The following is a 56,529-nucleotide window of genomic DNA, read 5'->3' on the forward strand; positions in this document are numbered from 1 at the left end:
GCATGATGGGAAAAAGACATATCCCGCAGCGGGTCGGGCGAGGGGGGCATGGCCGATTCTGCAAATAGGGAATCCATAACCGCAATCTACACCATTTCGCGTTTCGGCAAAATGGCTCCATCAAGCCCCGAACGGAGGATTTGTGCCTTTCATGACTGCCCACGCCGCCAGGGCGGCCCGATCCGGGATCGGTGAGGGATGCGCGCCCGCATGGCCCTGCGCGCGGCTGCCGATCTTCCGTCGCAAACAAGCGAGCGCCTTATGAACACCGCATCCCCGATCGATTTCATCTACCTGTCCGAACCCGATATGATCGCGGCGGGCGTTTGCGACATGCCGGCCTGCGTCGATGCGATGGAGGAGATGTTCGCGCTGCTCCATGCCGGCGATTACCGGATGGCGGGGCCCGACAGCAATTCGCATGGGGCGATCCTCCTCTTTCCCGAACATTCGCCTTTCCCCGATATGCCCAAGCCGACCACGGACCGTCGCTTCATGGCGATGCCGGCCTATCTTGGCGGCCGATTCCGGACCGCTGGCGTGAAATGGTACGGCTCCAACATCGAGAATCGCGAAAAGGGCCTGCCGCGCTCTATCCTGATGTTCGTCCTGAACGACGTCGATACCGGCGCGCCGCTCGCGATCATGTCGGCCAACCTGCTGTCGGCCTATCGCACGGGCGCGGTTCCGGGCGTGGGCGCGCGTCATCTGGCGCGCAAGGCTTCGCGGGTCGTCGGGATATTGGGGCCGGGCGTGATGGCCCGGACATCGCTGTCCGCGTTCATGGTCGATTGCCCCGGCATCGATACGATCAAGATCAAGGGGCGCGGCCAGCAGAATATCGACGCATTCCGTAACTGGGTGGCGGAGACCTTTCCGCAGATCAGGGAGGTGCGCGTGGTGGAAACCGACGAGGAACTGGTCCGCGAATCCGACATCGTGACCTTCTGCGCCTCCGTTGCGACGGGTGATCCGTCCCGCTATCCGACCGTGAAGCGAGAGTGGGTGCGGCCCGGGACGTTCCTCTCCATGCCCGCGCCGTGCAATGTCGATGAAGGGATGCAGGGGGCCGACATCCGCAAGGTGCTCGATTTCACCGCCATGTACGAAACCTATCAGTTGGAACTGCCTGCGCCGGTCCACAACATCATCCCTGCGGTGGGGGTGCGCTTCTTCGACCTCGTCGCGGAAGGGCGGATGGCGCGGGAAGAGCTTGAGGATCTCGGCCGGATCGTGGCCGGCGAAGCGCCCGGCCGCCGCGATGACGAGGAAATCATCATCCTCTCGGTCGGCGGCATGGCGGTGGAAGATGTCGCCTGGGGCACGATCGTCTACCGCAACGCCCTCGCGCGCGGGATCGGCACGAAGCTCAACCTGTGGGACCAGCCGGCCTTGCGCTGATCTCTGGCGCGAACGGATGGAAAACGGGCCTGCCGCGCCGGCGCGGCGGCCATGGACGAATATAAGGGAGAATGAAGATGGTCGATGTCGTGAAGGTGAAGACCGGCAACAAGTTCGAGGAAATGGGCAGCTATTCGCGCCTCGTCGCGGTCGATAACCTCATTTTCGTTTCCAACACGGCGGGGCGCAATCCCCGCACGAAGGAAATCCCCGACGATCCTGCCGAGCAGGCCCGTCAGGTTCTGGCCAATATCGCCGCGGCGCTGGCATCGGTCGATGCGGTGCTGGAGGATGTGGTGTCCGCGCGGGTGTTCGTGCAGTTTCCCGAGGATATCGACGCGGTGATGGCCGCCTATGGCGAACGGATGCGCGGCATCAACCCCACGCTGACCATGACCTGCCCGCCGCTCGGATCGGCGCAATACAAGGTCGAGATCGACGTGGTGGCCTATCGCGGTGCTTCGAAGGCGTCCGTGAAGGAATTGCAGATCACGCTCTGACGCAGCGGCCGCCTCCTCTCTCCATCGGCCGATGCGGCCCCTTTCAGCTTGGAAATTCACAGTCATGGCTCCCGCGATCCGTCCGGTCCAAACCTATGCAGACCTGCCTTCGGCAACGGAAGTGGTCGTGATCGGCGGCGGCATCGTCGGCCTTTGCGCCGCGCTTGTCCTTGCGGAACGCGGCGTGCCGGTGACGGTGCTGGAAAAAGGCCGTATCGCGGGGGAGCAATCCTCGCGCAATCTGGGCTGGGTTCGCAAGATGCTCCGCTCGGCGCCGGATGTGCCGTTGGCGATCGAAACGGATCGGCTATGGGCCGGAATGCCCGAACGCATCGGCGCCGACTGCGGATATCGGCAGGCGGGCATCATGTATGTCGCGCGGTCCGATGCCGAGATGGCCGCGCATGAAAGCTGGCTGCAATCGGTGAACGGTTTTTCGCTCGATTCCCGTCTGCTGGGCCGCAAGGACATCGCCGATCTGGCGCCCGGCGGCGCGGGCACATGGGCCGGTGGCATCTACACGCCGTCCGATGGGCGCGCGGAGCCCACGCTGGCCGCCAGCGCGATTGCCGAAGCGGCGATGCGGAAAGGCGCTGTCATCGTGGAAAACTGCGCCGTCCGCACCCTGTCGCGCAAGGCGGGAGCGGTTGCGGGCGTGGTGACCGAGCGGGGCGAAATAGCGTGCGGGCAGGTGCTGCTCGCCGGTGGCGTCTGGTCGCGGCGCTTCCTCCGGAACCATGGAGTCGGGCTGCTGACCCTGCCGCTCGTCGCCTCGGTGCTGCGCACCGCGCCGATGATCGGACCTACCGACATCGCGCTGGGCGGGCCTGACTTCTCTTTCCGCAAGCGCCTCGACGGCGGCTATACGATCACCCAGCGGGGCGCGCTGTTCGCGCCGCTCACGCTCGACCATCTGCTGATCGGGCTGAAATATCTGCCGACGCTGATGGCGCAGTGGCGCAATCTGCGGGTGTCGCTCGGCAAGGATTTCATCGAGGATCTCCGTCTGCAGCGCCGCTGGAATGCCGTATCGGTGTCGCCGTTCGAACGGCTCCGCACGATCGACCCGCCGGTAAACCCGGGGCTCAATGAAGAAGCGATGCGCAATCTCGTCGCCGCCTGGCCGGTCTTCAACAGGGCCGAGGTGGCGGAGGCCTGGGCCGGAATGATCGACGTCACCCCGGATTCGCTGCCGGTGATAGGACCGGTCGACAGGATTCCGGGTCTCACCCTCGCGACGGGATTTTCGGGGCATGGCTTCGGTACGGCCCCGGCCGCCGGACAACTCGCCGCCGATATCGTGATGGGGGCTCCGCCGCTCGTGGACCCGGCCTCCTATCGCCTCGATCGTTTCTGACCGGCCCCGGCGTCAGAAAGACGCCGCGCCCGGATCAAGGCGCATGCACACGGCCTTGGGCTCGGTAAAGGCGTGCATCGCCTCGCTGCCGAATTCGCGGCCCAGTCCCGACAGTTTGTTCCCGCCGAACGGCATCGTCAGGTCGAGCACATTATGCGTGTTCAGCCATACGGTCCCGGCGTCGATCCGGTCGGCCAGCAGATGCGCGCGGTCGAGGTTGCGGGTCCAGATGCTGGCGGCAAGACCGAAGGGCGTATCGTTCGCGAGCGCGACCAGATCGGACGGATCGTCGACCCGCATCGCGCAGACCACCGGACCGAAGATCTCTTCGCGCATCGGGGTCATCTGGCGCGATACCCCGCCGAGCACGGTCGGCTGGTAGAACCAGCCATCGCCTCCCGGCGCCTGGCCTCCCGCCAGGGCTGTCGCGCCTTCGGAAAGCCCCCGATCCACGATGCCGGCGACCCGTTCGCGCTGCCGCAGGGAGATGAGCGGGCCCATCTGCGTCGCCGCGTCGAAGGGCGAACCCAGCCGCAGGCTCTGCGCTATGTCGCATATGCCTGCCATGACATCTTCATAGACCGGAGCCTCGACGAGCAGCCGCGAGCCTGCCGTGCAGATTTGTCCGGTATTCGAGAAGATCGCCGCCGCCGCGCCGGGAATCGCGCGATCCAGATCGGCATCGGCAAGGACGATGGCGGGCGATTTCCCGCCCAGTTCGAGCGTCACCCGCTTCATCGTCGTGGTGGTGGCGGCAAGGATGCGTTGCCCGGTCGCCGTGGAGCCGGTGAAGGCGATCTTGCGGACCAGCGGGTGTTCGACCAGCGCCGCGCCTGCTTCCGCGCCATAGCCCGTGACGATATTGACCGCCCCGGCCGGGAAACCCGCCTCCAGGATCAGCTCCCCGAGGCGCAGCGTGGTCAGCGACGTTTCCTCCGAGGGTTTGAGGACCACCGTGCAGCCGAAGGCGATGGCGGGCGCGATCTTCTGGATCGCCTGCCCGATGGGAAAGTTCCACGGCGTGATCCCGGCGACGACGCCGACCGGGCGGCGCTCGGTATAGGCGCGGTAGATCGCGTCCTCGGGCACCAGCGGGGAATGCGCGACATATTCGCCCGTGATCTTCGAGGCCCAGCCCGCGAAATAGCGCAGGCCGTCGATCGTGAACTGAAGATCGATCGCGCGCGTCACCGCGAGCAGCTTGCCGCTGTCGAGCGATTCCAGCGCCGCCAGTTCTTCGCGATGGGCCTCGACGAGCAGGGCCAGCCTTTCGAGCAGGCGTCCCCGGTCGAGCGGGCGCATCCTCTGCCACTCGCGGCTTTCGAAACAGCGGTGCGCGGCCTGGACGGCGCGGTCGACATCTTCCTTGCCGCAGGCGGGGATCGTGGCGATCGTGCGGCCCGTGGCGGGGTCGATCGAATCGATCCTGCGATCGGGGTCCAACGCTTCGACGAGGCGGCCATCCAGCAACAGCAGCCCGCTGGGCATCGGCGGAACTGGCCGGTCTTCGGCCGGGCGGATCGGGCTGTTGTCTGCGGTGGTGGTCATGGCGCTACTCCGGGAACGGTCGATGGTGCGGGTTGCAAAGGCTCAGGCGGTCGCGGTCGCCGGCCCCTGATCGGCGGCTTGCGATGCGTCTTTTTCCTCGACCTGCGTCGATCCGATGCGATCATAGATGTCGGGACGGCGCTTGCGCAGATAGCGCCCGTGGACCAATCCGAAACCGATGGTGAGGAGGAAGAGGAACGGCAGGTTGTTGACCGCGGGCAGGGTGGTGCCGGTGAGCGCGGAATAATTCGCCAGCGACAGATAGGTCGCGGTGGCGATCAAGAGCCCGCCGATCAGCGGCGCGAACGTCTTGCCGGGCGAATATTCGCCGCGACGCGCGAAGAATATCGGGATGGAGATCGATGTCGTCGCGAGCAACAGCATCAGGCCGACCGCGCCCATCGACGAAAGGCTGGTGGCCAGGTTGAGCAGCGGATCGAGACCCGCCAGCGCATAGGCGCCCACGACCGTCGAGAAGATCACCGTGAGAAGCACGCAGGCGATATAGGGCGAACCGTGGACGGGATGGACCTTGCCCAGTCGCGCGGGGATCACCCCGTCGCGGGCCAGCGCAAAGAAATAGCGCGCGATGTTGTTGAAAAAGCCGAGCGCCGCGGCGAACAGGCTGGTGACCGTAAGCAGATGCAGGACATCCCGACCCATTTCGCCCAGATATTGGGAGGAAATGCTGGTGAGTAGCCGCCCCGGATCGGCGGCGGCGACGGTCTTCACATCTTGCGGGGAAATGGCGAGGATGAGGCACCATGTCGACAGCACGTAGAAGGTTCCGAGCACGAGGATGGCGCCATAGGTCGCGCGCGGGATGGTCACTTCGCGGTTCTTCGCTTCCTCCTGGTAGATCGCCGTCGCCTCGAAACCGATGCAGCCGTTGATCGCGTAGATCACCGATATGCCAAGGCCGGGGGCGAAGACGGCGGCGGGGGTGAAGCTGCTGAAATCCAGACCGGCAAAACCCTTGTCGATCAGGATGAGTATGTCGATCAGGGCGATGATGCCCACTTCGAGAAGCAGCGCGGCGGTCAGCACCTTGGCCGCCATCGTGATCTTGTGAAAGCCGAGCCAGGCGATCACCGCGATGCTGACGACCGCCCACATTTCCCAGCGCGTGGCGAAGCCAAGGACATCCGTGGTGAAATGCGACGCGAAATAGCATAGCGCGCCAAGGCAGGATGTCGCCGCGCAGATATAGGCGACAAGGGCGGTATAGGCGGCGGCAAGGCCGGCCTCCTTGTTCAGGCTCGCCGCGATATAGGCGTAGAAGGCGCCCGCGTTGCGCACATGGGGAAGCATGCGGACATAGCCGACGGCGAACAACAGCATGACGAGGCAGATCGCGAGCTGGGTGCCCGGCATGCCGACGCCGTTTCCGAAGGCGAGGGCCAGCGGTATCAGCCCGGCCAGCACGCCCATGGGCGCGGCGCATGCCAGGATCATGAAGATGATGTCGCCTGTGCCCAGCATGCCGGGGAAAAGGCCCTTGCCGGCCGAGCCGCTGCCTCCGGAACCGTTGCTCATGTTAACCGCCTCGTCCCTCTTTTATCTATATGGTTCGGATCAGCGTCGCAGGAAATGACATATCCCTGCGGCGCGATATTGCCCCGGCGACCCAAAATTTTGTATTCTCGGCCAAGGCTGGGGGATTGGCGCCGCTCCGTCAAAGCGCCATGGCGACAGAGCGACGGTTGATCATTGTTGCACGAGCGCCATCACGCGCAACGGACTGCCTGAACCTCCCTTGATTTTCAGCGGCATGGCGACGATCACCGCCCCTCTTACGGGAAGCTGGTCGATGTTCGTCAGGCATTGCAGGCCGTAACGCCCGTTGCCGTGAAGGATCGAATGGGCGGGCAGCGGCTCGTCGAAATTCGACGCCTGCCCCGCATCGGTGCCGACCGTCTCCACGCCCAGGCCCACGCAGTCGCGTTCCTGCACCAGAAAGCGCATCGCGTCGGCGTCCGGCCCGGGCGAGTGCGCGCCGTCCTCCTTCAGGTTGAGATAGGAGAGGGTGCCGACCCTCTTCGACCAGTCGCTGCGCAGCAGAACCCAGTGTCGCGGCGGAATCGGTCCGTTGCGCTGTTCCCACTCTTCCAGGAAGGCGCGGGTGACGATGTAATCCTCATCGGCCGCGGCTTCCCGGCTGATGTCGATCACGACGGCGGGATGGATGAAATCCGCCGGGGCCACCATGTCCACCGTGCCGTTGGGGATGTCGCGCCCCGTGATCCAGTGGGCGGGCGCGTCGAAATGCGTCCCCGTATGCTCGTTCATGGAAATATTGTTCCAGTACCACGCGGGTCCGGCCCCATCGTAGCGTGACACGGTTTCCATGCGGAACGGCTCGCACTGGCCGAATTCCGACGGCAGCACGATGACCGGGAAATCGGGCGAAAGCGTGTTGGTGAGGTCGATCGCGCGGATGCTGTTCGAGGCGAGGCCCGCGATCAGCCCGGCGAGGGGATTGTCCATCGCGTTCACAGATTCTTCTCCCTTATGTAAAGCGCGGGATCGGCGGTCCAGCGGTTCAGGGCGTCTGCCGCGAAATCGCCGACGGCGCTTTGCTCCAGCCCGCTTTCCAGCGCCGTGACGACGGCCTGCGCGATGCGCCCCGGCGGCACCTTGGGCGGCGGGATGGACTGGTGGTCCTCGTCGTCGGTGGGGCCGGTCAGGATCGACAGGACGCGCACGCCCGTGGCGCGCATGTCGTGCCGGAAGCTCTGCAACAGCGAATGGCGGGCGGCCTCGACAGCCGAATATCCAGCGAAGCCGGCGTCGGGCGCCAGCGCATGGACGGACAGGATGTCGACGAATGCGGCCGAAGGGCGTCCCGCCAGCATCGGCGCGCAGGCCTGTACCAGACGGGCAAAGCCCGTGACCGACACGTCCATGGCCCGCCGCAGGTCGATGAGATGGCTATTCCCGTCAAGGCCGCCCGCGCGAACGAACCGTGCGCTGTTGACCACGATGTCGAGCGGACCGCCGATCCTGCTCAGGCATTCGGACACCGAAACCGGGTCGGCCAGGTCGAGCGGCACCGGCTGAACGCCGTCCAGCGCCCAGAGCGGGTCGGCCAGGTCGGACGTGCGGGCGGGCGGGGGCATGCCGGCGACGACGAGCCGGGCTCCGGCGGCGTGAAGCGCGCCGACGATGGCCCGCCCGATCGCTCCCCGGGCATCGCTGACGAGGATGGTCCGATCCTTCACCGGAACGACGAACTCCAGCCATTGCCGATCTTCCATGTCCCTACTCCCTCCGGCAGGCAGCGCGAAAAGCGCCGCATTGCCGCCCTTGTCGATGACGAGCCGCATCTCCGCCCGGTCGCCCACTTTCAAATCCGCGTGCAGATGCGCCAGCGCGACGGGACCGGCATCGAGCTGGAGCTTGCCCATTCGCCAGGGTAGATGGTCGCGGAAATAGAGGTCGGTCGTCGCGCGGATCGTCGTTTCCGACAGCAATTGTGCGCCGCGCGGCTGATCCGTCCAGTCGAGCGGCCCCCAGCATCGCGGACAGGCATCGCGCGGTGGATAGGTGGTCGTCGCGCAACGGGCGCAGCTTTGCAGCACGAACCGCCCCATCGCCGCGCGCGCGGACATGGCGTGAAGGGCGCTGCTGCGCGCGCCGGGCGGGACATGCCGTTCCTTGCGCCGCGCCATGGGATCGCGTGGGTTGCGAAGCGGGCGCATGCTCATGCGCAGGCCTCCAGCACGGCGGCCCCGGTGCACACGCCTCGATCGTAATTGACGAGGCCGAAGCCCGATATCGTGGCGATCTGCGCATCGGGGACAGCCGCGCCGAGCGGTTGGCCGGTGATCTGCCGCAGCGCCTCGGTCACATTCTGGAAACCGCCCGCCGCGCCCGCCTGTCCCGCGGAAAGCTGCCCGCCATTGGTGTTGAGCGGCAGGTCGCCATCGATCCCGAAGCGGGTCGCGCGGATATAGTGGGCCACCTCGCCCTTGGGACAAAAGCCCAGATCCTCGATCTGCATCGCGACGATGACGGGATAGTCGTCATAGACCTGAAGCGTGTCGACCTCCTTCGGGCCGATTCCGGCCATGGACCATAGTTCCCCGACATCGACCGCCCAGCCCCCTCGCAATTGTTCCGGCTCGTCCGGGAAGGCATTGTGCCGCTCGATGGTGGAGAGGATGCGCGCCGCGGGCAGGCCCCGCTTCGCGGCGATCTCCGGCGTGGTGACGATGAACGCCTCCGCGCCCGCGCAGGGCATCACGCAGTCGTACAGGTGGATCGGGTCGCAGATCGGCCGCGCGCGCAGATAGGCGTCCAGCGTCAGTTCGCCCCGTTGCAGCGCGAAGGGATTGCTGCGCGCATTGTCCCGCTGCGCCACGCACAGCTTGCCGAAATCCTCGCGTGTCACGCCATAGGCGCGCATATAGGCGTCGGTGATGAGCGCGAAGGTCGCGTTCGGCCCGCCGAAGCCATAGGGATAGACCGCGTCCTGCGAGAAGCGGGAAAAGCCCGCGAGCGTTTGCCGGAAGCTGTCGATATGGTTGGTGTCCGCCGCCACGCAGGCGACGATATCGGCGTCGCCGCTTTGTACTGCCCGCGCGGCGCGGCGCAGCGCCATCACACCGCTCGCCCCGCCGGTCGGGATATGGTCGAGCCAGCGCGGCGACAGGCCCAGATGCTGGATCATGCCGACCGCCGTGTCGGGCGCCGCCGTGAAGCTGGCGAAACAGAAACCGTCGAAATCCTCCGCCCGCCAGCCGGTCGCTTCGGCCAGGCCGCGCATCGCCCGCGCCGTCCAGTGATGGGCCGTTTCGCGCGAAAACCGTTCATAGGGCACCGTCACCGGCGCGCACAGGACGGCTCCGTCATAGGAGAGCCTGCCGCCCATCAACGCTGGCGCTTCTTGAGGGCGCGGGTGTCGATGAATTCGCCGCGCGCCATCTTCTCCTCGACCAGTGTCTTGAGCGCGGCGCGGAGGATTTTCTGCGTAGGCGTGCGCGGTATTTCCGGGACGAACGCGATCCATCCGGGCACCTTGTAATAGGCCATCTGCGCGAGGCTCCAGCGGGCGATATCCTCGGCGGCTCGCGCACCGGCATCGGGGTCTTCCGTCACGATGAGCGCGGCGACCTCATCGCCGCGAATGGCGTCGGGCGTGGCGGCAACGCCGACCTGCCGCACGAGCGGATGGCTGGCGAGCAGGGTTTCAACCTCGACCGCCGCGATATTCTCGCCCGAACGGCGGATCACATTCTTCTTGCGGTCGACGAAATGCAGGTCGCCGTCGGCGTCGCGCGACACGATGTCGCCGGTGTGGAACCAGCCGCCCTCCCATGCCTCCTGCGTCGCTTCGGGGTTCTTGAGATATTCGGCGAAGAAGCCGAAACGCGGATTGTCACCCGCACGGCGCACCAGAAGCTCGCCGGGCGCGTCGCCCGCGACTTCCGCGCCTTCATCATCGACGATCCGTATTTCGATGCCGGCGGCGGGGCGGCCGAAACAATGGGTGCCGCGCTTGCGCGGTTCGCGATTGGCGCAGATCACGCCGCCGCTGCCGGTTTCGGTCATCGCCCATGCCTCCACCAGCGGAAAGCCGAAGCGTTCCTCGAAAGGCGCGTGGAGTTCGCCCGGCGCGCCCGCGCCGAACCCGAAGCGGACGCGATGGTCGCGATCTTCCGGCCCTGCCTCGGCCGTCATCAGCATCGAAGGCATGACGCCCAGATAATGAAGGCATGTCGCCCCGCTGCGCCGGACCGAATCCCACCAGCTTCGTGGATGAAAGCGATCGAGGATGGTGAGGCACCCGCCGACGCTGATCATCGCCATCGTCGATACCGCCAGCGCGTTCATGTGGAACAGGGGGAGGGGCGTCAGCATGCGCTCTTCCCCTGCGCGCAGGGCGATGATCCCGCCGGCGTCGCGATACCAGTCGCCCGAATGGAGGAAATATTCGTTGGCAAGCACGCAGCCCTTCGGCGCGCCCGTGGTGCCCGACGTGTAAAGCAGCGCGGCCTCGGTCGCGGAGTCGGCCTCATCTCGCTCGCCCGCCGGCCGGGCAAGGGCGTGCATGGCCTCATCGGGGCGATAGGCGATCATGGGGTTCCCGGCTGCCGACGCCGCCGCCATCACTTCCTCTCGCCGCTCCGCCAGCACGAAGGCCGCGTCCATTTCCGAATGGCCGACAAGATATTCGAGCTCGCCGCGCCGCAGGTCGGGGTTGATCGGTACGATGGATGCGCCAACGCTATTGGCGGCAAGCCAGATCTCGATGAAATCGGGCCGGTTTTCCAACAGGATTCCGATGCGCTTCCCCCGGCCGAACCCGGCGGCGCGAAGCTGTTCCTGCCTCGCCCTGACCCGGTCGAGCATCGCGGCATAGCTGATGGCCCCCGGATCGATCCCGTAAACCGCCGCCGTTTCCGGAAGGACATAGAGAAAATCATGGTCGGGATAAGCACCGGCCGTCGTCGCGAACCTCGAAAAAATCGTTTCTTTATCCACGGTCTGCCCATCCAGAATCGTCGCGGCTTCAAAGCCCTGGTTATTATTATGCATACGCATATGTTCACATATATATCAAATGGAATCGGGGCCGAGTTCCGGCTTTTCATGGCCCCGGCAAGCCGGTTCGCCTTGCGGCGGATCAGCCGATCAGCTTTCGCCCTGGCGCAGATTGTCCGTCATGCGCGCGAGCACCCGGCGGCACGCCGCGAGGTCGGCCTCATGGATGCCATCGGTCAGGCGGGCACAATGGCCTTCCATCAACGGCCAGCAGTCGCGCAGCAGCTTTCTGCCCGCCTCGGTCAATATGATTTCCCGGCGCCGCATGTCCGTCTCGGGAATCCGGCGCTCGACCCAGCCCGATGCGGCCATGGCGTCGATCGTGCGGCTGGCGGTGGACTGATCCACGAAGGTCTGCACCGCGATCTCGTTGACGGTCAATCCGTTCGTGATGTGCAGGACCGACAGCGTGCGCAGCATCACCGTGTTGATCCCCTGCTGGCCAAGCGTCCGGTTCTGTACGGCCAGGCCCACGCTTGCCAGCCGGTTGACCAGATAAGGCAGGAAGTCTTCCAGTTCCGCAATGCTCGACGGCGGGGCGGTCTGGAGCAGTATTTCGGCGTCCGGGGTCACATCGCGTTTCCTGTCCTGCTATCGGATTTTTGCCTGCGTCTCGGAAGATAGCAGGTTCAATATATCGAGGGCCGATTTCAGATCGTCCGGCGACAGGCCGCCGAACCAGTCGCGCAACAGGGCGTCGTGCATGTCTCGCGCGGCCTCGAAGACCGCGCGCCCCTTCGGCGTCAGGCTGACGACGAACGAGCGGCGGTCGGATGCGGACATTTCGCGCGTGATGAGACCGTCCGCGACGAGCCGCCGGACAAGGCCGGTCACATTGCCGCCCGTGACCTTGAGCCGCTCGGAAAGTTCCCCCTGGCTCAGATTGTCGCCAAAACGATGCAGTTGGGCGAGGACGTCGAATTTGGCGATCGAGATTCCGAACTGGTCCAGGAAAATGCGGTTGAGTCGGGCATAGATCGTGCCCTGCAAGGTCAGGAGGCGAAGCCAGATTCGGGTCTCGATGTTCGAAAGCGGGTCGTGATATTCGCTCGATTGGGTGCCGGATTGGCCGGTTTGCGTCATGATAGGCACTTTGCTGGGACAGATCGTCATGTGGGTCTGCACCGGCATCTGGGCCCGCGCGTCACGCGAATGACTGCATCGTGCGGATCAGCCCGTCAAGATCGGCATCCTCGCCATCCTTGATCGCGGTCTCGCGCAGACGGCGAGCCCAGCCGGCGGCATCCTTGCGGCCCGCGATCCGTCCTATCTCGGCGATGACCCGATCGAACTTCGACAATCCGCGCGCATGGGTGTCGGAATAGCCCTTGATCAGCCGACGGCATTTCAGCACTTCGACGCCCAGTTCATAATTGCGGCGCGCCATTTCCATCGCGAAATCGAGCCATTCGGTCCGATGCGCTTCCTCTTCGACATGGCGCAGCGAACGCCGGCGCATGCCGCGCAGCCCCGCGAGCGTGTAGAGCATCAGGAACGAACCGGGCGAATAGGTGCGGACGCGCCGTCCCTTGTTCACGCGGCGATCGAGCCAGCGATACAATCCTTCCCGCCGCTTCAGCCAGTTGGCAAGGCCGGCGGGCAGCATCCCCGCGATTTCCTCCATGCGCGGATGCATATATTCCGTTGTCGAGAGGATATGTTGCGCGCCGACCCCGATCTCGCCTTCGATCCGTTTCCGCCGCGCGCTACGGGTCTTGAGGTCGGCGACGCGGATGACATCGTCATAGGCCATCGCGTTCGCGGCATATTTTGCGGCCGTCACCGTCAGCGCAAAGCCCTGGGCATCGCCGCCGATCTCCTTGTCGATCGCATGGACGTGCCGCAGCGTATCGAGATATTGCCGCCCATAGGCCTCATCCTGGAAATCGACCACCTTCTTCAGCCCGGCGAACGCGATGGACCAGGCTGCCTGGGGAAGCTCTTGCCGCAATCGCGCGAGCAGCGGCGCGACCCGCGCGTCGGAAGATGTCTCCGGTACCGGATCGGTCGATGCTCCCTCCGGCTCCACGGGCTCGGCGGCCGGTGCGGGTGAACGGGTCGCCTGTTCGAATGCCCTGTCAAAGGTCCGCAGGCTCGCCGCGACGCCGCGTCCGTCCTTGCCGATCACGCTGTGATAGTCCTCGATCGGGAAGGGCAGCACGCCCGATCCGGCGAGCGCGCCGAACATCGCGGCCGAGATGACGCTTCCGTTCCGCGTGGCGAGCGCATCCATGTCGAAGATGATCTGCCGCCGCGCGCTGATGCCGATGGCGTCGACGACCGCGCCGCTCTCGGCAATGCCCTTGCCCGGCGCGCTTTTCTCGGAAATCGCGAAGGAACGGTGGTTCGATGCGATGAGCGTCGTGCGATCCGGCGTGACGATTCCGCGCAGGATCGAACGGCCAGCCTCCATGAATTCGGAAGCCATGACGACATCGACATCGCCGGGTGTCGGCATCTGGGCGAGGATCGGGCGCTGCCCGTTCGCCGGCTTCATCATCTCGACATAATAGATTGTCGCGCCGGTTCGCTGGGCCACGCCGGGGACCGAGGTGGATTGCGCCACCCAGCCTGCATTCTCGGCCAGGCTGACGATCCATCCGGTCAGCACGCCGCCGCCCTGACCGCCCATCGCCACGATCGCGATCGCGATCGGCCGCTCGGTCGCCTCGCCGGCCGCCGCCAGCGGGAGCTTCACTGTTTCATCGAGCATCAGGCTTCTCCGAAGCTGATCCGGCGCCGGTCGCGCCTGGTCTGGAGAAAATGGATGAGCGCCATCGACATCCTTGCCTTGAACCGGTCCCAGCCGGTCGGGTTGTGGATCAGGTCGGCGCGGTAGAAGGACGGGCACAGCGCCGCCGCCTCTGACACTTCGCCGCAATTGCCGCATCCCACGCAACTATTGTCGATGGCGGCGACGGGATCGTCGCGCAGCGGATCGTCGAGATGCTTGACCGAAAGCGACGGACAGCCGGAAAGACGGATGCAGGCATGGTCGCCCGTGCAGATGTCCTCGTCCACCCCGAAACGCTCGATCACCACGCGCTTGCCATCGCGGATTTTCCCGGCCGTTTTCGGTTTCTCGCGGCGCTGGCGGTTGAGCATGCATTCGGAGGAGGCGATGATGACCTTCGGCCCTTCGACCTCGGTCGTCAGCGCTTCCTTGAGCAGCGAGCGCATGCGCCCGACATTATAGGTCCGGTCGACCTGGCGCACCCACTTCGCGCCCACGCCTTCGACCGCCTTCGATATCGGATTGTTCGTATCGCGGTTCTTGTTGACCGCGCGCGAGGAGAGGATGTCCTGCCCGCCGGTCGCGGAGGAATAATAATTGTCGACGATCAGGAAAACGCCGTCATGCTTGTTGAAGACGGCGTTGCCGATCCCGGTCGTCAGCCCGCCGTGCCAGAAACCCCCGTCGCCCATCACCGCGATCGGCCGCTTGTTGCCCTTCTGGCCGAAAGCGGCGGCCGATGCCCCGCCCAGGCCGAAGCCCATCGTCGTGGTGCCGATGTTGAAGGGCGGCAGAATGGAGAAGAGGTGGCAGCCGATGTCAGCCGATACATGATGCTCGCCGATCTCCTGCTGGACCAGCTTCATCGCCGCGAAGATCGGCCGTTCCGGGCAGCCCGTGCAAAGCCCCGGCGGCCGGGGCGGCACGACGTCCTTCAATCGTTCGACCGCCGGCTCCGCCAGCAGGGAATCCGCTTCTGGCAGGGGAGGGCGGTTGCCGAGCAGGCGCGGCGCGCTGCCTTCCATAAAGGACAGCACGCCCTTCATGATGACATGGGCGGTATAATCCCCTCCCATCGGCAGCACGTTCTTGCCCCATAGGCGCGTCTGGATATCGCGCCGGCGCAGCACGGTGTTGAGCGCCTGCTCCAGATAATCGGGCTGGCCTTCCTCGACGATCAGCACGGCGTTTTTGCCCGAAACGAAATCCGCGACCTCGCTCTCGATGACCGGATAGGTGACGTTCATGACGTAGAGCGGTATCCGCGTATTGCCATAGGCGTCGGAAAGGCCGAGATATTGCAGGGCGCGGATGACGTTGTTGTACATGCCGCCCTGAAGGATGATGCCGACTTCCGCCTCTTGCGGACCGAAGACCTCGTTCAGCTTATGGTCGCGGATGAAGTCGATGGCCGCGGGCAACCGCTTGCGGATCTTCTCCTGCTCATGCGCATAGGCTGCGGGCGGCAGCACGATGCGGTCGAGATCACGCTTGGGCGCTTCGAGCGCTTCCCGGATCGTCGGGCTGGGCCGCACATTGTCCTTGCATTCGAAGCTGCCATGCATGTGGCAGGTCCGCACGCGTACTTCCAGCATGACCGGCGTGTTGGAGGCTTCCGACAGCTGGAACCCCTTTTCGATCATGTTGACGATGCAGGCATGATCGGGGCGCGGGTCGAGCAGCCACATCTGCGATTTCATCGCGAAGGCATGGGTGCGCTCCTGCATGATCGAGGAGCCTTCGCCATAATCCTCGCCCACGATCACCATCGCGCCGCCCGTGACGCCCCCCGACGCCAGATTGGCGAGCGCGTCGGATGCCACGTTGGTTCCGACCGTCGATTTCCAAGCGACCGCGCCGCGCAGCGGATACATGACCGAAGCGGAGAGCATCGCCGCCGCCGTGGCCTCGCTCGCCGAGCTTTGGAAATTCACGTCCAGTTCGTCGAGGATATCCTTGGCGTCGGCCAGCACGTCTATCAGGTGGGAGATTGGCGAGCCCTGATAGCCGCCGACATAGGCGACCCCGGCCTGAAGCAATCCCTTGGTGATCGCGAGTATCGCCTCGCCGCGAAAGACGTCGCCATCCCCCAGCCGCAAATGTTCCACTTCCCGCGCGAACGATCGCTCCGCCATAATATCCGTCCAAAAATATGAATATGCATATGTTTATCAGTAAATGATTTGGGTGGCAACCGGAGTTCCGCGCCATTCCCCGGTCCGTATCAGGTCATGCGCAGATCGACGCGCTGCGCATTGCATGAGAAGCCCGGCATGTAGCGCCGCAGGAATTCGGTCTGGATGGCGGCGTTCTGCGCCGGTCCCTCCGCCTTTTCCAGCGCCGACGACAGTAGCGCCTCGTCGCGTCCGAAGGCATGGATGCCCTTGAGGTCCGCCCATGCGATCCAGAAGGACTTTCCGTCTGGCGCGATCCATTTCGGCGAAATCTGGGGCGCATAGGCGCGTGCTTCGCCGTCCCCGCCGGGCGTCCATGCCGTTTCTTCGTGAATCTGCCGCCACGGTCCCCACGGCGTGGCGGCGACCCAGATGCCGAAATAGCTCGGCTTGCCGAATTCGGTTCCGTCGGGCGCGCAGCCGATCCCCGCGTTCGCCATCATGTACAGACCCAGCGGCTCGTTGAAGACGACGCTGGGGAGCCATGATTCCACGACCAGATCGCCGGGAAAGAGATTGGTGTAATTGACCCATCCCCGCGGGAAGACATGGACGGGTTTGCGCTGCCCGATATCCGCCGTCCAGCGGGCGTCGCCGCGCCGCTGCCCGGCATAATATTCATAGGCGGAACGATCCGGAAGGCGGTCCGCCGGTGCCCGGAACAGCACCAGTTCGTTCATCCGGCCGTCGACGCTGCCGTTGGTTCCGTACACATAGATATAGCCGTCGCGGTTCGCGCCATAATCACGGCCCATCTGGAGGATCGAGAGCAGCGAGAAGCACCCGTCCGGTTCGTTGAAGAAGGTGAAGCGATCGCGCGATTGCTCGTCCCAATCCTCCCACACGACAGGCGACGATCCATCCCGGTTGCGCCAGTTCGATCCGCCGTCGTCGGAGTAGATCAGCTTCGCGCCCGTCCAGCGCCGCGGGCGATCCTCCGCCCGGTCGAGCGTGCTCAGGAACTGGTAGAGCCTGCCCCGCGCCGCCAGCAGGCCATGCCCAAAATAATGGGGCGCGTCTTCGGGCCGGGCCGACAGGTTGAGTTCGGGATAGCCCGGCAGGTCGGTGAAGGACACATCGGGGGGCGATCCTGCCGCCGCCCACAGGCGGCTGTTGTAGAAAGCCTGGGGAGGGTCGGCCCATCCCGGCCCGTCATTGACGGCGATGATCTGGCGGTCGTCGGCCGCCCAGCTCATCTTGTATCCGTCGCCCAGCCCTCCCAACCGCAGGATGGTGTCGTCGCGCCGCTGTGCCGCGCGCACCCGCTCGGCATTGTTGCTGGCGAACGGTGCAGCGGCAAGGGCGGCCGGCGCCAGGGCGATGCCCATACTGACGGCGCCTGCTCCCTTCAGGAAATCGCGTCTATCGGTCATGTGGTGAGTTTCCCTTGGGCGACCCGTTCCAGGAGCAGGCTTATTCAGGCGATCATGGAGGCGAGAGGCAAGGCCCGAGCGGCATTACTTGACCTCTTCGCCAGTCTTCATCTGAACGGTGCCGTCTTCACCGACCTTGAACAGCGGATCTTCCTTCTCGCAGAAATATTCCGACATTTCATATTCGTCGTTCCGCTTGTAGCCATAAGTGAAGGTATATGGCTCCTGCAGCATCTTGGGATCCTCGATCGTGATCTTGTTTTCGATCAGATTGGGTGCGGTCAGACGGATGCGTTCCGTGATCGTCATCTCATCGCTGTGCGGGATTTCGAAGAAGCGGACATCCTCCTTGACGCCCTTGGTGGTCACCACCAGGGTATCGCCTTCCCATTTCGCGGTCGACATACCGTAATAGCCGGGGGTGATGTCCTCAAGGGGCGGCATCTTACGGTTCAGGTAGATGCGGCGAGTCTGGGTGAGGAATTCGGCCAGAACGGTGATCTGTCCCGGCGTTTGGAGGATCTGGAGCGGAAAGATCGCGCCCATGACCGACGGCATGCCTTCGGGGATGCACAATGTGTTGGGATCGGCCAGCGGCGTACCGGCTTTCAGCTTGGCATCGCGTTCGGCGCGGATGGCCTTCCACTCGCTCGCATAAGGTTCCTTGAGCTTGGGGCCGTCACCGGGCACTGGCAGTTCAAGGAAGGTATTCTCCTCACCTGTGACGGGGTCGGGCGCGAAAGGGTCGGGCCAGATTTCCCAAACGCCCGTGATATTGGGCTCTGCCGTCTGCGGCGTATTTGTCGCGCCGGCCTGCTGAGGGCTTGTGCTGGCCGGCTGGGTGTTTGCGCTGGCCTGCTGGGTCTTTGCGATGCTGCTATGGGACGCGAATGGCATGAACGCCGCGGCGAGCAGGACGGTTTTCGCAAACTTCATCGGAATCCTCCAGGGATGTCGAGATTATGGGTGAACGGATGCATCGCAATGGTGCCCGGGAATTGCCGATTCTTCGGGAGCGTCGGTCGTGGTAGCATGAGCCACGACCGACGCCCAGTCGGCGCATGGGACAGGGGATTCACCAGGCGTTGAGCGTCTTTCCATCGGGTGTCTTGATGGTCTTGAGCATCCCACCCGGCTTTCCGTTGCGCAGCGGGTAGAAAGTTATGTCCACAACATCGCCGGCTTTAAGGATGGAGGGTTTCCAGCCGAGGCGGGACAACATGTTCACGCTGTTACATTCCAGCGTGAATATCTGCATGGCGCCTTTTTCGTCCCGCGCTTTCACGAGAACGAACGAATGGGGATTGGTGTATCGGAATTCGGTGACGACCGTCTTCGTCTTGGTGGACTGTTTGGTCTGGTCGAACATGGCAAATGAATGGTGCGCGTCCGCGACCGACGTCATGCCCGCCAGCGCCGCGAAACAAATGGTCGCGGCCAGCAGCATATTCTTCCTCATCAACATCACTCACTCCCGAGGGTCATTCCTTGTTGCCCCGGCATCGCGATGGCGATGCAAGGGAGATTGGGTGCAATCCGTACCTGACCCAAACATGGCCTGAATTTATCAGCGGGGACGTTGTGAATACGCCTAATAACAGTTGTGAAACCGTTACATGTCGCGAGAAATGTGGCGAATTTGCGTACCTTTTTCATTCTCTCCACGGGACGGCCGCGTTACGTGGGGTGCCGAAAGACTTGGACTTTGTTCCGCATTGTTCACTATACGTAACGGCATGACAGTGGCTTCCCACTCTGCTTCGCCGCCTAACGGGCGGGCCGGCGATCCGACGGCCGGCGAAGATTCGCTTCCGCCGCATCACCAGGCGCTGCTGGCCGCCGCCGAGCCGCTGCGCGCCGAGCTGCGCGCGAAGCGCACGGGGACATTGGCGCGTCTTTTCGAACTCCTCCTTGCCCGCACGATCGAAGGCCGGCCGCCCACCGAACTCGAAATCGCCAATGAGGTGTTTTCCGACGGCAGGGTGATCGATTCGACGCAGGATTCGACGGTGCGGGTCTATGTCCATCGCCTGCGCAAGCTCACCGAAAGCGTATATGCGGACCGCGAGGGCCCCGCGCTCGAAATCCGCAAGGGCGAATATCGCATCGAGTTGAAGGAACCCGCATCAGCCGAGCAGAGCGGTCCGTCCCCGCCGCAGGACAAGGGCATGGCGTCGAATGGTACGCGCCGGAAACCGGGTTGGCTGCTGGTCGCCCTGGGCGTGGCGCTGCTCCTGATGCTGGCCTTCCTGTTTTTCCTCGTCCAGCGGCCGGACGGTGACCGCCTCGCGGCGACGGCCTTCTGGCGGCCGCTCGCGACGAACGTGCGGCCGACGACGATCGTGCTGGGCGACAAATATCTCTTCGGCCAGGCGCCGCCCCAGGGGGCGAACGCGTCCGCGCCGCCACGGCTGGTCTGGGATCGGTCGATCGCGGCGAGCGAGGATTTGTATGTCCATCTGATGCGCCGGCCGGACGAGGCGAAAAGCACCACCGTGCTGAACCAGCATTATGTTCCGTCAAGCTCGGTCACGGCACTGCGCGACATCCGCGCGGCGCTTGTGGGCGTCAAGGGCCGGGGGCGGGCGCGCATCCGGGTGATTTCCGCCTCGCAACTCACCCCCGACATCCTGAAATCGTCCGACATCGTCTATGTCGGCCAACTCGGCGACCTTGGCCCTCTGCTGCGTGACCCGTTGTTCCTCGCGTCGGGGCTGAAGGTCGGCCCTACCGAAAATGAGATGATCGATCGTGTGTCCGGCCGCACCTACCGATCCGACGGCCTCGTGCTGACCGAAGAGAGGATTCCGCGCCGGGATTACGGCTATATCGCTCGCCTTCCCGGACCGTCGGGCAATAACATCTTTGTCATTGCCGGTACGCGCGACGCCGGGCTGCTGGAAATGGCCGAACTGGCGCGGAGTCCCGAGAAGCTCAACGCGGCAAGGCTGTCCGGGACGGGCGCGCCGCAGGGAATGGTCGCGCTGTATCAGGTGCGGACCATGGGCAGCCTGAACCTCGGCTCTGCGCTGGTGCTCAAGCGCAAGCTGCGCTCGCAGGGCATCTGGGACAAGCCCCGGTCGACCCCGGCGCGATCCTGATCGGCCCGCGGCGGCGCATGCGCCGGATGCTGGCCGCTTCAGGCAAGATATTGACCGGTTCGGCCATTATGATCGTCTGCAATGGTGGCAATGTCTTCCCATGAAGAACAAGCGATTTTTCCTCGCGGTGGCGCTGGCCAGCTTGCCACTGTCCGCCCGTGCCGATGTCGTGGACGACTATCTCCAGGCCGCCATGGCGCGGCAGGACATACCGGGCCTCGCCATCGCGGTGACGCGCGAAGGGCGGCTCCTGCGCGCCCAGGGATATGGCTTCGCGAATCTGGAACACAAGGTGCCGGTGCATGCCGACACCCTGTTCAAGAGCGGGGCCATCGGCATGCAACTCACCGCCGCGGCGGTCATGCTGCTGGTCGAGGACGGCAAGATCCGGCTCGACGATTCCATTCGCACATATCTGCCTGAAGTCCCCGAAAGCTGGCAACCCGTCACGATCCGGCACTTGCTCAACCACATATCGGGCATTCCGGCGACGCCCAACGGGGATTTCCGGACCGACTATAGCGACGAACAATTGCTGGCGATCATCACGAAACAGGATCTGAACTTCGCCGCCGGATCGCGCTGGCGGTTCAGCTATGCCGACTATATCGTGCTGGGTTTCATGATAAAGCGCGTGTCCGGCGAATATTATGCCGACTTCCTCTCGCGACGGGTCTTCGTTCCGCTCGGGATGCGGACGGCGCGTGCCATCGACGAACTGGCGGTCATCCCCAATCGGGCCGCGGGCTATGAACGGCGTGAAAAAGGGCTGCAAAACGCCGAGTGGATTTCGTCGACCGCGAATTCGACGGCGGACGGTTCGCTCTATCTCTCGCCGCTTGATTATGCGGCCTGGGCGGAAGGCATGGCTTCCGGCCGTATACTCAGGCCCTCGTCATGGGCGGAGATCGCGAAGCCGGCCCGCATCGCCGCCGGATGCGCTGTCCCCTATGGGTTCGGCTGGCACCAGGAAAAGGCGGGCGCGCGCGGCGCCTGGTGGCACGCGGGAAGCTGGCAGGGTTTCCAGACCTTCGCCATCCGCTATCTCGACGATAACCTGACCGTGACGGTGTTCGCCAACAGCGACGATGCCGATGCCGACGCCATTGCGCGCGGGGTCGCGGGGCTGATCGAGCCGAAGCTTGCCCGAAAGCCCGCCGCCGCCATCGAGGAGCGCGACCCGCAGATGAAGCAACGCATCGAGCGATTGCTCGGCGATATCGTGCAGGACCGCACGCGCCACGCGGATTTCGTCGATTTCGCGAAACTGGATTATGATGAGCTGACGGCCATGCAGCGCCAGTCGCTCTCGGCGCTGGGGGCATTGCAGGATGTCGCGCTTTTCGATCGTGCGGCCGCCTGTGGAGAGACGCGCTATCGCTATCGCGCGCGCTTTGAGAAGGGCATTGTCGAAACGAGGATCGCCATCGCGGCGGACGGCCGGATCGGCGACCTCGAAATCGTGCCGGTCGGCGCGTGGGATGCGCCGCTCTGACGGTCAGCCGTTCGTTTCACGCCAATCGGCGTAGACGGGCCGCGCCAACTGGAACAGGTCGGAACAGCGGGTGTACCATCCCGCGCCGTGCATCCGCGCGACTAGCTGCATGGCCAGCGTATCGACATGCAGCCGCTCGCTGTCGACCAGGTCGTCGCGAATGTGGAAATGATGCACCTCGCCCAGGACGATCGTCGTCAATCCCGCTTCCACGGTCTGGAACAGGCGGCACTCCATCGAGACCGGCGCGGAGGCGATCCGGGGAGGGGCAACGGAGAGCGAGGGCGCGGTTGCGATCCCCCCATGGGCCAGTTCGTCGAAATCGGGCGGCGCATCGATGCAGGTGAAGTTCATCGCCGCCGCGTCCGCTTCGCTGACGAGGTTGACCACGAACTCGCCGGTATCGAGGATATTGGCCGCGCTGTCCTTGCGCGATCCGTCCGGCCGCCGCATCAGCCCGATCGCCACGAGCGGCGGTTCGGACCCCATCATGTTGAAGAAGCTGTAAGGCGCGGCATTGTCGACCCCGTCGGCCGAACGGGTCGTGAGCCAGGCGATCGGCCGTGGCGTGATCGCGGCGCTCATCAGCTTATAGCGGTCGGCTGCGGCCATGTGGGCGAAGGCGAAATCCATCTGCTTATTCGCCGCCTTCGCGCTTTACCGCGCGTTGTGGTCCGACGTTGACATGAAGTGTGAAGATGTCGGGGCGCGCATAATGCCCCGCGACATCGAAATCATATTTGCCGCGGATGACCTCGTCGGGATCGATGTCCGCGTAAAGAATGTCCTCACCGTCGAAATGCGGACCCGCGAGCGTCGCGCCCAGCGGTGCGACGATCATCGATCCCCCGCGCAACAGCACGGTGTCGGGATCGTCGCCGAGCGCGCAGTCGAAATCCTCGGGCCACGCGCCCCGCGTGATATATTGGCAGGCCGAAAGGACGAAGCATCGCCCTTCCAGCGCGACATGCCGCATCGTCGCCGCCCAGCTGTCGCGGTCGTCGGCCGTCGGCGCGCAATAGAGGGTGATCCCCCGGTCGTACATCGCCATGCGCATCATCGGCATATAGTTTTCCCAGCAGATGACGGCGCCGATCCTGCCGAGTCCGGTTTCGATGACCGGCATCGTCGACCCGTCGCCAAAGCCCCAGATCAGCCGCTCGGCGCCGGTCGGCATCAGCTTGCGGTGCTTGGCCACCAGCCCTTTTTCGCCGTCGAGGAACAGGGCGGTGCAATAGACCGTCCCGCCGTCGCGCTCGATCACGCCGATCACGACGAAGGCGCCGGTCGCGTGGGTCGCTTCGCTCAGCAGTTCGATCTCCGGCCCGTCCAGATCGATGGCCGCTTCATGATAGCGGCGGAAATCCTCGCGGCCTTCGGGGCGGCGCATGCCGACGGGCGTGCCGAAGGACGCGCCTTTTGGATAATCGCCCAGAAACGCTTCGGGAAAGACGATCAGCCGCGCGCCTTTTCCGGCGGCCTCGTGAATGAGCTTTGCGGCCTTGCGCGCGGAGGCGAGCGAGTCGCGCGGTATTGATGAGGCCTGCACGACGGCGGCGCGGAAGGGTGAGGACATGATGCTCCTTTCGAAATGCGGTCTGTCCGCGGTCGATCGCCGTTAGACTACTTGCATTTTGCGGGAGAGCAATATATTTTAAGCCTATAATATCTTGCATGGGAGATGGCCATGAGCCAGCCGAGCTACGATCGATACCGCGAAGACGTCATCGGCCGGGCCAATGTGTCCGACACGCCCGAACTGGTCGATTATTATCGCCGGCTCTCGACGCTGGGCACCGGCGCGCTCTGGACCGTCGCCAACAAGATCGAGCCATGGGAGCCTGTTTCCTCCTCGGTGCCCATGCTGTGGCGCTATGCGGACCTGCGCGACGATGTGCTGAAGGCGCTCGAGCTGGTGACCCCGGAGCAGGCGGGCCGGCGCGTCATCTATCTGGAGAATGAAGGGCGGTCGGACGTGGTGGCCGCTGTCGGCTGGCTCTATTCCGGCCTTCAGGTCATGGCGCCGGGCGAATGCGCGTCGAGCCACCGGCACAGCGCCTCGGCGCTGCGTTTCATCATGGAAGGCAGCGGGGCCTTCACGAATGTCGACGGGCACAAGATGACGCTTGGCCGCAACGACTTCGTGCTGACGCCCAACGGCACCTGGCACGAACATGGCGTGTCGGAAGACGGGTCGATCTGCATCTGGCAGGACGGGCTCGACATTCCGCTGATGAACGCGCTGGAAGCCAATTTCTACGAAGTGCACCCCGACCTCAACCAGGCGGTCACCTTTCCGGTGGACGACAGTCTCGCGATGTGGGCCGGGTCGGGCCTGCGTCCCGCTGGCGTCGGCTGGACCCGGCCCTATTCCCCGCTGCTGAAATATGAGTGGGAACCGACCTATGAGGCGTTGGAGCGCTATGCCCGCGTCACCGATGGATCGCCCTATGACGGGATCATCATGGATTATGTGAACCCGCATACGGGCGGCCCGGTCATGCAGACGATCGGCGCCACGATGCAGATGCTCCGCCCGGGTGAGCGGACGAAGGCCCATCGGCAGACCGGCAGCTTCGTCTACCAGTGCGCGAAGGGCAGCGGCTGGTCGATCATCAATGGCCGGCGGTTCGATTGGCGGGAGCGCGACATCTTCGTCGTCCCGGCCTGGATGTATCATGAGCATGCCAATGCGTCCGACACCGACACGGCCTGCCTCTTCAGCTTTCATGACCTGCCCGCGATGCGCGCGCTCGGCCTCTATCGTGAGGAAGCGCTGGGCGAAAATGGCGGCCATCAACCCATCGTCTGACAATCCAGAAGGAAGAACATGCGTCTTGTAACCTATCGCGCCACCGTTGAAACCGCCGCTCGCCTGGGCGCTGTAGTCGGCGATCTTGTCGTCGACCTCGCCCGCTTCGGCGAGGCGAAGGCGGTGCCGTTCCCATCCTCGATGCTGGAGTTCATCGACCTCGGCCCGCAGGCAGTGGCCATTGCGACGGAGCTTCTCGACGGATGCGGCGGTTCCTTTCCGCTCGGCACGGCTGTTCCGCTCGCGAACGTGAAGCTGCTCGCGCCGATCCCGCGTCCGCGCAAGAATATCTTCGGCATCGGTCTTAACTATACCGAGCATGTCGCTGAAAGCGCCAAGTCTCTCGACACCTCGGCGGATTTGCCGCGCCAGCCGGTGATCTTCTCCAAGCCGCCGACGACCGTCATCGGCCCTGACGAGCCGATCCCGCATAATGCCGGGATCACCCAGCAGCTCGACTGGGAAGTCGAACTCGCCGCGATCATCGGCACGACGGCCAGAAGGGTATCGCGCGACACGGCGCTGCGGCACGTCTTCGGCTATACGGTGTGCATCGACATGAGCGCGCGCGACTGCCGGCGGGCCGGACAGTGGATCTATTCCAAGGGGCAGGACGGCTACGCGCCGATGGGGCCCGTCGTCGTCACCGCCGATGAAATTCCCGACCCGCAGACGCTGGACCTGTGGCTGACGGTCAATGGCGTGGAAAAGCAGCGCAGCAACACCGCCTACATGCTGTTCAAGGTGGACGAACTGATCGCTGACATCAGCCAGGGCATCACGCTCGAACCGGGCGATATCATCGCGACCGGAACGCCTGCGGGCGTGGGCGCCGGACGCGATCCGCAGGAATGGGTCTGGCCCGGCGACGTCATCGTCGCCACGGTCGAGGGGATCGGCCAGTTGCGGCATCCCGTGGTCGCTGCCGCGGTCTGAACCATGCAGCCGGGGATATGGCGGTCGCCTCACCGGGCGTCCGCCATGTCCCCGAAGATGGAGGCACGGTTCCGGTCACTCCGCCGGCACGAGGCCCTCGACCATCCGGGCGCGCATATCGTCAGGCCACGGGATCGCGCGCTGGGCATCGATATCCATGCACACCAGCGTCACCTCCGCCTTCAACCGCTCGCGCCCGTCGCCCGCGAAGGAGACCGCCAGCCGGCAGCTGGCGCGGCCGATCTCGCGGGTGCGAAGGGTGATGGTCAGCCGGTCGCCCAGCGCGCTGGGCGAGAGGAAGTCGACATGGAGCTTCACGGTGGGCACGCCGATGCGGCGTTCGACATGCATCGTCCGGAAATCCACGCCCAGCGCCTGCGCGCACCAATCCTCCACTGCCGCGTTCAGCATCTCGAAATAGCGCGGATAAAAGACGATGCCAGCGGCATCGACATGGGCGAAGCGCACCTCCGTCCGGGTCTCGAACGTCATTCAGTCATTCCTCATCAGTGTCGATTTCAATCCGGACAAAAGGTCCACCAGGGCTTCCATCCGCTCGGCCGGAAAACCGCGGAAGGCGTCCGCGATCCATTTGTGATGGGCCTCGGCCAACAGCTTGAACCGCTCCTGGCCTTCCTGTGTCAGCGAAACGATCGCCGACCGCGTGTCGTTCGGGTCGATGACCGATCGCACGAACCCCTGTGCCTGAAGCTGTCTGACGATCGACGTCACATTGCCGTTCGACACGAGCAATGTGCGCGACAGCTCGCCCATCCTCAGGCCCTCCGGCGCACGGTAAAGCGCCGCCATCACGTCGAAGCGGGGCAGGGTGGTGCCGAACTGCTCCTCGAAATTGCGCCGAAGCCGCTTTTCCCCGATCTTGGCGCAACTCAGGAGGTGGACCCACATGCGCAGGTCCGTCGATCCGGCCCCTTCAGGACGGAATGGCTCGTTTGCGGGTCTATGCTCCGTCATGGATATCCTGGTCCGAATGGCGCGATTGCATCGACCGGGCGAAACGGATAGTGGCGGGTTCACTGCCCGGACAGGCAATGCGCATGGCTAGTCTCCTTTTATTTTAAGCCTAAAGCAAAATGACGGATTGTCCAAGCATCTTGATCGCCGGGCAGGCATCGACATGGCCGACGCCGGGACGAAATGCCTCCCTCGCCTCCACTGTCCGCGCTTTCCCTCATCTCCTGCTTTGAGCGGGTGACTTGCCGGATCGCGCGCAGTCTCCGCTCAGGCCACGGGCCATCGGTCCGTCATGTCATGTTCCAAATCGGCCATTTTCGCCTGACGTCTAGTTCAATGCGCGGGCCAGCACCAGTCGGCGGTCGACGATCACATCGTCGATCGCGCTCACTTCGAAAAGGGCTTCGAACCTGGCCGCGCCGGCAATTCTGGCGTCGATAGCGCGCAATTGCGCCGGATCGGAGACCAGCGCGGCCATGCTCTCCACGCCGGTATCCCCGATGCCGCCGATCACGACGATGACATTGCCGGACGGGCCGGAAAACCTCCCGATATATCCATAGTCCTTCCGCGGCGCGCGGGTCTTCCCCGGCTCCGGATCGGCCAGATAATGCCGGCCCGATGACGTATCGACCAGTTCGTTATAGGCGCCGCCGGGCCGCAGCCGGGAAGCGCGGAACAGGGGCGCGGCGATCGGCCCCAGGCTGGAAAGCCGGCCGACATAGACAATGCTGTTGGTCGCCAGCATGTTCGGGTCCAGCTTCGAAGAGATCGCGATGGGCAGGGCGCCGGCCGACGCCATGCCGAGGCCCGACAGGATATCCTGAATATCCCATGCGGCAATTGCGGTGCCGGAAGGGGAGAAGTTCAGGTCGAGATCGTAAAGACGGTAAAAATCTTCGGGATGCGTCTTCAGATGTTGTCCCAGATCCTCGCGCGAACTGATCTCGGGGTCGAGGATGATGCGGCTGATCTGTTTCTGGTCACGGGTTTCCGCGACCATGAAGGAGCTTCCCGCCACGATCAGGGGAGGCGGGCCGCTGGCGATCGAGCGCCAGAAGGCCGTCGCTCCCAGTGCCCGGGCGCGCGGGTCGGCTTCCTTGCGCGGCGAGACGGCCCACAGGACAAGGGCCGCCGCGATGACGAGGGCGACGACGCCCGCTATGACGGCCGTGCGCCGCGACGGCAGGGGCGGACGCCATGGCAGCCGCCGCCCATAGACCACGGCTCCGGGGCCCGATCCCAGGACGATCCGATATTCCCCCTTCGGGATCATGAGCCGGGGGCCGGTCTTGCCGGCATAGAATTCGTCGAGCCGTTTGCGCAGGCGATGCACATAGACGCGCACCGTGGAGTCGGCCGCATTTTCGCGAATCCCGTCATCGCCGAAAACCGCGAGCGCGATTTCGACCTCCTTGGGCGATCGGTCGTCCTGCGATCGTTCGACCAGGAAATCGAACAGGCGCAGGAATACCGTCGACCGTCCCGCGGCGAGCGCGATCCGGACCTGCGCCACTGCGTCGTCAAACGCCTGGACTGACTCCGGGGCGTCCCCTGAATGCAAATTATCCTCCCAAGAATGCCGACCCCGAACCGGCTCGGCCTGTTCTGTGCAAAAGCGTAGCGGTGTCGCGGCGGATCACAAGCAGAAGCTCGGATTCGCTGGCGATTGATCTTGACCTGTAACGGTTGTGAACGGTTAGAACAGGTGGAAAATTGGCTTTTTTACGATGCGGCGATGCGGGCTCGCCAGGGGTTCTGGGCCGTCGGCGCGCTGCCCGGCCCGATCCGCCGCCATAATTTCAAATCTGCCGGTTACCATCGCCCTGCTTGGCGGTTATGAAGCCATCATGGAGCAACAGGCACTCGTTATCGCGCTGATCGGCGTTCTTGGCATCGGCGCGCAGTGGGTCGCATGGCGCACCGGTTGGCCCGCCATCGCGCTGATGCTGGCGGCGGGCGTCATCGCCGGCCCGGTCACGGGACTTATCCAGCCCGAACGCACATTCGGCGAGATGCTGGAGCCGATGGTGTCGATCGCGGTCGCCCTCATCCTGTTCGAGGGAGGTTTGAGCCTCAATTTCCGGGAGTTGCGCAAGACCGAAGGCGCGGTCACGCGGCTGGTGCTGATCGGCGTGCCGATCGGATGGATATTGGGGGCGGTCGCCTGCTACTATGTCGCGGGACTGGTCTGGCCGGTCGCCATCCTGTTCGCGGGCATATTGGTGGTGACCGGCCCGACCGTCGTCCTGCCCCTGCTGCGCCAGAGCAATGTCGCGCCGCGTCCGCGCGCCATCCTGAAATGGGAAGCGATCGTCAATGATCCCTTCGGCGCGCTTTGCGCCGTCCTGACCTATGAATATCTGCGGCGGTCGGAGGATGGAGGCACCTTGCTGGCCGTGGTCCTTTCGCTGATCGGCGCGGCGGTGGTGGCCGGCCTGATTGGCTATGGCATGGCCCGCGCCATCGCCTGGGCCTTCCCGCGCGGCCATGTGCCCGAATATCTCAAGGCCCCGGTGCTGCTGGTGTCGGTCATCGGCGCTTTCGTGCTTTCCAATCTGGTGCAGCAGGAAACCGGCCTGCTCGCCGTCACCATCATGGGCATCGCCATCGCCAATATGCGGCTCGATTCCATGCGCGACATCCATCCGTTCAAGGAAAATATCACGGTTCTCCTGATTTCCGGCGTGTTCGTGCTGCTTTCCGCCTCGCTCAACCTGGAAGTGCTGCGCCAGTTCGAATGGCGCTTCCTCGCTTTCCTGCTCGCGCTGCTCTTTCTGGTGCGGCCGGCCACGGTCCTGCTCAGCCTGGCCTTCAGCCGGGTGCCGTGGAACGAGCGGCTGCTGGTCGCCTGGATCGCGCCGCGCGGCATCGTCGCGGTGGCGGTGTCCGGCCTGTTCGCGCTGCGGCTCGACCGGATCGGCTATAGCGACGGCAGCATCCTCGTCACGCTGTCCTTCTCGGTCGTGGTGGCGACCATCCTGGCCCACGGCTTCAGCATCGGACGGGTCGCGCGCTGGCTCAAGGTGACGGGCGCGGATGAAAAAGGGCTGCTGATCGTCGGCGCGACGCCCTGGAGCCTGGAACTGGCGGGCCAGCTCAAGCAGGTGGGCGTGCCGGTGACGATCAGCGACACGAGCTGGAACCGGCTGGCGCCCGCGCGGCAGGCGGGTCTCGATACCTATCATGGCGAGATCCTGTCGGAATCGACCGAGGAGCGCCTGGACTTCAACCGTTTTCAGGTGCTGGCGGCGACATCCGACAACGAAGCCTATAATGCCCTGGTATGCAGCGAGTTCGCGCCGGACATCGGCCGGGACGCGGTCTACCAGCTAGGGGACGCCAGCGAACAGGACGACCATCGCAGCCTGCCCGAAGCCCTGCGTGGGCGCGCCATGTTCACCTCCGGCCTTGGCGTGGAGGAGATATTGGCGCGGGAGAAGGCGGGCTGGGTCTTCCGCAAGACGAAGATCAGCGAGCAGTTTGATTTCGAGGCGGCGCAGCAGGCCCTGCCCGAAGGGAGCGACATGCTGCTGCTCATCCGCCGCGACGGCAAGCTGCTCTTCTTCACCCATGCCACGCGGCCCACGCCGCAACCGGGAGACACCATCCTGTCCTACGTTCCCTTCCGCCACGCGGAGCAGGCCGGGGAGGGGCAGGGCAAACCGGATGAGGACGATAGCAGGAGCAGGATTCCGGCATGAAAAGACAAGCGATCATCTGTGCGCTCACCTCGGCGTTGGCGCTCGCGGCTTGCGGCCCGGCAGGGCGCGACAAGGAGGATGCGGCCGGCAATATCTCGAACGATGCGCCGGGCAATCTGGCATCGCCCGTGGCAAGCTCGAACGCGGCGGAACCGCCGGGCAAGTCGATCATCCGTCCTTCCATCGTGGACGCGCCCGCATCGGCGTCCAGGGCCGAGCCGGTTTCGATCACCATTCCCTTTCCCGATCGCGGCATGAAGCTGGATGCGGAAGGACAGGACCGGATCGACAAGCTGCTGGCCGAACCCGTCATGGCCGAAGAGGGGCCGATCATCCTGCGCGGCCATAGCGATGCGCGCGGATCGGACGCCGATAATCTGGCGGCGTCCCGGCACCGGGCGGAGGCCGTGAAGGACTATCTCTTGTCCAGGGGCGTGGCGCAGGATCGCATCTCCATCATCGCCCTGGGCGAATATCGGCCCGTTGCGCCGAGCGCCAAGGCCGATGGCAGTGACGATCCCGAAGGCCGGGCCAAGAACAGGAGGGTCGAGATAGAGGTTGGCCTGCCGCCGCCGGTCATCGATCCTGCCCCGCCAGGCGAGTGAGGCCCAACCCTGAAGCTGGTCCGCCTTCTCCGAAACGCCGGCGGGCTTTGTCCTCCTCATCCTCTCCAGCGGACCATGACTGAGCCCGTCGCCGGGCACGGGCAATAAAGACTTATGCCCTTGTGCAGGTTCGTGCCCGGCACATGCCGCGATGATGATCGGCGGCGCCGCGAAGAAATGGCAGGGCCACTGAACCGGCACTGCAATCAAAATGTCATCATGGCCTTCTAGCAGGCGGCAATCAGAGAATCGAAGGATGATCCCATGAACGCCACTGCCGCGCTGCCGGGCCCTGCTGTCCGCCCCGAACTCGACCGGGGGTTGGGGATCGCCGGGACGATCGGATTCGGCGCGGCGCTGCTCGCGGCCATCCTGTACGTCGCCTACAGCATCTATGCGGACGCCAGCGCGGCGGGCGTGCCGACCACCACCTATCTGCCCTTCATCCTGCTGTTCATCGCGCTGCTGATCGCGCTGGGCTTCGAATTCGTGAACGGCTTCCATGACACCGCCAATGCGGTGGCGACGGTGATCTACACCCATGCCATGCCTGCCCATGTGGCGGTGATATGGTCGGGCTTCTTCAATTTCCTCGGCGTCCTGCTGTCGACCGGCGTCGTCGCCTTCGGCATCGTGTCGCTGCTCCCCGTCGAACTGATCCTGCGCGTGGGGTCCAGCGCGGGCTTCGCGATGGTCTTCGCGCTGCTGATCGCCGCGATCGTCTGGAACCTTGCGACCTGGTGGCTGGGCATCCCCTCGTCCAGTTCGCATACGCTGATCGGTTCGATCATCGGCGTGGGCGTCGCTAACGCTATGATGCACGGCAAGAGCGGCACGTCGGGCGTGGACTGGAGCAAGGCGACCGAAATCGGGCAGGCGCTGCTGTTCTCGCCGCTGATCGGTTTCGGCGTCGCCGCGCTGCTGTTCCTCGCCATGAAGGTGCTGATCCGCAACAAGGCTCTCTATGAGGAGCCGAAGGACGGCCTGCCCCCGCCATTCTGGATTCGCGGCCTGCTGATCTTCACCTGCACCGGCGTCAGCTTCGCCCATGGGTCGAATGACGGACAGAAGGGCATGGGCCTCATCATGCTGATCCTCATCGGCACCGTGCCGACCGCCTATGCGCTCAACCGCGCTGTTCCGGCCCATTATACGGCGCAGTTCCATGCGAACTCGATGGCCGCCGCCAATGCGGTGGGCGCTGCCCCGCTGCCCGATGCGTCCTCTGAAAAAGCGCGCGCGCAGATGACTGCCTATATCGCCGACAAGCGCTATACGGCCGAAACCCTGCCCGCGCTCGGCGTGCTGATCCGCGACGTGGACAGGCAGGTCGGCGACTATGGCTCGCTGGCGAAGGTGCCCGCCGCCGCCGTCGGCAACATCCGCAACGACATGTATCTCGCCTCCGAAGCGATCAAGCGGCTCGGCAAGGAAAAGACGGCGCCGCTGCCGGAAGCCGGCATGCAGACCCTCTCGACCTACAAGGGGTCGCTGGACGTCGGCACGCGCTTCATCCCGGTCTGGGTCAAGGTCGCCGTGGCCTTCGCGCTGGGGCTGGGCACCATGGTCGGCTGGAAGCGGATCGTGGTGACGGTCGGGGAGAAGATCGGCAAGTCGCATCTCACCTATGCGCAGGGCGCCTCGGCCGAGATCGTCGCCATGGCCACCATCTTCGGCGCGGATCATCTGGGCCTGCCGGTTTCGACCACCCATGTCCTCTCCTCCGGCGTGGCGGGGACGATGGCGGCGAACAGGTCCGGCCTTCAGATGAGCACGATCCGCAACCTGCTGATGGCCTGGGTGCTGACGCTGCCTGTGTCGATCGGCCTGGCGGGCGGGCTTTACATCGTCTTTTCCCGCCTCTTCGGCTGACGGAGGCCGCATACGGACGATTTCTCCGATCTTTTCGCGCCCGGCGGATCGACCGCGCCGGGCCTGATCTGGGGACTGGATTTCTCCCCCGCCGGGATCGTCGCCGTCCGGCACTGCGACGATCCCGTCTCGGGCGGGTTCCGCTGGCTGCACCTCAACCTTGCCGACCATGGCACCCGCCTCTTCATCGAGCAGGCCGATTTCCTTCCGGCGGCGGTGAAGGAACTGCTGCTTTCCCCTGACGCCCACCAGCGCTCGCTGGTGGACGGGCAGGCGGTCGGCTGCGTCCTGCATGATTTCGAGCGCGACTTCGACGCCGAGCAGACGGAGCGGATCGGCGCGCTGCGCCTGGCGCTGATGCCCGGCCTGATGCTCACCACGCGTGTCCACCCGCTGCGTTCGGCCGATATCGCCCGCGGCAAGCTCGAACGCGGCGGCGCGATCGAAGGACCGGCGCAGGCGCTCGATCTTCTCGTGAGCGCCATCGGCGGCAATATCCTGAACATCGGTCACGCGCTGGCCCGCGACGTGCAGCAGGCGGAAGACGATTTTCTCGAAGGCCATCACACCCCCACGGCCCGCGATCTGGTCCATATCCGGCGCAGGCTGGCGCAGGTCCATCGCCTGCTGTCGGGCATGCGCGGCGTGTTCCAGCGGCTGGAGGAGGATGAGGAACTGCCCGCCGATCTGCTGCCGACGATAGAAAAGCAGGTGCAGCGCATCCAGTCGCTGGACGCCGATATATTGGCCGTGCAGGCCCAGCTACGCCTGCTGCGCGAGGAAGTGGACATCCAGCAGGCGCAGCGCACCAACCAGAATCTCTACATCCTTTCCATCGTCACGGCGCTGATGCTGCCCGCGACGCTGGTGACGGGCATTTTCGGGATGAACACGGGCGGCATGCCCTGGGCGAGCGCGGGGCACGGCACGTTGCTGGCGACCGGCCTGGCAGGATCGGCGGCGGCGGCGACCTATATGCTGCTGCGTTGGATGGGCTTCATGCGCCAGTGACGCCGCGTCCCATCCGCTAATAACGGTCGGGAACGATCATCTCTTCGGGAACGGGATGCCGGATATAGTCGGCATGGCGCACGCGATCGGGCAGCGTCACGGTCGACTTGGGCACATCCTCATAGGGAATCTGCTCCAGCAGGTGCGCGATGCAGTTGAGCCGCGCCCGCTTCTTGTCGACCGCCTCGACCACCCACCAGGGCGCTTCGGGGATATGGGTATGTTCCAGCATCGCTTCCTTGGCGCGGGTATAATCCTCCCACCGGCGGCGGGATTCCACGTCCATGGGCGACAGCTTCCATTGCTTGAGCGGATCGTGGATCCGCATGGCGAAGCGAAACTGCTGCTCCTCATCGGTGATGGAGAACCAGTATTTGATGAGGATGATGCCCGACCGCACCAGCATCCGCTCGAATTCCGGCACGGACCGGAAGAACTCCTCCACATCGTCGTCGCTGCAAAAGCCCATGACCTTTTCCACGCCGGCGCGATTATACCAGCTCCGGTCGAACAGCACGATCTCGCCCGCGGCTGGCAGATGGGCGGTATAGCGCTGGAAATACCATTGGGTCCGCTCCCGCTCATTGGGCGCGGGGAGGGCGGCGACCCGGCAGACGCGGGGATTGAGCCGCTGCGTGATCCGCTTGATCGCGCCGCCCTTGCCCGCGGAGTCGCGCCCTTCGAAGATCACGACGACCTTCAATCCCTTGTGCACCACCCAGTCCTGAAGCCTGACCAGCTCATGCTGGAGACGGAAAAGCTCGCGGAAATAGGTGCGCCGTTCCAACTGCTCCCGTTCCGGATGATCCTCCATGTCCGCAAACATGGTTTCCAGCCGGCTCTCGTCGATCTCCATCTCCAGTTCCTCGTCGAAACTGTCGGCGATCTCCTGTTTCACGCGATCCATGGAGAAGGAGGAAGAAGAGGCGTTGGAAAAGGTCATGACAGCGGCATCCACGAAAAGTCTGGAAATGCCCTGCCATCCTATCGTGACATTCTGTTGACGGCGCGCGGGACGCGGCCATCGCGGCCGATCGCAAAGGGGGGCAGGGGAACATGATCCTCGCCGCCCCCGCCATCCCATCGTCATCGCGGTGCAGATGGACAGTCGCGGCGGCGTCATCATCCGGTCAAGGGCGTGTCATGCCAGGCTGGCAAAAGCGCCGCATGTTGAACCCTATCGACCGTTGCGTACGCATCCCCTCGGCCGACAAGGCCCGGCTGCGCCTTCTCTTTCTCGCCAAACATGCGCGGGCAAGCGGGAATCCCGACGCGGTCGACGGCAATCACGCCCTTTATCATCATGAGATGCGGGCGACGCTGGAGGAGATCGGTCTCGATATCCGGGTCGCCGACAGTTACGACGCCTTGTTCGAGCGGCCCGACGCCGATTTCGTCGTCACCCTTCTCAATCGCGGCGGCTTCCAGAATAGCGAGATGATGGCGCCGCTGCTGCTGAGCTGGCGGGACGTGCCGCATCTGGGCGCTGCTCGATCTCGTGACGATCGTCGTGCTGGGCAGCGGCCTCTACCTGTGGTTCGCAAGGCGGCACCGCGCGGGAGCGAGCGAGCCGGCGGATACTTCGGTCGCGCCGCAGATGCAGGCCGCCGAATGAAGACCGCGCGACCATCTTTCCATCGCCAGTGGGGCTGGCCGACCGGTATGGCCGTGCTGTCGATGTTCGGACTGCTGTCCGCCCTGCTGGGCGAAGGCGGGATATGGTGGTGGCTGTCCTGGGCGACGCCGGCGGCGCCCTTGCTGGTGATCATCTATCACGGGAATCAAACCCGTGTTTCAGCCGTGAGAGAGCAGTTGAAATACGTCGATGAATATCCATGTATATAAGTAAAATCAACAACTTGAGTTGCATTCGTATTTGGAGGTGTACCCCGATTTTGGTATGTTTATGGACGACGTATGAACGACGTTTTTGGAGCTACGACCATGGCACGAACAATCTCCGAAGTGCGATTGCAAGAGCGTAGCGCTCGTGCGGGCCTGAAACCCAGGAAGAGCCCATACTGGCGCATGATTTCAGAAGGTCTTCACCTTGGATATTATCGTGGCGCGCGCGGCGGCATCTGGGTCGCCCGATATCGTCCGGTTGGCGGTGCCAGCAATGGTTTGAAAAGAAGCTCTCGGCATCGCGGATGATCTGTCGGGCGCAAACGGCGATACGATCCTCAGCTGGAAGCAGGTGCTCGACAAAGCGAACGAGTGGTTCGAGCGGCAGGAGTCCGGCGGCGCTGGGATCGAAACCCGAGCATTTGCGAAACGCGGATTCGAAAGCCAATAATAATCAGGTTGGATTAAGTTACGCTTGCGTCAGGGAAAGTCCGATTTAAGGTGGGTGTCGGAGGGGGAGTGATGAAAGTGGTGGGGCGCTTCAAGGCATCCCTGTTGTGGGGCAGCCGTTGGCGGTACTTTGCCACCTGTTTGTGCGCCTTTGCGCTCGCTTCCTGCGTCGCTCCAAACCGATATATGGGCATCGCTTTGCTGCCAGGCGCGGCCGAGCCGACGCTGCAGAATCTTGCGGCGCGCGCCCGCGCAGGCGAAAAGGAAGCGCAGCTCGATCTCGGCATGAGGTTCGAGGAAGGCAACGGTGTCCCGCAAGATAAGGCGCGGGCGATGAAGCTCTACAGGCAAGCGGCGAGCGATAGCGGCGGGACGGTGTGGGTCTATATGCCCTCGCCCGGAAATGGCGTTAAGGGCCGAGTGGTCCCGGTCTATCGTGGACCCAGGCAGGTGGGGTTGGAAGACGCGAGGGTAATATCGAAAGCGCGGGACAGGATTCAGCATGGCAATTAATCCGCGTGTATTAAACGATATTTGGGGAAAATATCTATTCTGGTATCAGCATAGTTTATGGTTCAATTGGGTTTGGCTGCCAATATTTGGCGGCATGGCGATAGCGCCATTTTTCGTCCAAAATCAATATTCCGACATGTATGAAGTTATCGGAAAGTCTGAAATATTTAAAGTTACTGGAAAATTGAAAAAAATATATTACAGATCTAATCCATATATAAAGATAAAAACGAAATATTCAAACTATAATGCATACTGCACCATATCATTTAATTCAGTATCAAATTGTATAAATCATATCAATATTTCTGATAAATCAGATTATAATATCGATATGGCTAACTATAAGGGTTATAATATAATAATATCCATACGTGATAGATATGGAAAAGATATTTTATCTAGTGAAAGTCAACTTAGTAATATAAAATCTTCTTCTATTCAAATGTCTAAGAGGGGGTATTTAAGGCAGTCTATATTTGGCTTGGTTGCAGTTTTAATTAGCGCGTCGCCAATGAGGTATTTATTTACCATCAGATCCAGAAGAAGGAGAATGAAAGCAAAATCGGATACTAAATAAATCCTATGTAGGCGTTACCGAGGCTACGATTGAATATTTTTCATTCGCTGCCTCGGGCCCATCCACCGCTAATTCTGTAGCTGAACTTGCTGGAGCAATATCCGCCGATCCGACGTACCAGACTCTAGTGGGGCAGGCAGGTCAAGTTATCTTGAACAGCACTAAGCTAATGACCGATTTCGTTATTAGGTTGGTTTATTGATCCACCCTCTCGCTGAGAGCCGGATTCGGAAGTTTCTCAATTCAGGCAAAGCCTTGCGGTTCTGCGCGTGAGCATGCGTATTGAGGCGATGAGGGCCCAAGCGGTGGACGAGGCGATGGATCGCTCCCAGTCTTTTGCGAGCCGACGACAGCGCCCGAGCCAGGCGAAAGTCCGTTCGACCACCCATCTGCGGGGCAGCACCTGAAAGCCTTTCGCCTTGTCCGATCGCTTGATGATTTCGATCGTCCATTTGCCCATGCCAGCCAAGGCGGATCGCAGCTTATCGCCTGCGTAACCGCCATCGGCAAAGATGTGTCGCAGCCAGGGAAACCGTTTGCGAATGGCTGCCAGCACATCGACGGCCCCATCTCGGTCCTGAATATCGGCGGCATGTACGAGGATGAAGATGAGGAAGCCGCAGGTGTCCGTCAGGATATGTCGCTTCCGGCCTTTCACCTTTTTGCCCGCGTCATAGCCCGAAATTTCACCACTTTCGGTGGTCTTGACCGATTGGCTGTCGATCACTCCGGCGCTGGGCGAAGCTTCACGCCCTTCGATTTCCCGCAGGTTCATGACCAGCACCGTGTTGATCGCGTCGAACAGACCGGCATCGCGCCAGGCATAGAAATAGCGCCGCACCGTCGATATCGGAGGAAAGCACTTCGGCAGAAGCCGCCACGCACACCCACTCGCCGCGATGTACAGCATCGCGTTCAAAACCTCGCGCATCTCGGTAGTCCGGGGACGGCCACCTCGCCTCGCCGGTGGAACGAAAGGCGCTGCCAGCGCCCACTCCGCGTCCGTCATATCCGATGGATATCGCAAACCTTCCCGACTATGCTCACGCCGGGCAATACCAGTCCATGCCACCATCCACTCCATCTTGTCGCAAAGAGGCGTGAATCACAACATGCTGGTATTGCTCAACAACTTTCGGATCGGGCTCTGAGAGTGGTGAGCCCTTTTGCGCACGTTCAGAACTTTTTCAAGGTTCCAACTGTCGAATCTCGAAAAATTGTCGAACGCTATCGCGCCACGTTCCTGAACGCAGCGTAAGCGGGCCCTGCATATGCGCGAGGATTTTTCAGGGTAGTTTCGTGGCACCGGGTACAAAGGGTTCATCACTCGCAAGTGAGCGTGTAGCGCCTTCGGGCCCAGGTTCAATTTCACCTGTCCGATCTTCGGATATGTATGTTCTCGATCGATCCGGTTCCGACATGGTTCGTCCAGCGACTGACGACCAACCGACGGGCGGAGTGATCTGTAACGGTATGGGTGTGGGCCTGCGGTCACGCAACTTCGGTCGGCAGTGAGTTGCCCCTAACGAGCAAATTAGTGACCTGAAGGCTTTCTTCGATAGATTTGCCGGCGTTTGCAAAAAGCAGCTTCGCAGTGTCGCTCACCGAAAGCCGTAGCTGCCGAAGCCTTCGAGCTGGTTCACGCTGCGCTCGGCGAAGCCCTCGCTATAGCCACGCTCGACCATGCCGGTCAGCCGCCGCTCGCGGAAATTGACCACGCCGCCGGTGTGCTTGAACGTCGCCATCGCCCGCCTGAGCTGGTCGGCCTCGCTCGCGAAGAACCCGGCGCAGACCATCACCACCTGCATCGCTTGCTCTTGGAACAGCGGCACGCCCAACGTCTTGCCGAGCACCCGTTCCAGTTCAGGGGTCAGATAGTCGACCGTCTCGCGGCCTTTGCGCCGGGCGATATCGAGCGTCAGCCTGAGACGCCGGTCTGCCATGTTGGGGTTCAGTTCTTCGGCATGGTTCGCCTCGGTGCCGTCCATCGACCAGCCCCAGATCTGCGAGGACAGGAGCTCGATCACATCCTCGGGCAGTTCCATCGCCTTGCCGACATCGCGCAGCGCGCCCTTGGCGCGGTAGCGTATGACGGTCGAGCAGAGCGCGGCGCGGCGGCGGCCATAGGTCTCATAGACCCACTGGATCACTTCCTCGCGGCGCTGGTGCTCGAAATCGACATCGATGTAAGGAGGCTCGCGCCGCTCGGCCGGAGCGGCAGTGACAAGAATCCTATGATCAGGGTGCCGCGCGCGCTCGATGATGGAGGCTCGGGCGACTGGAAATCATAGATCGGCAGCCGGCTTGTGTGCACGGTTGAACGGCGCCGGAACGGCATCGGTAAGGCATGATGCGCTCGAGCCAGACCATCGATCGGCTGGCAATTGTCTACGAAACCACTGATGGCGCGTGCTATATCGACACCCGGTCCGCGTATCTGAGCAACATCGATATCGTCCGCCTCCACGGTCCCAATCGGCCGAATGCCGATGAGGTCCGTGGGGTTGGGCAGGAACGCACAATCCTGAGGATCAGAAGCTGCCGCGCAGCGTCACCATGACGTTCCGGGGAGAGCCGTAGACGTTATTCCAGGATGTGCCTCCAACTCTGGCAAAATACTTCTTGTCGAAGATGTTATTGACGTTGAGCGCAAGGTTGAACGCTGAAGTGAGCTGGTACTGGGCGAACAGATCCCATACCGAGCGCCCCGGTTCAACGAAGCTGTAGGGCACGGAGGGACCATCGAACGCACCGGTACCGTCAGTACCGCCGGTGGGATTCCACGTCCTGACCGTCCCTTCGGAATAAAAGCTGGATTGCGCGCGCACGCCGCCGCCCAGCGCAAGACCGGACAGGCTTCCTGGCAACTGGTAGCGGACCCAGGCGCGGAAGGAATGTTTGGGAATATCCGTGCTGATCCGGTTGCCCGCGTCGCTGCCGTAATCGACCTTGCTGTCGTCCAGGGTGTAGCCGATGTTCACCTGCAGGCGGGGAAGCAGTTCGCCGCTGATGTCGACCTCCACACCTTTGCCCTCGAACCGGCCGTCGCCGGCATAGCAGCAGGTCCTTCCGGGATTAGCGTCGTTGAACTGCTGATCGGCGTTGAGGAGCACCGCAAAGTTCTTGCGCAGCGTCCGGTAGACAGTGACGTTGCTGTTGAGCCGTCCGCCCCAATGCTCGCCCTTGATGCCGAGTTCGAAGCTGTTGCTGCTGGTCGGGCCGATCGGCTCATGCTTGGCCGTGTAGCGGTTGCTCTGATCTTCATACCCGCGCGTGTAGGTGAGATAGGCCGTGAAATCGCGAGCGAAATCATATTGTAGCGCTGCATAGGGAATGAAGATGCTGCTGTTCTTCATCCGGGAGCTTCCAGTCCAGCCGACGACTTCGTTCCTGTACCCCGACAAACGTCCGCCAAGGACCAGTTTTAGCGGGTCGAGAAGCTGGATTTGGCCGTAAAGATAGACGCCATACTGCGTGTTTTTCCCGACAGTCGTTCCTCTCAGGGTTTGCTGGTCTAGGCTGAAGGCATATTGGGAAGAATCGAAATTCGGCCACTCGATCTCGATCGTCCCGACCGACGCCCCGTCCGGGCGTCTGACTGTTCCACCAGCCATTTGCGTGGAATCGTTCTTGGTCCTGACATAGTCTGCGCCGATCACCAGCTTGTGGGTTCGTCCGAAGAGCTGAACGTCGCCCTGAATGTTGAAATCCGCCGCGAGGGCCTTGATCTCATAATCGCTGGTGGTCGGCGTTCCGAAACGGCTGCCGCGACCCGTCTGTGGGTCGACCGCGCCGACGTACCACACCGGCGCAATGAATCCGTCGACGTGGGTGTAGGACAAATTGAGCTTGGCTGCCCATGATGAGTTGAAATCATGCCGGATATTGCCGAAGATATTGGTGGATTCGCTGTCGCGCCTTACTCCTGTCGGATAACCGGTGCTCCGGGGTATCGGCAGCGGTTCGCCCGTGCTGTATCGCGGGAAGGTCGGCGGTGAATCCTGGCCGGAGCCGCTTACCTTGTCGTAGCTCGCGCCGAGGCTGAAGGTGGTGCGATCGGTCGCGTCCGCCTCGACGATGCCGTAGAGCGTCAGATATCTGCGGTGCGAGTTGTCGTAGAATTTCTCGGTATCGTTGTAGGATGCGACGGCGCGGGCTCTTATGGTGCCGGCCGTGTCCAGCGGCGCACTGATGTCGACCTCGCCATAATAGTTGTTCCACGATCCCGCCGACAGGGCGGTCTTCAATTGGAACGTGTCCAGCGGGCGCTTGCGCACCAGGTTGATGCTGCCGCCCGGCCCGCCATTGCCGGTGAACAGACCTTCCGGCCCGCGTACGAGTTGGATGTTGTCGTATTTGGCGAGGCCGGTGTTTGTGGAGGAATCGCCAATACCGGTTTTGATGGGGGACCCGTCCACTGTGATGCCGGTCAGGGAAAAGCCGCGCACGGAGTAGGCCTGATCGCCCCACCCTGCCTCATTGGCGTAAAAGGTCACGCCGGGCAGTTGCTGGATCGCATCCTGGAACTGGGTGAAACGCTGATCGTCGAGCTGCTGCCGGGACAGCACGGTGATCGATCTCGGGACTTCCCGAAGGGACTGCTCTATCTTCGATCCGGCGGTAACGGCGGGTGTGGTGTAGGAACCGGTGTTCTCGCTCATGCCGGGATAATGGGATGTCCCGGTCGCCGCGGAAGCCCCCTCGACCCGCACCGGTCCGAGCTGCACGGCCCCTTCGGATGTCTTCGGTGCACGTTCGACCGTGACCATGTTGCCGCTGATGCGGAAGGTGAAACCGGTCCCGCTGAGCAACTGGCCGAGTGCCTGCGTGGGCGCAAGCGTGCCGTTCACACCGTTGGTTCGAACGCCACGGATCATCCCGCCATCGGCCGTCACCTGATAGCCGGACTGGTCCGCGAAGGCGACCAGAGCGTCGGCGAGCGGCTGTGCCGGAATATTGAAGCTGCGCTCCGCTACGGTCTGCGCCTGCGCCATCGCGGGCGCGGCGATCGCGCCGGCGGCGGCTGTCCCCATGAAGACGGCACCCAGCAGCGAGCGCCGCACGTTCCAACCAGATCCCTTATGCCCCATTCCCCGTTCCGATCTCCAAATGCCAAGCCTGTGACTCACTGCGAATGCGTCGCATTAGTGAAGGTCACACTCTCAACGATGTGCGGGGGAAATTTTTCAGGAGAAATTTGTGCGATGCCTGTCGCACCGCGGAGAAGCAGCGGTTCGGGGATGCTCAAGGATCGGAGATGACAAGCAGGAAAGGTGTAATTCGGCGCACGATGCCTCCGTGCGGTTGGACGATGGCGGTGAGGGCGGCTGCAGGATCGGTCATGTCGTAGCTGCCGGTAACGCTCCGCCGGCGGAGCCGATTACCGGTGAGCATGATCGCGCCGCCATGATAGCGTCGCACATCGGCGATGACGTCGCCCAGGGGCCTGTCCACAACGACGAGGCGGTGCGCGGACCAACTGCCGATCGATGTCGGCGAGATTTCGCCACGCCTGGCTGAGCCGTCCCATGTGATGCGGGTCCACTGCCCGGCGGTGAGCACGGCCGAGGCCGGTGGCGTTCCGTTCGCGCCGTCGACACGAACCCGGCCGCGTTTCACGGCGACATCGGCGCCGCTGTCGCCCAGGCGGATATCGAAGGCCGTGCCGAGCACGGTCACACTGGCGGCCCTGGCCTCGACCCGGAATGGCCGCGAGCGATCGGTGACGACGTCGAAGAAGGCCTCACCGGAAAGCAGGCGGACCTGACGCCTGTCGGACGAATAGGCGACGCTGATCGCGCTTTCCGGGCCGATGCGGACGGTGCTTCCGTCATCGAGGCGGACGGTCCGCGCTTCGCCGGTGCCGGTGATATGGTCGGCCGAAACGTGCAGGATGACCTGCGGTACGGCCACCCACGCAATGACCGCGGCAGCCGCAACGGCGGCAAGCGCGCGCGCACTGGGCAATATCCACCTTCGCCGGGGAGGCGTGCCGACGATTGAGCGGGGCGTCGGCAGCGAAGAAACATCCTTCGTTTGAGCGAGCAGGCCGGAGACACGAACCGCATGCGCCCAGGCTTCGGCGTTGATGGGCTCGCGCTCCGTCCAGCGGGTGATTTCGTCATGCAGGTCAGCATCATCGGGAACTTCCTGCATGCGCACGGTCCATCCAATCGCGGTCTCGAGCGCTCGATTCCACTCCTGATCCCGGCCGGTCGTGCTCTCGGGGCCCGATGTCATGTCATCTCCCGGTTCGCGGATTTACGTGCGTTCATCACATCTGCATGCCGCATTCTCGTAACGATGCAGAAGGACGATTTTTCAGGACTATTTTCGGATGGCGTGGTCACGGACGGCGAGGAACACGCTTGGCGCAATGGGTCTTGCCTTCGACGACGAGTGCATGAGCGAGCCCGATCGAGATTCCTAGTCGCTCGGCGATCTCGCGCAATTTCAGGCCTTCGACGGCATGCAGCGTCAGGGCCAGGCGCGTCCGTTCCGGAAGTTCCTCGAGCCCAGTGAGAACGCATCGGAGCTCATCACGGGCGATCATCTCGGTCTCTGCGGACGGTGTCTCGTCCGGGATCAGTTCGGCGATATCCGCGATGTCGCCGCCGTCGCGCCGCGCTTCGCGCTTGCGGACGCGGCTGATGTCGATGGCGAGATTGCGGACAATGCGAAACAGATATCGGCGTGGTTCCGCCAGCGCGCCCTTGCGTTCGATGGCGGCGATCCGCTCCCAGGCGTCCTGAACGACATCCTCGGCCCGGGCATGATCGTCGAGGATGCGATTGGCATAGTTGACCAGCTCGCCGCGATGGGCGGCATAGATGCCAAGCGCCTTGTTCTTTCCAGGCACGATCGTGCCGCCCCCTCTAGCCGGTCGCCCGATCAGGAGCGCCTGTCGTCAACCACCACTTGCGACGAATTCGCAATAAATCGGATAGCGGAGGACATGGCTTTGGGCAACTGTGTGACATTGCGGGCAGCGGTGCCGCGGCGCGACCGGGGCGATCAAACGAGCAACCGTTCTGCTGACAGTCTGCTGTGAAGCTGGACGGCTGCTTCTGCCGTCGTTTACGGGACCGGTAACATCGATCTCGCCGCGGTTGTTGTTCCAGGGTCCACGCTGTCGGGACTGCTGTTCGCATGGTCCGCCACAAAAACTTGGCGACGAACTATGGCACAATCAAAAATTTCCCCGCAACGTCACGGTGAAACTTCGAGGCTGCCCATATTGGTTTGATCCGCCGACATTCCCGAACTTCGCCCAGTAACGCTTGTCGAGCAGATTATCGACATTAGCGGATAGCGACAGAGAGTCGCTCAATTTGTAGCCGGCACGCAGGCTGACCAGCGCATATCCTCCTTGTCTCAGGATCGCGGTGCCCCAGTCGCTGAAGAACGAAGATTGATAATTGAGGCCTCCTCCCACCGAAAGGCGGTTTAGCCGCGCTTGCGGCTGATAAGTGGCCCAGAGCTTTATAAGATGTCTGGGTGTCCCGGTATGGAAAATGGAACCTTCACGTTTCGTGGGATCGCCGGAACTGTCCCGGTCATGGGTATATTCATTGTCATTGTAGGTATAGCCGGCCGCGATTTGCAGGTCCTGGACCAACTCGCCGCTGATATCGAATTCGATGCCCTGGCTGCGAACCTCGCCTCCGCTTATGGAAAAGCAAAAGCCATTGACGCATGGATGTTCCGGATCAGGGATCGCGCGATTGCGCTGTAATATCTTGTAGAATGCCAGCGACGCGTTCAGCGCACCTTCGAAGAACGCTCCCTTTATGCCCAGTTCATAGTTGGATCCGACGATGGGCTTGAGTCCACCCCCATCCCACGTGAGGCCATCCTGCGGCTGGAATACATCAGAATAGCTTGCGTAGAGCGATAGAGTCTCCGTGAGATCATAGGTTGCGCCTGCGTAGGGCGTAACCACGTCGGACTCTCTTTGCGAGGACGAGCCGAATGCCCAAACCGCATCAGGGTTGTACCGGCTTTCCCTTTTCCACCAACTCACACGTGAGCCCAAGATAAGCTTAAGCCTAGCAACAGGATTCATCCGCAATGATCCGTAGATGCCGGACTGCTTGCTACTATATACTGGAGCCATGAATATAGCGGTGTTCAGGGGTGGTTCTTCTATAATATACGGATTCCAATCGAATATGTTCATTGTACCGATTCTTCTTCCAGAAAGCATATTATAGCCTCCGCGCTGGGTTCTTGTCGTGGCGCCGAATATGAGTTCCTGTTTGCGTCCGAACAGCATGAACGGTCCATTGGCGAACACGTCGAAGCCTAGCTGCAGGCTGCGATAGTCCCGCATGGGCGTGCTGACGCCCCAATTCCCAAGCGCTGTCTGCGGATCTATCCCCAGTCTGACGTCTCCACTGATGCCGCCGCCATTCGAGTTGCTGAGACCACGCGTATAGTTCGCCAATGCGGTGATCTTCCACTCGCCGCTCAACCTCTGCTTCACCTCCGCGAATGCATATCTGTTACGGAAATTATAATATGTCCACGCGAGGCCAAGGTAAGTCGAGCGCGGTAGCCCGATATCAATTCCACCGCTGTAGAAGGGAATGTTCTGGCCACTCGGCCCATCGAGCCACTGATACGCACCCCCGATTGAGATCAGGGTGTCAGGTGTGAGATCGCTCTCGACCACGCCGTAGATCGCGCTGCGCTTCTGGTGAACGACATCATAGAAATAATCGTTCTCCTGATAGGCTCCTGCGAGCCGTGCCCGCAATCTTCCGTCCTTGCTGATGGGACCGGTAATATCTATCTCGCCGCGATAATTGTTCCACGACCCCGCGCTGATTGCAGCCGAGAGAGATGTATTCGCCAGCGGCCGTTTCCGGACGAGATTGATGGAGGCAGCCGGATTTCCGGCACCCTGGAATAGCCCATTCGGGCCACGGAGAACCTCGACGCGATCATACATGATCATATCGGGACTGGCCGTGGCATTTACGTCGTCATTGCCATTGTTGATGGGCACGCCATCCACAAGCAGCGAATCGATTTCGAATCCACGCGACGAATAGGAAGCGCGGTTTGCATCAAAAGACGTGACCGATATCCCGGTTGCTTGTCCGAGCGCTTCGGTTAGCGTCCGCAAATTCTGGTCTTCGAGACGTTGACGCGTGATGACGCTCACAGACTGAGGAACATCACGCAAGGACTGTTCGGACTTGCCGATCGTGAGCGCGCTCGACGTGTAAGAACCCGTGCCTTCTGTGCGCGCCGGACTGTTCGATGCGCTGAGTCCATTGCCGGAGCGTACGCCGCTGGCGTTGGCACCTTCCACCCGCACGGAACCAAGCTGAATGGCACCATCTGAAACACGCGGCGCGACTTCCATCGCCACCGTATTACGGTCTATCCAGCGCCAGGTCAGTCCCGTTCCGGCGAGCAGGCGGCTGAGCGCCTCGGCCGGGCTCAGCCTTCCGGATATAGCGGAGGAACGCTTGCCTTCGAGGAGGCTGGTTCCGGCGGTCACCTGCACGCCGGCCTGACGGCCGTATTCCGTGATCGCGCTGCGGAGCGTCTGCGCGGGGATCTCGAAATTGCGCGCTTCGTTCTCGCTCCTCTGCGCATGGGCGGGCATCGCCGCTAAGCCTCCTGGCACTGTCGCCAGTAATAAACTCATATAGGTGGCAATTCCGCGCCCACCGAACCCCCGTTCGCGCATTTGTGATCCTTCCTTTCGCGGGGATCGTCTGCGAACGATTCCCATTAGCAACAGGGAACAGACGCGAGCGCGGCTGGATTTTTCAAAGTTGCCCGAAAAAAGTTCTGGAAGACGTCCTAACTGGCTGAAACAACGAGCAGATAGCGGGTGATACGGGTCACTTCGCCGCCATAGGGATGGACGATAGCGCGCAATGCCGCGGTCGGATCGCGGATGTCGTACACCCCCGTCACTGGCTTTTGTCCCAGGTCTCCGCCGCGCAGGACGATAATCCCGCGATGATAGCGACGGAGCTGCGCGACGACGTCGGCGACGCTCGCGCCGTCAACCATGATGAGGCCGTCCCTCCAAGGCGCTATGCGAGATGTCGGGACGTGGTCTCGCACCAGCCTGCCGGAGGCAGCGTCGATGCGCGCATGGTCGCCGGGTGTAAGAAAGCTCGCCTCCGCAGCGCCCTTTCGCTCTATCTTCACCTTTCCGCGTTGGACCGCAACGTCGACGGCACCATGGCCAAGGCGAACGTCGAATGCCGTGCCGACGACAGTGACGTCGACGCCGCCGGCATTGACGACAAAGGGCCGGGCTTTGTTCGGGGCAATGTCGAAGAAGGCCTGGCCGGTGCGCAAAGCGATGCGTCGGCTGTCGCGGCTATAGTCGACATTGATGGCGCTGGCGGTGTCGAGATGCACGGTTGAGCCGTCCGCCAGCGTGATCTTGCGCACTTCCCCGGTCGCGGTGGCTTGGTCGGCGCGCAACGGGAGCCCAAGCGGCGACATGACGACAAGGGTGGCCGAAGCGGCGGCGGCGAAGCCGCCGAGCATTAGCCGACGGCGGGTCGGCGTCCGTTTGCGATGGGCAGAATTGTGCTGCCGCACGGCTTCGGCGCGAGGCTGTGTGGCATGGACGGATGGAACCGCATTCATCAGTTTCCATGTCTTTTGCGCCTTGCGCCAGGCACGGGCGTGCGCCTCGCTTCGCGCTATCCAGGCATCGAGTTCGGCCTGGTCATTTGGGTCGGGCTTGGCGCCGTGCATTCTGATGGACCAGTCTAATGCCTCGTCCCAGATGCGGGGATCTTCTTCGCTACTCATGGTCGGCCCCTGTCGAGGTGGTCCGTCTATGGGCAACAGACGCATGGAGACGGCCGATTTTCATTTTGCGTGCGTGCGAACTCATGCCTCGTCGTCCGAAATCGCATTTGCGCAGTGGGTTACCGCCTGTTTGATGAGGAGGTGAACGAGGCCGACGGAGATGTGCATGCGGGCGGCGATGTCCTGCATGGTGACGCCGTGATAGTTATAGAGCTCGAATATGGTGCGAGTGCGCTCAGGCAGTGCCGATAGCGCGGTTTCGACCGCGCGCAACTCGTCTCGGTCGAGCGCATGCTGTTCGGGCGAGGGCAGGGGGCTCGCCACCGTTTCGGCATCTGGATCGCCTGGCGCTTCGATAGTTTCGCTAGTGCGCTGCTTGCGAAGGAAGTCGATCGCGAGGTTACGGACGATGCGATAGAGATAGCCGACGGGATGGGTTACCAGTCGGGACCGTTCCTGATCGGGCGGTCGGTTGAAGCGCAGCCATGCTTCCTGCACGATATCTTCCGCGTTTCCGCGGTCGCCGACAAGCGCCGTCGCGGACTCCACCAGTGTCGCGCGGTGGGCGTGCCAGATCTCGAGTTTTCGCGCGTCGTGTCGCATGTGCCAGTACCGTCTCTCGTTCCGCCGATAACGGATCGACGTGCTTCGTCTCAGCAGAGAGTGAGTTATCTAGCGAAGATGCGAATCGTTCTCAAGCATCGCCCCGCACGCGCTGCGGCCAGTTTGTCGGCTTACGGTTCAATCCTCTGGGCAGGACGGCTGATGATCCAACCGGCACAGCATAGCAGCGCAAAAGCTACTGCGAGCGCAAGCACTGCGTCGGGGTGCGCACCAAGGAGAAACAGCGCGTAGCCGAGCGCGATGCCGCCACATGCGGCGACCTTGGCATGGCGGGGGATGGCACGCTGCTCTCGCCACATCCGCAGCGAAGGCCCGAACCGCGGGTGGTCGAGAAGCCAGACTTCGAGGCGCGGAGAGGATCGTGCAAAGCAGCCCGCGGCGAGGATAAGGAAGATCGTCGTGGGCATCAGCGGTAGGAGTGCGCCGATAAAGCCGAGGCCGACACAAAGAATTCCTCCTGCGAGCCAGGCGAGGCGAAGGTGGCGCCCTCGTTCGGGTTCAGGCAAGTCTTGCATCGACCAGTGACTGCACGCGTGCGAACGCAGCCTGCGCGCCGATCGTTGCCGATTGCCTGTCCTCGGCAGTCAGGTCGATTGCGCCCACTGCCTCGGTGAAGGCGCGCCATTTGGCCGCCGGGCCCTCGGGCGCCGGTGCGAGGTGGCGGGCGCCATGGTTGTCAGACAGCCCGAGCTTGGCGGCTTCCTTGCGTAGCACCGCCGTACCCAGATTCGAGCCTTCGGCAACGTAGAGCCATCCCAGGGCCTTTGGCATATCTGCAGAAATCCCTGCCGCGAATGCGGGTGGGTCATCGACCTCTGGAATATCCAGGCCGAGGTCCTGCAAATCCGCCGCTATCAGATTCAGTCTGCGCCGTCCGGCAAGATCGGGCAGCACAGCGGGAAGTGCGGGATCGTCATAAAGCGCGTCGATGTCGCGATGGAACAGATACTGCAGTGTGGCGAACCGGCCGTAGCCGGCCAGCGTATCGAAGGCTGCGGCAGCCCTGATCGACGCATCCAGATGCTCGTGCGCTTTGCGCGTCACCGCCCGCAGGGCCTTGATCAGGGACGCTTCATTCAGGCCGGTCATTTACACGCTTTCTTATGGATAGAGGGTGTCGTCCCGAAGGAGGGCTCAATTGTCGGGGTTTCGCGCCGTGACGATCCAGGAGGCGCCGTCGATCATCACCGAATGCTCACCCGGTTTCGTGGCAAAGGCTGCCCGCACGGCGTCGGCCGCCCGCGTGCGGATATCGCCGGGCTGATCGGCGAGGAGGCGGGCGAGTTGACCAACTTCAAGAGCCATGGCCAAGGCATCGTCGATCGCCGCCTCGCGCGTCTCACCCGGGCCGAATGGAATGGCATGATCGGCCGCATCGATGCCGATGTCGGCAAAACCGGCTCCACCCAGAATCCGGGTCAGGCGGTCCCGATCGCTGAAGGAGAAGGGGCCGGGAGCCTCAGGGTGCGGCCGCGGCGGTAGCGGCACGATGTCTTTCACGGCGTCGAGCGGCAGGCGTCCCCAATCATTCTCCTGCGCTGTCCGCCAGCAGACGAAAGCGAGCCGACCGCCAGGTTTGAGGGCCCGCCGCAAATGGCGGAACGCGCCTACAGGGTCGTCAAAGAACATCACGCCAAAGCGCGAGAACAGAAGATCGAACGTCCCGTCGTCGAGCGGAGCGGTGGCCGCGTCCGCAAGGCGAAATGAGACGGGCGCGTGCCTGGGAGCAAACTCCCGCGCCTTCGCGATAAGCGGCGTGGAGATGTCGATCCCGAGGACATGACCAGCCGGTGTCACGCGATCGGCGAGCGCGAAGCTCGTCGCCCCGGCGCCGCAGCCGATATCGAGCACCTGTTCGCCTTAGACGGGCGCGGCTGCCGCGATCGCGGCATCGCCGAAGAGTTTCAGCATGGCATCGAGGCGAACCTGATTGGCAACCCAACGGTCGCCATTCGCGCCATTCCAGTCAGCGGCCTGGTCGACATTTCGCTGCGACATGCGATCTCCTTATTGCGAACTATTCGCAAATATGATAGATCGGGAGAATAAGGCAAGGGGAGAAGCGACCCGAAGGAGATGATGCCCCATGAATGCGCAACGCGACCGTTCGATGTTGACCAGCCTCCCCGCCATCGCAACGATGCTTCTGGGGCTCATGCTGCTCGTCCTCGCCGTCCTGCGTTGGCGCGACAATGGTTGGGGCGCTCTGGTCTGGCTCGTGGTCTTCATCCTGATGTGCGTGATCCGCACTCCCCACAGCATGCGTAATCGCGCCAACGTCGTGATCGAGGCCCGAAAGGATGCCGCTGAAATCGTGCTGCTCGCAGCCATGTTCCTCGCGATGATGGGACTGCCGCTGATTCAGCTTGCGACGGGTCTGTTCGACTTCGCCGATTATGCGTTGCCGGATTGGGCGACCGTGATCGGCGCGCTGGCGCAGATTCCATTCCTCTGGCTGTTCTGGCGCAGCCACGCCGATCTGGGACGCAACTGGAGCCCGGGACTGGAAGTCCACGACTCGCACGAGTTGGTGACCAATGGCATTTATGCCCGTATCCGCCATCCCATGTATGCGGCGATCTGGATTGCGACGCTGGCGCAGCCGCTGCTCATCCACAACTGGATCGCGGGCTTTCTCGTCGTACCGGCCTTTGCCGCGATGTGGTTCATCCGGGTGCCCAACGAGGAAGCGATGATGCGCCAGCGGTTCGGTGACGCGTGGGACGCCTATTGCGCGCGGGCCGGCCGGTTGCTTCCGAGGCGAGCGTCATGACCATCTACGTGAGAATTCCAGCCGACCAACCGTCTCACCAATTGCGGGAAGTCGTGGCGGCCGCCGCACGCTGCTGGCGCTCCGCGCGTGATGCCGGCGCGCCGGTGCAGCAAAGGCTCTATGCGATGCTGGCGCCGCGCGATTTCGATATGCTGGCGCCCGTGTTCGACAGTCTGATGCGCCTTTGCGAGGCGTCGCTCGGGCGGCCTGTCGCCGCTGGTGGTCCGGCTCTCTCGGACGATGAGCGCTTGCTCGTCGGGCTCCTCGATGGATCGAAGGTCCGCACCACTTGTGTCGAATGCGCTGACGGCATCGCGTCGGCATTCGACTGCGCGATCCGGTCGACCCGGATCATGCTGACGAACCCCATTACAATATTGGCGGGTTCGAAGGCATGACAATCGACATGATCGAGACGATCGCCGACCTGGAAGGGGTTGTAGGCAAGACGCCGCCGCCGATGCATCTCAAAGTGATCCACCATCTCGACCAGGGCGCCTTGCGCTGGATCGCACAGTCCCCGTTGATGTTCGCGACGTTCGGCTCGAGCGCCGGCATCGGCGTCACCCTTGGGGGTGATGTGCCAGGCTTCGTCAGTGGAACGACGCATGAACTGAGGATACCGCTCGACGCCTTCGATGATCCGCGGCTGGCCGTGGCGGAGGCCGCATTCGGTTCTCTGTTCCTCGTGCCGGGCATTGGAGAGACGCTGCGGGTGAACGGGCGGGTGAAGGCCATCGAGAGTGGTCATGTCCATGTCGCGATAGAGGAATGCTACGGCCATTGCGCCAAGGCCCTGATTCGCTCCGATTTCTGGAATGGAGGGCCTGTCGAGGCGCCTGAGATTCTTGGCGATTTCGTCGCCGCCTGCCGGTTCATGGGCCTCGCGACGAACGGGTCCGAAGGACGCGCTGACCTCAGTCCCAAGGGCGATCCCGCCGGCTGCATGGCGCAGCTTGACGGTGATCATCTGTGGTTCGCGGATCGGCCGGGCAATCGCCGCGTCGACAGTTTCCGCAATCTCATCGAACAGCGGAATATGGCTTTGATCCTGCTGGTCCCCGGCTCGACCAGCGTCGCTGTCCTGCGTGGTCGTGCCACTCTCACGACGGACGAGGCGGCCCGAAAGCGCTTCGTGGTCAAGGACAAGCTGCCACTGCTTGCGATCGGGGTTGAGGTGGAGGGGACCGCGCTTCAGTCCAGCGCAGCCCTCTCACGCGCGCGCCTTTGGCCCGTGCATGCCACAAGCGATATCGATCCGGCCAAATTGTTCATTGAGCATATCAAGCTCAACAAGGTGGGTGGGATCGGCGCTGTGCTGGCCCGTGCCAGCCTTTCCGTGCCGGGCATGACCGGGTTGGTCAAGAAGGGGCTCGACAAGGACTATCGGGACAATCTCTATTGAGCCTTCATGCAGGTCTTTCGCTTCAGACCTCCCATCGCGGCGAAGCGCGATCCACAACGGCGATTTGCTTGCCAAGACGAGATTTGGTGCCGCAGCGATCAAGCAAAGTGCAAGTTTACGGCGGTTACTTACTTTGCACGCTGGGCCCGCCAGTTTCCGTCCTTTCGCTGGGCGATGCGCCAAGTTCGAGCTGCAACCTTCGTACCCTTGCCCGTCCGATAATCCGGTATCATCAGCAGGACTGTGTCGCCATCCTTGCGCCATTCGGCGATGACGGTGACCCCATCCCCGAATTCGACAAGGCATTCCGGTTCGGGTCTCGCATCGTCCCCCATGACAACCTGGCAGCCCGGATAGGCGTGGCTTTCGGGGAAGATGACATGCATGGACAAACCTGCCTGGTGCAGTCCCTTGCGAGACTTTCCATTAATAGGCGAGCGTGTCACATGCGATCAAGGCGGTAGTTCGGCGGCGCGGATGTGGCCAGGCGTGAAGTTCATCTGCCTTACCCGTTTTGCGCGCTGCATGTACTCTCGTCGACCAAGAACAGGTTTGGTGACCACTGAAGGAGAATGTCATGGTAAAGGCACCCCAAGCATCTACTACAACCAAGGCGCGCGCGGCAAAGGCGCCTGCCAAGCCCAAAGCGCCGGTCAAGGCCAAGGCGGCGATGAGAGCGAAACCCGCATCCGCGACGCAGAAGGTCACCAGCGATGGAGGGACGCTCCATACCAGCGTCGATAGTGCCGCTCGCGAGAAGGTGGCGGAGGCGCTGACCAAGGCGGTCGCCGACAGCTACACGCTTTATGCCAAGACGCTGGGCGTCCACTGGAACGTCGTTGGGCCCGCTTTCTTCGGGCTGCACAAGCTGACCGATGCACAATATAACGAGTTGCATCAGGCGGCCGATGCCATTGCGGAGCGCATCCGCGCGCTCGGCAAGCTTGCGCCGACCGGGAACGAAACATTCCGTGCGCTGACGGTGATCGAGAATGAAGCACCGCACAGGCCGACAAACGAGATGATCGCCGAGCTTGCCCGCGACAATGAGACCGTGGCGCGCCGCATGAGCGAATTCGCCGAACTTGCGGACAAGGCTGGCGATCTGTTCAGCCATGACATGCTCGTGGCACGTATCGGCGTCCACGAGGAGAATGCCTGGATGCTGCGCTCGAGCCTGGCGCAATAGGCAGACCCGGTTGGGCTTTGCGGTTGCGGCGCTCCCGTCGCGGCGTTAGAGACGCTGTTGCGAACGTCTCGCAACTGGTGATTCCCTGTCCGTCCACCGCTGCCCGACGTGTTCGCAGTCGGGATGGCAGGTTTGACGCACGAAAGCATGGCATTGCGGCTCTATCGCTCGCACCGCGCGGCGCTGGTCGACTATGCCAAGGGCATCACCGGCAGCCGCGCCCATGCCGAAGATGTCGTTCAGGAAGCGTGGTTCCATCTTGATCGCAAGGGCGACGATCCGGCGATCCGCGAGCCGATCGCCTATCTCTACCGGATCGTCCGCAATCTCGCGGTCGACAGCATCCGCCGGTTGCTGCGCGAGCGGACGCGGTGCGGTGTGGATATCGAGGAAGCGGCCCGCCTCGTGCCGGATGAGAGTCCCAGCGCCGAGGCGACGATCATCGCTCGCGACGATGTGAGGCTCGTGTTCGAAACGCTGGAGGATCTCCCCGAACGACAGCGCATCGCGATCGAGATGTATCGCTTCGGCGGCTTCAAGTTGCGGCAGATTGCCGAGCGACTGAACGTTTCGATCGCGCTCGTTCATTTGCTGATCGCACAGGGGCTCGAAGCGTGCGATCGTCGGCGCAATGAAGAATAGTCGCCGATGTCCGCAACGTCTTTGAAAAATGGCCCTTCGGCAACGTCTCCCGTACATGGAGGTTTACTCTCCCTTTTGGCGCCGGAGAATGCGTCCATGGCTGTGGGTTTGCCCTTCGGGAGCACACCCGATGACAACTGATCGCGATCGCATGAGGAGCGACGCCATCCGCTGGTTGATGCTGCTCCGCGAAGAGCCGGAGGATGAGGCATTGGCTGCCGAGTTCGAAGCCTGGCGGAAGGCCGACCCGGCGCATGCCGCAGCCTGGGACAGCGCGAACGAGACCTTTGCTGCGATTGGGGACACGCCGCCCGCCTATTCGCACTATTGGCGGGAGAGCGCGGCGCCCCCGATAGCTGTGTCCCGCCCGGGTGCTGGTCGCCGGTGGACGCGGGCGCTTCGTCGGCGGCCGGTGGCTTGGGTCGCGGGACTGGCGGCCGCCTGCATCGCCCTGATGGCCGCGCCGGATATCGACCTGCGCCTTCGCGCCGACCACCTGACCGGGGCGGGCCGGATCGATAGCGTAGCACTGGCCGATGGGAGCCGGGTCGCGCTGGGCCCCGACAGCGCGATCCAGGTTGCTTACAGCGGCAACGCGCGGGCCGTGCGGCTGTTGGCCGGGCAGGCATGGTTCGAGGTGGCGCCGGACGCCCGGAGGCCGTTCACGGTGCGTGCTCGTGACATCACGACAACGGTGCTCGGCACCGGATTCGACGTGCGCATGATTGGCGGCAGGACGTCGGTCTCGGTCGGTCATGGCCGGGTCGAGGTCCGTGACGATGGGGTCGTACCCGCTCGTGCGAGGACGCTTGATGCGGGGCAATGGGTGCGCATCGGCGAGGACAAGGCGATCGTCAGCGGTGCCGGGCGCGTCGATCTGGCGGGTGGCTGGCGCAAGGGTGAGGTGCAGGTGATCGACCGTACGATTGCCGAAGTGATCGACGAAATCCGCCCCTGGTACAGTGGGAAGATCGTGCTCGCCAACCGGGCTCTGGGCAAGCAACGGGTCACAGGCGTCTACAAGATTGGCGATCCCGGCGCGGCCTTGCAGGCGTTGGTGACACCCCATGGCGGCAGCGTCAGGCGGGTGACGCCGTGGTTGCTGATCGTCTCTGGCGCCTGAGACGGTCAGGCTGCCCGCGCCGTAGAGCGCCGACGAAACTATTTTTCGTCCTTTTCTGAAAATTGCCCGTTGGCCAGCGTCGCCCTTTTGAAAGGCTGTTGCGACGCATTCGCATATCGCGGCCTCATGGGCGAATGGAGGTTGATCGAATGACTGGGGGCAATCGGAATACAAGTGGCGCGCGCGGTGCACTGGCCTGCATGCTCCTTGCTGCCAGCGCGCTGAGTGCGTCCGGCTTCCCGACGGTTGCATGGGCGCAGGCGGAGGCCACGCAGCGGACTTTCGATATCCCGTCTCAATCCTTGCCTGAGGCCTTGATCCTCTTCGGTCGTCAGTCAGGGCTCCAGGTGACGGCCGATGCCGATCTTGCCAGTGGCCGCCATGCCAGCGCCGTGCGGGGCACCATGTCTCCCGCCGAGGCCTTGAGCCGCCTGCTTGCCGGGACCG

General features: G+C 63.1%; 52 protein-coding genes and 2 pseudogenes (2 of these 54 only partly in view). 21 read left to right on the forward strand and 33 right to left on the reverse strand.

What is annotated here, in order from left to right; genetic code table 11:
* Positions 1-50 carry the beginning of an AraC family transcriptional regulator gene (locus SCLO_RS01800; protein WP_231923311.1) on the reverse strand. It extends 1,051 nt beyond the left edge of the window, so the window shows 50 of its 1,101 coding nt (coding positions 1-50); the start codon lies at positions 48-50; its stop codon lies beyond the left edge, outside the window.
* Between the two features lie 211 nt (positions 51-261).
* Between SCLO_RS01800 and SCLO_RS01805 the strand changes: the two genes are divergently transcribed.
* The 3 genes from SCLO_RS01805 (at position 262) to SCLO_RS01815 (ending at position 3,258) form a co-directional block, all read left to right on the forward strand.
* Positions 262-1,401, forward strand: a complete 1,140-nt coding sequence (locus SCLO_RS01805; RefSeq protein WP_066518560.1) for a tyramine oxidase subunit B — start codon at positions 262-264, stop codon at positions 1,399-1,401.
* Positions 1,402-1,472: 71 nt separating this feature from the next.
* On the forward strand, positions 1,473-1,901 hold the full coding sequence (locus SCLO_RS01810) for a Rid family hydrolase (RefSeq protein WP_231923312.1): 429 nt from the start codon (positions 1,473-1,475) through the stop codon (positions 1,899-1,901).
* A 64-nt stretch (positions 1,902-1,965) separates the two neighbouring features.
* On the forward strand, positions 1,966-3,258 hold the full coding sequence (locus SCLO_RS01815) for an NAD(P)/FAD-dependent oxidoreductase (RefSeq protein WP_066518480.1): 1,293 nt from the start codon (positions 1,966-1,968) through the stop codon (positions 3,256-3,258).
* Positions 3,259-3,270: 12 nt separating this feature from the next.
* On the opposite strand, the gene SCLO_RS01820 is transcribed toward SCLO_RS01815, so the two are convergent.
* From SCLO_RS01820 to SCLO_RS01880, 13 genes are all read right to left on the reverse strand, one after another.
* Positions 3,271-4,806, reverse strand: coding sequence for an aldehyde dehydrogenase family protein (locus SCLO_RS01820; RefSeq protein ID WP_066518481.1), 1,536 nt, complete (start codon positions 4,804-4,806; stop codon positions 3,271-3,273).
* Positions 4,807-4,848: 42 nt separating this feature from the next.
* Complete coding sequence (locus tag SCLO_RS01825; RefSeq protein ID WP_066518482.1) at positions 4,849-6,342, reverse strand: APC family permease; 1,494 nt, start codon at positions 6,340-6,342, stop codon at positions 4,849-4,851.
* A gap of 171 nt (positions 6,343-6,513) precedes the next feature.
* On the reverse strand, positions 6,514-7,293 hold the full coding sequence (locus SCLO_RS01830; protein WP_066518485.1) for a cyclase family protein: 780 nt from the start codon (positions 7,291-7,293) through the stop codon (positions 6,514-6,516).
* A 5-nt stretch (positions 7,294-7,298) separates the two neighbouring features.
* Complete coding sequence (locus SCLO_RS01835) at positions 7,299-8,513, reverse strand: SDR family NAD(P)-dependent oxidoreductase (RefSeq protein WP_231923313.1); 1,215 nt, start codon at positions 8,511-8,513, stop codon at positions 7,299-7,301.
* Positions 8,510-9,679: a thiolase family protein gene (locus SCLO_RS01840; protein WP_066518490.1), complete on the reverse strand. Its 1,170-nt coding sequence runs from the start codon at positions 9,677-9,679 to the stop codon at positions 8,510-8,512. Before SCLO_RS01840 ends, SCLO_RS01835 begins: the two co-directional genes overlap by 4 nt.
* Positions 9,679-11,352 (reverse strand): AMP-binding protein, encoded by a 1,674-nt coding sequence (locus SCLO_RS01845; protein ID WP_231923314.1) that lies wholly within the window; start codon positions 11,350-11,352, stop codon positions 9,679-9,681. Before SCLO_RS01845 ends, SCLO_RS01840 begins: the two co-directional genes overlap by 1 nt.
* 90 nt (positions 11,353-11,442) lie before the next feature.
* Positions 11,443-11,925, reverse strand: coding sequence for a MarR family winged helix-turn-helix transcriptional regulator (locus tag SCLO_RS01850; protein WP_066518493.1), 483 nt, complete (start codon positions 11,923-11,925; stop codon positions 11,443-11,445).
* Between the two features lie 18 nt (positions 11,926-11,943).
* Positions 11,944-12,435, reverse strand: a complete 492-nt coding sequence (locus tag SCLO_RS01855) for a MarR family winged helix-turn-helix transcriptional regulator (RefSeq protein WP_066518565.1) — start codon at positions 12,433-12,435, stop codon at positions 11,944-11,946.
* A 61-nt stretch (positions 12,436-12,496) separates the two neighbouring features.
* Positions 12,497-14,065 (reverse strand): indolepyruvate oxidoreductase subunit beta family protein, encoded by a 1,569-nt coding sequence (locus tag SCLO_RS01860; RefSeq protein WP_066518501.1) that lies wholly within the window; start codon positions 14,063-14,065, stop codon positions 12,497-12,499.
* Positions 14,065-16,221: a thiamine pyrophosphate-dependent enzyme gene (locus SCLO_RS01865; protein ID WP_066518503.1), complete on the reverse strand. Its 2,157-nt coding sequence runs from the start codon at positions 16,219-16,221 to the stop codon at positions 14,065-14,067. The genes SCLO_RS01860 and SCLO_RS01865 overlap by 1 nt, the downstream gene beginning before the upstream one ends.
* A gap of 89 nt (positions 16,222-16,310) precedes the next feature.
* Entirely contained in the window at positions 16,311-17,633 is a 1,323-nt protein-coding gene (locus SCLO_RS01870) for a DUF4185 domain-containing protein (protein WP_197705119.1), read from the reverse strand.
* A gap of 84 nt (positions 17,634-17,717) precedes the next feature.
* A complete protein-coding gene (locus SCLO_RS01875; protein WP_197705120.1) occupies positions 17,718-18,569 on the reverse strand; it encodes a hypothetical protein in 852 nt (283 codons plus the stop codon).
* 139 nt (positions 18,570-18,708) lie between these two features.
* Entirely contained in the window at positions 18,709-19,080 is a 372-nt protein-coding gene (locus SCLO_RS01880; RefSeq protein WP_096362076.1) for a DUF6152 family protein, read from the reverse strand.
* Positions 19,081-19,369: 289 nt separating this feature from the next.
* On the opposite strand from SCLO_RS01880, the gene SCLO_RS01885 reads away from it, so the two are divergent.
* The gene (locus SCLO_RS01885) at positions 19,370-20,734 is read left to right on the forward strand and encodes a helix-turn-helix domain-containing protein (RefSeq protein WP_123905430.1); all 1,365 of its coding nucleotides are present in this window, start codon (positions 19,370-19,372) and stop codon (positions 20,732-20,734) included.
* Between the two features lie 100 nt (positions 20,735-20,834).
* Positions 20,835-22,229 (forward strand): serine hydrolase domain-containing protein, encoded by a 1,395-nt coding sequence (locus SCLO_RS01890; RefSeq protein ID WP_066518508.1) that lies wholly within the window; start codon positions 20,835-20,837, stop codon positions 22,227-22,229.
* A gap of 3 nt (positions 22,230-22,232) precedes the next feature.
* On the opposite strand, the gene SCLO_RS01895 is transcribed toward SCLO_RS01890, so the two are convergent.
* Positions 22,233-22,862 carry a flavin reductase family protein gene (locus SCLO_RS01895; protein WP_066518511.1) on the reverse strand — a complete coding sequence of 210 codons (630 nt, stop codon included), beginning with the start codon at positions 22,860-22,862 and terminating at the stop codon, positions 22,233-22,235.
* A 4-nt stretch (positions 22,863-22,866) separates the two neighbouring features.
* Positions 22,867-23,805 (reverse strand): carbon-nitrogen hydrolase family protein, encoded by a 939-nt coding sequence (locus SCLO_RS01900; RefSeq protein ID WP_066518514.1) that lies wholly within the window; start codon positions 23,803-23,805, stop codon positions 22,867-22,869.
* Positions 23,806-23,916: 111 nt separating this feature from the next.
* Here SCLO_RS01900 and SCLO_RS01905 point away from each other — a divergent pair, with 111 nt between their 5' ends.
* Positions 23,917-25,041, forward strand: coding sequence for a cupin domain-containing protein (locus tag SCLO_RS01905; protein WP_066518569.1), 1,125 nt, complete (start codon positions 23,917-23,919; stop codon positions 25,039-25,041).
* A gap of 18 nt (positions 25,042-25,059) precedes the next feature.
* Positions 25,060-25,977: a fumarylacetoacetate hydrolase family protein gene (locus tag SCLO_RS01910; protein ID WP_066518516.1), complete on the forward strand. Its 918-nt coding sequence runs from the start codon at positions 25,060-25,062 to the stop codon at positions 25,975-25,977.
* Between the two features lie 75 nt (positions 25,978-26,052).
* On the opposite strand, the gene SCLO_RS01915 is transcribed toward SCLO_RS01910, so the two are convergent.
* The 3 genes from SCLO_RS01915 to SCLO_RS01925 all read right to left on the reverse strand — a co-directional run bounded on the left by SCLO_RS01915 (position 26,053) and on the right by SCLO_RS01925 (position 28,468).
* Positions 26,053-26,469 (reverse strand): acyl-CoA thioesterase, encoded by a 417-nt coding sequence (locus SCLO_RS01915; RefSeq protein ID WP_066518518.1) that lies wholly within the window; start codon positions 26,467-26,469, stop codon positions 26,053-26,055.
* Positions 26,470-26,886 carry a MarR family winged helix-turn-helix transcriptional regulator gene (locus tag SCLO_RS01920; RefSeq protein ID WP_066518520.1) on the reverse strand — a complete coding sequence of 139 codons (417 nt, stop codon included), beginning with the start codon at positions 26,884-26,886 and terminating at the stop codon, positions 26,470-26,472.
* Between the two features lie 394 nt (positions 26,887-27,280).
* The gene (locus tag SCLO_RS01925) at positions 27,281-28,468 is read right to left on the reverse strand and encodes a helix-turn-helix domain-containing protein (RefSeq protein WP_066518524.1); all 1,188 of its coding nucleotides are present in this window, start codon (positions 28,466-28,468) and stop codon (positions 27,281-27,283) included.
* A gap of 334 nt (positions 28,469-28,802) precedes the next feature.
* Between SCLO_RS01925 and SCLO_RS01930 the strand changes: the two genes are divergently transcribed.
* The 4 genes from SCLO_RS01930 to SCLO_RS01945 all read left to right on the forward strand — a co-directional run bounded on the left by SCLO_RS01930 (position 28,803) and on the right by SCLO_RS01945 (position 34,144).
* Complete coding sequence (locus SCLO_RS01930; protein WP_066518529.1) at positions 28,803-30,656, forward strand: cation:proton antiporter; 1,854 nt, start codon at positions 28,803-28,805, stop codon at positions 30,654-30,656.
* Positions 30,653-31,261, forward strand: a complete 609-nt coding sequence (locus SCLO_RS01935) for an OmpA family protein (protein ID WP_066518531.1) — start codon at positions 30,653-30,655, stop codon at positions 31,259-31,261. Before SCLO_RS01930 ends, SCLO_RS01935 begins: the two co-directional genes overlap by 4 nt.
* A gap of 264 nt (positions 31,262-31,525) precedes the next feature.
* Positions 31,526-33,133, forward strand: coding sequence for an inorganic phosphate transporter (locus tag SCLO_RS01940; RefSeq protein ID WP_066518534.1), 1,608 nt, complete (start codon positions 31,526-31,528; stop codon positions 33,131-33,133).
* A gap of 96 nt (positions 33,134-33,229) precedes the next feature.
* Positions 33,230-34,144, forward strand: coding sequence for a transporter (locus SCLO_RS01945; protein ID WP_231923432.1), 915 nt, complete (start codon positions 33,230-33,232; stop codon positions 34,142-34,144).
* A gap of 16 nt (positions 34,145-34,160) precedes the next feature.
* Here the strand turns inward: SCLO_RS01945 and ppk2 are convergent, their stop codons facing one another.
* A complete protein-coding gene (gene ppk2, locus SCLO_RS01950; RefSeq protein ID WP_197705122.1) occupies positions 34,161-35,087 on the reverse strand; it encodes a polyphosphate kinase 2 in 927 nt (308 codons plus the stop codon).
* 113 nt (positions 35,088-35,200) lie between these two features.
* On the opposite strand from ppk2, the gene SCLO_RS23735 reads away from it, so the two are divergent.
* The 3 genes from SCLO_RS23735 (at position 35,201) to SCLO_RS22790 (ending at position 37,532) form a co-directional block, all read left to right on the forward strand.
* A complete protein-coding gene (locus SCLO_RS23735) occupies positions 35,201-35,989 on the forward strand; it encodes a hypothetical protein (RefSeq protein WP_231923315.1) in 789 nt (262 codons plus the stop codon).
* Positions 35,990-36,625: 636 nt separating this feature from the next.
* A complete protein-coding gene (locus tag SCLO_RS01965; protein ID WP_066518546.1) occupies positions 36,626-36,952 on the forward strand; it encodes an SEL1-like repeat protein in 327 nt (108 codons plus the stop codon).
* Entirely contained in the window at positions 36,942-37,532 is a 591-nt protein-coding gene (locus SCLO_RS22790; RefSeq protein ID WP_123905432.1) for a hypothetical protein, read from the forward strand. The genes SCLO_RS01965 and SCLO_RS22790 overlap by 11 nt, the downstream gene beginning before the upstream one ends.
* A gap of 238 nt (positions 37,533-37,770) precedes the next feature.
* Here the strand turns inward: SCLO_RS22790 and SCLO_RS01970 are convergent, their stop codons facing one another.
* The 12 genes and pseudogenes from SCLO_RS01970 to SCLO_RS23740 all read right to left on the reverse strand — a co-directional run bounded on the left by SCLO_RS01970 (position 37,771) and on the right by SCLO_RS23740 (position 50,948).
* Entirely contained in the window at positions 37,771-38,607 is an 837-nt protein-coding gene (locus tag SCLO_RS01970) for an IS5 family transposase (RefSeq protein ID WP_066522512.1), read from the reverse strand.
* Positions 38,608-39,139: 532 nt separating this feature from the next.
* Positions 39,140-39,739: pseudogene (dnaE2, locus tag SCLO_RS01980) on the reverse strand (error-prone DNA polymerase); the annotation flags it as partial.
* Positions 39,740-40,063: 324 nt separating this feature from the next.
* Entirely contained in the window at positions 40,064-42,595 is a 2,532-nt protein-coding gene (locus tag SCLO_RS01990) for a TonB-dependent siderophore receptor (protein WP_231923316.1), read from the reverse strand.
* Positions 42,596-42,776: 181 nt separating this feature from the next.
* Entirely contained in the window at positions 42,777-43,772 is a 996-nt protein-coding gene (locus SCLO_RS01995) for a FecR family protein (RefSeq protein WP_066521340.1), read from the reverse strand.
* Between the two features lie 106 nt (positions 43,773-43,878).
* Positions 43,879-44,391, reverse strand: a complete 513-nt coding sequence (locus SCLO_RS02000) for an RNA polymerase sigma factor (RefSeq protein WP_066521338.1) — start codon at positions 44,389-44,391, stop codon at positions 43,879-43,881.
* 330 nt (positions 44,392-44,721) lie between these two features.
* Positions 44,722-47,235, reverse strand: coding sequence for a TonB-dependent siderophore receptor (locus SCLO_RS02005; RefSeq protein ID WP_169800582.1), 2,514 nt, complete (start codon positions 47,233-47,235; stop codon positions 44,722-44,724).
* Positions 47,236-47,351: 116 nt separating this feature from the next.
* A complete protein-coding gene (locus SCLO_RS02010; protein WP_169800581.1) occupies positions 47,352-48,326 on the reverse strand; it encodes a FecR family protein in 975 nt (324 codons plus the stop codon).
* A gap of 81 nt (positions 48,327-48,407) precedes the next feature.
* Positions 48,408-48,929, reverse strand: a complete 522-nt coding sequence (locus SCLO_RS02015; protein WP_066521330.1) for a sigma-70 family RNA polymerase sigma factor — start codon at positions 48,927-48,929, stop codon at positions 48,408-48,410.
* 131 nt (positions 48,930-49,060) lie between these two features.
* Positions 49,061-49,465 carry a YbaN family protein gene (locus SCLO_RS02020; protein WP_066521327.1) on the reverse strand — a complete coding sequence of 135 codons (405 nt, stop codon included), beginning with the start codon at positions 49,463-49,465 and terminating at the stop codon, positions 49,061-49,063.
* The gene (locus tag SCLO_RS02025) at positions 49,449-50,039 is read right to left on the reverse strand and encodes a biliverdin-producing heme oxygenase (RefSeq protein ID WP_066521324.1); all 591 of its coding nucleotides are present in this window, start codon (positions 50,037-50,039) and stop codon (positions 49,449-49,451) included. The genes SCLO_RS02020 and SCLO_RS02025 overlap by 17 nt, the downstream gene beginning before the upstream one ends.
* A 45-nt stretch (positions 50,040-50,084) precedes the next feature.
* A complete protein-coding gene (locus SCLO_RS02030) occupies positions 50,085-50,801 on the reverse strand; it encodes a class I SAM-dependent methyltransferase (protein WP_231923317.1) in 717 nt (238 codons plus the stop codon).
* A gap of 9 nt (positions 50,802-50,810) precedes the next feature.
* Complete coding sequence (locus SCLO_RS23740) at positions 50,811-50,948, reverse strand: hypothetical protein (protein WP_231923318.1); 138 nt, start codon at positions 50,946-50,948, stop codon at positions 50,811-50,813.
* Positions 50,949-51,105: 157 nt separating this feature from the next.
* Here SCLO_RS23740 and SCLO_RS02035 point away from each other — a divergent pair, with 157 nt between their 5' ends.
* The 3 genes from SCLO_RS02035 to SCLO_RS02045 are packed head-to-tail and all read left to right on the forward strand — an operon-like array spanning position 51,106 to position 53,128.
* The gene (locus SCLO_RS02035; protein WP_217998862.1) at positions 51,106-51,723 is read left to right on the forward strand and encodes a protein-S-isoprenylcysteine O-methyltransferase; all 618 of its coding nucleotides are present in this window, start codon (positions 51,106-51,108) and stop codon (positions 51,721-51,723) included.
* Positions 51,720-52,121: a hypothetical protein gene (locus SCLO_RS02040; protein WP_123905433.1), complete on the forward strand. Its 402-nt coding sequence runs from the start codon at positions 51,720-51,722 to the stop codon at positions 52,119-52,121. Before SCLO_RS02035 ends, SCLO_RS02040 begins: the two co-directional genes overlap by 4 nt.
* Complete coding sequence (locus tag SCLO_RS02045; RefSeq protein ID WP_066521321.1) at positions 52,118-53,128, forward strand: pyridoxamine 5'-phosphate oxidase family protein; 1,011 nt, start codon at positions 52,118-52,120, stop codon at positions 53,126-53,128. The genes SCLO_RS02040 and SCLO_RS02045 overlap by 4 nt, the downstream gene beginning before the upstream one ends.
* A gap of 128 nt (positions 53,129-53,256) precedes the next feature.
* Here the strand turns inward: SCLO_RS02045 and SCLO_RS02050 are convergent, their stop codons facing one another.
* Positions 53,257-53,514: a hypothetical protein gene (locus SCLO_RS02050; RefSeq protein ID WP_066521320.1), complete on the reverse strand. Its 258-nt coding sequence runs from the start codon at positions 53,512-53,514 to the stop codon at positions 53,257-53,259.
* A gap of 191 nt (positions 53,515-53,705) precedes the next feature.
* On the opposite strand from SCLO_RS02050, the gene SCLO_RS02055 reads away from it, so the two are divergent.
* The 4 genes and pseudogenes from SCLO_RS02055 to SCLO_RS23750 form a co-directional block, all read left to right on the forward strand.
* Entirely contained in the window at positions 53,706-54,317 is a 612-nt protein-coding gene (locus tag SCLO_RS02055) for a Dps family protein (protein WP_231923319.1), read from the forward strand.
* Between the two features lie 132 nt (positions 54,318-54,449).
* Positions 54,450-54,959 carry a sigma-70 family RNA polymerase sigma factor gene (locus tag SCLO_RS02060; RefSeq protein WP_197705124.1) on the forward strand — a complete coding sequence of 170 codons (510 nt, stop codon included), beginning with the start codon at positions 54,450-54,452 and terminating at the stop codon, positions 54,957-54,959.
* A 130-nt stretch (positions 54,960-55,089) separates the two neighbouring features.
* A complete protein-coding gene (locus SCLO_RS02065; RefSeq protein ID WP_169800580.1) occupies positions 55,090-56,082 on the forward strand; it encodes a FecR family protein in 993 nt (330 codons plus the stop codon).
* 200 nt (positions 56,083-56,282) lie between these two features.
* Positions 56,283-56,529 (forward strand): annotated as a pseudogene (locus tag SCLO_RS23750) (TonB-dependent siderophore receptor); its annotated part runs 1,991 nt beyond the window's last position; the annotation flags it as partial.

This window comes from Sphingobium cloacae (assembly GCF_002355855.1).
GTDB lineage: Bacteria > Pseudomonadota > Alphaproteobacteria > Sphingomonadales > Sphingomonadaceae > Sphingobium > Sphingobium cloacae.

What these genes read in the sequence shown, in the direction of transcription:
- SCLO_RS02020 (WP_066521327.1), bottom strand. Translation starts at nt 49,465, where the DNA reads ATGCAAGACTTGCCTGAACCCGAACGAGGGCGCCACCTTCGCCTCGCC.
- SCLO_RS01920 (WP_066518520.1), bottom strand. Translation starts at nt 26,886, where the DNA reads ATGTGGGTCCACCTCCTGAGTTGCGCCAAGATCGGGGAAAAGCGGCTT.
- SCLO_RS02045 (WP_066521321.1), top strand. Translation starts at nt 52,118, where the DNA reads ATGACAATCGACATGATCGAGACGATCGCCGACCTGGAAGGGGTTGTA.
- SCLO_RS01870 (WP_197705119.1), bottom strand. Translation starts at nt 17,633, where the DNA reads ATGACCGATAGACGCGATTTCCTGAAGGGAGCAGGCGCCGTCAGTATG.
- SCLO_RS01970 (WP_066522512.1), bottom strand. Translation starts at nt 38,607, where the DNA reads ATGGTGGCATGGACTGGTATTGCCCGGCGTGAGCATAGTCGGGAAGGT.
- SCLO_RS01875 (WP_197705120.1), bottom strand. Translation starts at nt 18,569, where the DNA reads ATGAAGTTTGCGAAAACCGTCCTGCTCGCCGCGGCGTTCATGCCATTC.
- SCLO_RS01830 (WP_066518485.1), bottom strand. Translation starts at nt 7,293, where the DNA reads ATGGACAATCCCCTCGCCGGGCTGATCGCGGGCCTCGCCTCGAACAGC.
- SCLO_RS01805 (WP_066518560.1), top strand. Translation starts at nt 262, where the DNA reads ATGAACACCGCATCCCCGATCGATTTCATCTACCTGTCCGAACCCGAT.
- SCLO_RS01890 (WP_066518508.1), top strand. Translation starts at nt 20,835, where the DNA reads ATGAAGAACAAGCGATTTTTCCTCGCGGTGGCGCTGGCCAGCTTGCCA.
- SCLO_RS01905 (WP_066518569.1), top strand. Translation starts at nt 23,917, where the DNA reads ATGAGCCAGCCGAGCTACGATCGATACCGCGAAGACGTCATCGGCCGG.
- SCLO_RS01835 (WP_231923313.1), bottom strand. Translation starts at nt 8,513, where the DNA reads ATGAGCATGCGCCCGCTTCGCAACCCACGCGATCCCATGGCGCGGCGC.
- SCLO_RS01930 (WP_066518529.1), top strand. Translation starts at nt 28,803, where the DNA reads ATGGAGCAACAGGCACTCGTTATCGCGCTGATCGGCGTTCTTGGCATC.
- SCLO_RS22790 (WP_123905432.1), top strand. Translation starts at nt 36,942, where the DNA reads ATGGCAATTAATCCGCGTGTATTAAACGATATTTGGGGAAAATATCTA.
- SCLO_RS01885 (WP_123905430.1), top strand. Translation starts at nt 19,370, where the DNA reads ATGACAGTGGCTTCCCACTCTGCTTCGCCGCCTAACGGGCGGGCCGGC.
- SCLO_RS02010 (WP_169800581.1), bottom strand. Translation starts at nt 48,326, where the DNA reads ATGAGTAGCGAAGAAGATCCCCGCATCTGGGACGAGGCATTAGACTGG.
- SCLO_RS23740 (WP_231923318.1), bottom strand. Translation starts at nt 50,948, where the DNA reads ATGTCGCAGCGAAATGTCGACCAGGCCGCTGACTGGAATGGCGCGAAT.
- SCLO_RS02065 (WP_169800580.1), top strand. Translation starts at nt 55,090, where the DNA reads ATGACAACTGATCGCGATCGCATGAGGAGCGACGCCATCCGCTGGTTG.
- SCLO_RS01995 (WP_066521340.1), bottom strand. Translation starts at nt 43,772, where the DNA reads ATGACATCGGGCCCCGAGAGCACGACCGGCCGGGATCAGGAGTGGAAT.
- SCLO_RS01840 (WP_066518490.1), bottom strand. Translation starts at nt 9,679, where the DNA reads ATGGGCGGCAGGCTCTCCTATGACGGAGCCGTCCTGTGCGCGCCGGTG.
- SCLO_RS01915 (WP_066518518.1), bottom strand. Translation starts at nt 26,469, where the DNA reads ATGACGTTCGAGACCCGGACGGAGGTGCGCTTCGCCCATGTCGATGCC.
- SCLO_RS01845 (WP_231923314.1), bottom strand. Translation starts at nt 11,352, where the DNA reads ATGCGTATGCATAATAATAACCAGGGCTTTGAAGCCGCGACGATTCTG.
- SCLO_RS01910 (WP_066518516.1), top strand. Translation starts at nt 25,060, where the DNA reads ATGCGTCTTGTAACCTATCGCGCCACCGTTGAAACCGCCGCTCGCCTG.
- ppk2 (WP_197705122.1), bottom strand. Translation starts at nt 35,087, where the DNA reads ATGACCTTTTCCAACGCCTCTTCTTCCTCCTTCTCCATGGATCGCGTG.
- SCLO_RS02050 (WP_066521320.1), bottom strand. Translation starts at nt 53,514, where the DNA reads ATGCATGTCATCTTCCCCGAAAGCCACGCCTATCCGGGCTGCCAGGTT.
- SCLO_RS01895 (WP_066518511.1), bottom strand. Translation starts at nt 22,862, where the DNA reads ATGGATTTCGCCTTCGCCCACATGGCCGCAGCCGACCGCTATAAGCTG.
- SCLO_RS01820 (WP_066518481.1), bottom strand. Translation starts at nt 4,806, where the DNA reads ATGACCACCACCGCAGACAACAGCCCGATCCGCCCGGCCGAAGACCGG.
- SCLO_RS02035 (WP_217998862.1), top strand. Translation starts at nt 51,106, where the DNA reads ATGCTGCTCGTCCTCGCCGTCCTGCGTTGGCGCGACAATGGTTGGGGC.
- SCLO_RS01855 (WP_066518565.1), bottom strand. Translation starts at nt 12,435, where the DNA reads ATGACGCAAACCGGCCAATCCGGCACCCAATCGAGCGAATATCACGAC.
- SCLO_RS01900 (WP_066518514.1), bottom strand. Translation starts at nt 23,805, where the DNA reads ATGTCCTCACCCTTCCGCGCCGCCGTCGTGCAGGCCTCATCAATACCG.
- SCLO_RS02040 (WP_123905433.1), top strand. Translation starts at nt 51,720, where the DNA reads ATGACCATCTACGTGAGAATTCCAGCCGACCAACCGTCTCACCAATTG.
- SCLO_RS01865 (WP_066518503.1), bottom strand. Translation starts at nt 16,221, where the DNA reads ATGGCGGAGCGATCGTTCGCGCGGGAAGTGGAACATTTGCGGCTGGGG.
- SCLO_RS01815 (WP_066518480.1), top strand. Translation starts at nt 1,966, where the DNA reads ATGGCTCCCGCGATCCGTCCGGTCCAAACCTATGCAGACCTGCCTTCG.
- SCLO_RS02055 (WP_231923319.1), top strand. Translation starts at nt 53,706, where the DNA reads ATGGTAAAGGCACCCCAAGCATCTACTACAACCAAGGCGCGCGCGGCA.
- SCLO_RS23735 (WP_231923315.1), top strand. Translation starts at nt 35,201, where the DNA reads ATGATCCTCGCCGCCCCCGCCATCCCATCGTCATCGCGGTGCAGATGG.
- SCLO_RS02025 (WP_066521324.1), bottom strand. Translation starts at nt 50,039, where the DNA reads ATGACCGGCCTGAATGAAGCGTCCCTGATCAAGGCCCTGCGGGCGGTG.
- SCLO_RS01810 (WP_231923312.1), top strand. Translation starts at nt 1,473, where the DNA reads ATGAAGATGGTCGATGTCGTGAAGGTGAAGACCGGCAACAAGTTCGAG.
- SCLO_RS01880 (WP_096362076.1), bottom strand. Translation starts at nt 19,080, where the DNA reads ATGCTGCTGGCCGCGACCATTTGTTTCGCGGCGCTGGCGGGCATGACG.
- SCLO_RS02015 (WP_066521330.1), bottom strand. Translation starts at nt 48,929, where the DNA reads ATGCGACACGACGCGCGAAAACTCGAGATCTGGCACGCCCACCGCGCG.
- SCLO_RS01940 (WP_066518534.1), top strand. Translation starts at nt 31,526, where the DNA reads ATGAACGCCACTGCCGCGCTGCCGGGCCCTGCTGTCCGCCCCGAACTC.
- SCLO_RS01825 (WP_066518482.1), bottom strand. Translation starts at nt 6,342, where the DNA reads ATGAGCAACGGTTCCGGAGGCAGCGGCTCGGCCGGCAAGGGCCTTTTC.
- SCLO_RS01860 (WP_066518501.1), bottom strand. Translation starts at nt 14,065, where the DNA reads ATGCTCGATGAAACAGTGAAGCTCCCGCTGGCGGCGGCCGGCGAGGCG.
- SCLO_RS01935 (WP_066518531.1), top strand. Translation starts at nt 30,653, where the DNA reads ATGAAAAGACAAGCGATCATCTGTGCGCTCACCTCGGCGTTGGCGCTC.
- SCLO_RS01965 (WP_066518546.1), top strand. Translation starts at nt 36,626, where the DNA reads ATGGGCATCGCTTTGCTGCCAGGCGCGGCCGAGCCGACGCTGCAGAAT.
- SCLO_RS02005 (WP_169800582.1), bottom strand. Translation starts at nt 47,235, where the DNA reads ATGCGCGAACGGGGGTTCGGTGGGCGCGGAATTGCCACCTATATGAGT.